At 32.7% G+C, this 57,671-nt stretch carries 56 protein-coding genes and 1 pseudogene (1 of these 57 running past the window's edge); 30 read left to right on the plus strand and 27 right to left on the minus strand.

The genetic code is table 11. From position 1 onward, the window contains the following. Positions 1-49: 49 nt before the first annotated feature. Together FUA22_RS18690 and FUA22_RS18545 are read right to left on the minus strand one after the other, a co-directional pair. Positions 50-355, minus strand: coding sequence for an IS1 family transposase (locus FUA22_RS18690; RefSeq protein WP_147769218.1), 306 nt, complete (start codon positions 353-355; stop codon positions 50-52). Further along, positions 342-797, minus strand: coding sequence for an IS1 family transposase (locus FUA22_RS18545; protein WP_147769219.1), 456 nt, complete (start codon positions 795-797; stop codon positions 342-344). The genes FUA22_RS18690 and FUA22_RS18545 overlap by 14 nt, the downstream gene beginning before the upstream one ends. A 251-nt stretch (positions 798-1,048) precedes the next feature. Between FUA22_RS18545 and FUA22_RS18695 the strand changes: the two are divergent. The 7 genes and pseudogenes from FUA22_RS18695 to FUA22_RS14005 all read left to right on the plus strand — a co-directional run. Beyond that, a pseudogene (locus FUA22_RS18695) lies at positions 1,049-1,231 on the plus strand (cytochrome c biogenesis protein); the annotation flags it as partial. Positions 1,232-1,264: 33 nt separating this feature from the next. Then, positions 1,265-1,750, plus strand: coding sequence for a nuclear transport factor 2 family protein (locus FUA22_RS13980; RefSeq protein WP_147769220.1), 486 nt, complete (start codon positions 1,265-1,267; stop codon positions 1,748-1,750). After that, positions 1,747-2,955 carry a hypothetical protein gene (locus FUA22_RS13985; RefSeq protein ID WP_147769221.1) on the plus strand — a complete coding sequence of 403 codons (1,209 nt, stop codon included), beginning with the start codon at positions 1,747-1,749 and terminating at the stop codon, positions 2,953-2,955. Before FUA22_RS13980 ends, FUA22_RS13985 begins: the two co-directional genes overlap by 4 nt. 122 nt (positions 2,956-3,077) lie before the next feature. Continuing rightward, positions 3,078-5,012 carry an FAD-dependent oxidoreductase gene (locus tag FUA22_RS13990; RefSeq protein ID WP_147769222.1) on the plus strand — a complete coding sequence of 645 codons (1,935 nt, stop codon included), beginning with the start codon at positions 3,078-3,080 and terminating at the stop codon, positions 5,010-5,012. Between the two features lie 125 nt (positions 5,013-5,137). After that, a complete protein-coding gene (locus FUA22_RS13995; RefSeq protein ID WP_147769223.1) occupies positions 5,138-5,920 on the plus strand; it encodes a carbonic anhydrase in 783 nt (260 codons plus the stop codon). Between the two features lie 39 nt (positions 5,921-5,959). Continuing rightward, positions 5,960-6,580 (plus strand): nitroreductase family protein, encoded by a 621-nt coding sequence (locus FUA22_RS14000; protein ID WP_147769224.1) that lies wholly within the window; start codon positions 5,960-5,962, stop codon positions 6,578-6,580. 93 nt (positions 6,581-6,673) lie between these two features. Then, positions 6,674-6,943, plus strand: a complete 270-nt coding sequence (locus FUA22_RS14005; protein ID WP_147769225.1) for a hypothetical protein — start codon at positions 6,674-6,676, stop codon at positions 6,941-6,943. Between the two features lie 8 nt (positions 6,944-6,951). On the opposite strand, the gene FUA22_RS14010 is transcribed toward FUA22_RS14005, so the two are convergent. Genes FUA22_RS14010 through FUA22_RS14020 form a run of 3 tightly spaced genes read right to left on the minus strand, consistent with a single transcriptional unit; the run spans position 6,952 to position 8,684 of the window. Next, a complete protein-coding gene (locus tag FUA22_RS14010) occupies positions 6,952-7,176 on the minus strand; it encodes a VF530 family protein (protein ID WP_147769226.1) in 225 nt (74 codons plus the stop codon). Next, positions 7,176-7,385: a DUF6500 family protein gene (locus tag FUA22_RS14015; protein WP_147769227.1), complete on the minus strand. Its 210-nt coding sequence runs from the start codon at positions 7,383-7,385 to the stop codon at positions 7,176-7,178. Before FUA22_RS14015 ends, FUA22_RS14010 begins: the two co-directional genes overlap by 1 nt. Before the next feature lie 3 nt (positions 7,386-7,388). Continuing rightward, on the minus strand, positions 7,389-8,684 hold the full coding sequence (locus FUA22_RS14020) for a DEAD/DEAH box helicase (protein WP_147769228.1): 1,296 nt from the start codon (positions 8,682-8,684) through the stop codon (positions 7,389-7,391). Between the two features lie 325 nt (positions 8,685-9,009). Between FUA22_RS14020 and FUA22_RS14025 the strand changes: the two genes are divergently transcribed. Together FUA22_RS14025 and FUA22_RS14030 are read left to right on the plus strand one after the other, a co-directional pair. After that, positions 9,010-10,143: a LamG domain-containing protein gene (locus FUA22_RS14025; protein WP_147769229.1), complete on the plus strand. Its 1,134-nt coding sequence runs from the start codon at positions 9,010-9,012 to the stop codon at positions 10,141-10,143. A 77-nt stretch (positions 10,144-10,220) separates the two neighbouring features. Beyond that, positions 10,221-10,862 (plus strand): hypothetical protein, encoded by a 642-nt coding sequence (locus FUA22_RS14030; RefSeq protein ID WP_147769230.1) that lies wholly within the window; start codon positions 10,221-10,223, stop codon positions 10,860-10,862. Between the two features lie 2 nt (positions 10,863-10,864). Here FUA22_RS14030 and ppgK read toward each other — a convergent pair whose 3' ends face one another. Beyond that, positions 10,865-11,614, minus strand: coding sequence for a polyphosphate--glucose phosphotransferase (ppgK, locus tag FUA22_RS14035; RefSeq protein ID WP_147769231.1), 750 nt, complete (start codon positions 11,612-11,614; stop codon positions 10,865-10,867). Positions 11,615-11,821: 207 nt separating this feature from the next. On the opposite strand from ppgK, the gene FUA22_RS14040 reads away from it, so the two are divergent. Beyond that, positions 11,822-12,577, plus strand: coding sequence for a leucine-rich repeat domain-containing protein (locus FUA22_RS14040; RefSeq protein ID WP_170309932.1), 756 nt, complete (start codon positions 11,822-11,824; stop codon positions 12,575-12,577). A 188-nt stretch (positions 12,578-12,765) separates the two neighbouring features. Here FUA22_RS14040 and FUA22_RS14045 read toward each other — a convergent pair whose 3' ends face one another. Both FUA22_RS14045 and FUA22_RS14050 read right to left on the minus strand, forming a co-directional pair. Beyond that, on the minus strand, positions 12,766-13,713 hold the full coding sequence (locus FUA22_RS14045) for a phosphoribosylaminoimidazolesuccinocarboxamide synthase (RefSeq protein WP_147769233.1): 948 nt from the start codon (positions 13,711-13,713) through the stop codon (positions 12,766-12,768). Further along, positions 13,713-14,666: a PhoH family protein gene (locus tag FUA22_RS14050; RefSeq protein ID WP_147769234.1), complete on the minus strand. Its 954-nt coding sequence runs from the start codon at positions 14,664-14,666 to the stop codon at positions 13,713-13,715. Before FUA22_RS14050 ends, FUA22_RS14045 begins: the two co-directional genes overlap by 1 nt. A gap of 274 nt (positions 14,667-14,940) precedes the next feature. On the opposite strand from FUA22_RS14050, the gene FUA22_RS14055 reads away from it, so the two are divergent. The 7 genes from FUA22_RS14055 (at position 14,941) to FUA22_RS14085 (ending at position 24,010) form a co-directional block, all read left to right on the plus strand. Further along, positions 14,941-15,780 (plus strand): SAM hydrolase/SAM-dependent halogenase family protein, encoded by an 840-nt coding sequence (locus FUA22_RS14055; protein ID WP_147769235.1) that lies wholly within the window; start codon positions 14,941-14,943, stop codon positions 15,778-15,780. A 5-nt stretch (positions 15,781-15,785) separates the two neighbouring features. Further along, a complete protein-coding gene (locus FUA22_RS14060) occupies positions 15,786-16,082 on the plus strand; it encodes a putative quinol monooxygenase (protein ID WP_147769236.1) in 297 nt (98 codons plus the stop codon). Positions 16,083-16,157: 75 nt separating this feature from the next. Next, positions 16,158-16,493, plus strand: coding sequence for a hypothetical protein (locus tag FUA22_RS14065; RefSeq protein ID WP_206667111.1), 336 nt, complete (start codon positions 16,158-16,160; stop codon positions 16,491-16,493). A gap of 10 nt (positions 16,494-16,503) precedes the next feature. Continuing rightward, on the plus strand, positions 16,504-18,888 hold the full coding sequence (gene gldG / locus FUA22_RS14070) for a gliding motility-associated ABC transporter substrate-binding protein GldG (RefSeq protein ID WP_147769238.1): 2,385 nt from the start codon (positions 16,504-16,506) through the stop codon (positions 18,886-18,888). An 87-nt stretch (positions 18,889-18,975) separates the two neighbouring features. Further along, positions 18,976-20,094 (plus strand): DNA polymerase III subunit beta, encoded by a 1,119-nt coding sequence (dnaN, locus tag FUA22_RS14075; RefSeq protein WP_147769239.1) that lies wholly within the window; start codon positions 18,976-18,978, stop codon positions 20,092-20,094. Between the two features lie 73 nt (positions 20,095-20,167). Further along, on the plus strand, positions 20,168-20,542 hold the full coding sequence (locus FUA22_RS14080; protein WP_147769240.1) for a nuclear transport factor 2-like protein: 375 nt from the start codon (positions 20,168-20,170) through the stop codon (positions 20,540-20,542). Between the two features lie 216 nt (positions 20,543-20,758). Further along, positions 20,759-24,010, plus strand: coding sequence for a S41 family peptidase (locus FUA22_RS14085; protein WP_147769241.1), 3,252 nt, complete (start codon positions 20,759-20,761; stop codon positions 24,008-24,010). A 168-nt stretch (positions 24,011-24,178) separates the two neighbouring features. Here the strand turns inward: FUA22_RS14085 and FUA22_RS14090 are convergent, their stop codons facing one another. The 6 genes from FUA22_RS14090 to bshC form a co-directional block, all read right to left on the minus strand. Beyond that, positions 24,179-24,406: a DUF3820 family protein gene (locus FUA22_RS14090; RefSeq protein WP_147769242.1), complete on the minus strand. Its 228-nt coding sequence runs from the start codon at positions 24,404-24,406 to the stop codon at positions 24,179-24,181. Between the two features lie 88 nt (positions 24,407-24,494). Next, positions 24,495-25,031 (minus strand): DUF922 domain-containing protein, encoded by a 537-nt coding sequence (locus FUA22_RS14095; protein WP_147769243.1) that lies wholly within the window; start codon positions 25,029-25,031, stop codon positions 24,495-24,497. Positions 25,032-25,105: 74 nt separating this feature from the next. Beyond that, positions 25,106-27,022: a PBP1 and LysM peptidoglycan-binding domain-containing protein gene (locus FUA22_RS14100; protein WP_147769244.1), complete on the minus strand. Its 1,917-nt coding sequence runs from the start codon at positions 27,020-27,022 to the stop codon at positions 25,106-25,108. 243 nt (positions 27,023-27,265) lie between these two features. Next, complete coding sequence (guaA, locus tag FUA22_RS14105; protein ID WP_147769245.1) at positions 27,266-28,801, minus strand: glutamine-hydrolyzing GMP synthase; 1,536 nt, start codon at positions 28,799-28,801, stop codon at positions 27,266-27,268. A 62-nt stretch (positions 28,802-28,863) separates the two neighbouring features. Then, entirely contained in the window at positions 28,864-30,234 is a 1,371-nt protein-coding gene (locus FUA22_RS14110; protein WP_147769246.1) for a pyridoxal phosphate-dependent decarboxylase family protein, read from the minus strand. A 109-nt stretch (positions 30,235-30,343) separates the two neighbouring features. Further along, on the minus strand, positions 30,344-31,942 hold the full coding sequence (gene bshC, locus FUA22_RS14115) for a bacillithiol biosynthesis cysteine-adding enzyme BshC (protein ID WP_147769247.1): 1,599 nt from the start codon (positions 31,940-31,942) through the stop codon (positions 30,344-30,346). Positions 31,943-32,167: 225 nt separating this feature from the next. Between bshC and FUA22_RS14120 the strand changes: the two genes are divergently transcribed. The 11 genes from FUA22_RS14120 (at position 32,168) to FUA22_RS14170 (ending at position 45,283) form a co-directional block, all read left to right on the plus strand. Beyond that, complete coding sequence (locus FUA22_RS14120; RefSeq protein ID WP_170309933.1) at positions 32,168-33,436, plus strand: carboxypeptidase-like regulatory domain-containing protein; 1,269 nt, start codon at positions 32,168-32,170, stop codon at positions 33,434-33,436. 275 nt (positions 33,437-33,711) lie between these two features. Continuing rightward, on the plus strand, positions 33,712-34,350 hold the full coding sequence (locus FUA22_RS14125) for a suppressor of fused domain protein (protein WP_170309934.1): 639 nt from the start codon (positions 33,712-33,714) through the stop codon (positions 34,348-34,350). Positions 34,351-34,592: 242 nt separating this feature from the next. Further along, positions 34,593-35,159: a hypothetical protein gene (locus tag FUA22_RS14130; RefSeq protein WP_147769248.1), complete on the plus strand. Its 567-nt coding sequence runs from the start codon at positions 34,593-34,595 to the stop codon at positions 35,157-35,159. A gap of 173 nt (positions 35,160-35,332) precedes the next feature. Next, the gene (locus FUA22_RS14135) at positions 35,333-35,788 is read left to right on the plus strand and encodes a GNAT family N-acetyltransferase (protein ID WP_147769249.1); all 456 of its coding nucleotides are present in this window, start codon (positions 35,333-35,335) and stop codon (positions 35,786-35,788) included. A 167-nt stretch (positions 35,789-35,955) separates the two neighbouring features. Next, positions 35,956-37,005, plus strand: a complete 1,050-nt coding sequence (locus FUA22_RS14140; RefSeq protein ID WP_147769250.1) for a ligand-binding sensor domain-containing protein — start codon at positions 35,956-35,958, stop codon at positions 37,003-37,005. A 355-nt stretch (positions 37,006-37,360) separates the two neighbouring features. Continuing rightward, complete coding sequence (locus tag FUA22_RS14145) at positions 37,361-37,981, plus strand: hypothetical protein (RefSeq protein WP_147769251.1); 621 nt, start codon at positions 37,361-37,363, stop codon at positions 37,979-37,981. A 166-nt stretch (positions 37,982-38,147) separates the two neighbouring features. Continuing rightward, positions 38,148-40,028, plus strand: coding sequence for a M1 family metallopeptidase (locus tag FUA22_RS14150; RefSeq protein WP_147769252.1), 1,881 nt, complete (start codon positions 38,148-38,150; stop codon positions 40,026-40,028). A 172-nt stretch (positions 40,029-40,200) separates the two neighbouring features. Beyond that, entirely contained in the window at positions 40,201-40,632 is a 432-nt protein-coding gene (locus tag FUA22_RS14155) for a YdhR family protein (RefSeq protein WP_147769253.1), read from the plus strand. A gap of 516 nt (positions 40,633-41,148) precedes the next feature. Next, positions 41,149-42,402 (plus strand): ammonium transporter, encoded by a 1,254-nt coding sequence (locus tag FUA22_RS14160; protein WP_147769254.1) that lies wholly within the window; start codon positions 41,149-41,151, stop codon positions 42,400-42,402. A 36-nt stretch (positions 42,403-42,438) separates the two neighbouring features. Beyond that, positions 42,439-42,780 carry a P-II family nitrogen regulator gene (locus FUA22_RS14165; protein ID WP_147769255.1) on the plus strand — a complete coding sequence of 114 codons (342 nt, stop codon included), beginning with the start codon at positions 42,439-42,441 and terminating at the stop codon, positions 42,778-42,780. Positions 42,781-42,970: 190 nt separating this feature from the next. Beyond that, on the plus strand, positions 42,971-45,283 hold the full coding sequence (locus FUA22_RS14170) for a chondroitinase-B domain-containing protein (RefSeq protein ID WP_147769256.1): 2,313 nt from the start codon (positions 42,971-42,973) through the stop codon (positions 45,281-45,283). On the opposite strand, the gene rimO is transcribed toward FUA22_RS14170, so the two are convergent. Next, positions 45,280-46,584, minus strand: a complete 1,305-nt coding sequence (gene rimO / locus FUA22_RS14175) for a 30S ribosomal protein S12 methylthiotransferase RimO (RefSeq protein WP_147769257.1) — start codon at positions 46,582-46,584, stop codon at positions 45,280-45,282. The genes FUA22_RS14170 and rimO overlap by 4 nt on opposite strands. 82 nt (positions 46,585-46,666) lie before the next feature. Here rimO and FUA22_RS14180 point away from each other — a divergent pair, with 82 nt between their 5' ends. Further along, positions 46,667-47,746 carry a serine hydrolase domain-containing protein gene (locus FUA22_RS14180; RefSeq protein ID WP_147769258.1) on the plus strand — a complete coding sequence of 360 codons (1,080 nt, stop codon included), beginning with the start codon at positions 46,667-46,669 and terminating at the stop codon, positions 47,744-47,746. Here FUA22_RS14180 and FUA22_RS14185 read toward each other — a convergent pair. From FUA22_RS14185 to recR, 12 genes are all read right to left on the minus strand, one after another. Beyond that, on the minus strand, positions 47,743-48,171 hold the full coding sequence (locus tag FUA22_RS14185) for an SRPBCC family protein (RefSeq protein ID WP_147769259.1): 429 nt from the start codon (positions 48,169-48,171) through the stop codon (positions 47,743-47,745). The genes FUA22_RS14180 and FUA22_RS14185 overlap by 4 nt on opposite strands. A gap of 61 nt (positions 48,172-48,232) precedes the next feature. Then, a complete protein-coding gene (ftsY, locus tag FUA22_RS14190) occupies positions 48,233-49,186 on the minus strand; it encodes a signal recognition particle-docking protein FtsY (RefSeq protein ID WP_147769260.1) in 954 nt (317 codons plus the stop codon). Between the two features lie 240 nt (positions 49,187-49,426). Next, positions 49,427-49,579, minus strand: a complete 153-nt coding sequence (locus FUA22_RS14195; protein WP_076697604.1) for a DUF4295 domain-containing protein — start codon at positions 49,577-49,579, stop codon at positions 49,427-49,429. 6 nt (positions 49,580-49,585) lie between these two features. Beyond that, positions 49,586-49,768 carry a 50S ribosomal protein L33 gene (gene rpmG / locus FUA22_RS14200; protein WP_008271040.1) on the minus strand — a complete coding sequence of 61 codons (183 nt, stop codon included), beginning with the start codon at positions 49,766-49,768 and terminating at the stop codon, positions 49,586-49,588. A 25-nt stretch (positions 49,769-49,793) separates the two neighbouring features. Further along, positions 49,794-50,030 (minus strand): 50S ribosomal protein L28, encoded by a 237-nt coding sequence (rpmB, locus tag FUA22_RS14205; RefSeq protein ID WP_072402996.1) that lies wholly within the window; start codon positions 50,028-50,030, stop codon positions 49,794-49,796. Positions 50,031-50,111: 81 nt separating this feature from the next. Continuing rightward, positions 50,112-51,362, minus strand: coding sequence for a competence/damage-inducible protein A (locus FUA22_RS14210; protein ID WP_147769261.1), 1,251 nt, complete (start codon positions 51,360-51,362; stop codon positions 50,112-50,114). Positions 51,363-51,365: 3 nt separating this feature from the next. Continuing rightward, complete coding sequence (locus FUA22_RS14215) at positions 51,366-51,707, minus strand: Hpt domain-containing protein (RefSeq protein WP_147769262.1); 342 nt, start codon at positions 51,705-51,707, stop codon at positions 51,366-51,368. Next, positions 51,707-52,318, minus strand: coding sequence for a fumarylacetoacetate hydrolase family protein (locus tag FUA22_RS14220; protein WP_147769263.1), 612 nt, complete (start codon positions 52,316-52,318; stop codon positions 51,707-51,709). The genes FUA22_RS14215 and FUA22_RS14220 overlap by 1 nt, the downstream gene beginning before the upstream one ends. Before the next feature lie 6 nt (positions 52,319-52,324). Then, complete coding sequence (locus tag FUA22_RS14225) at positions 52,325-53,101, minus strand: 3'-5' exonuclease (protein ID WP_147769264.1); 777 nt, start codon at positions 53,099-53,101, stop codon at positions 52,325-52,327. A gap of 95 nt (positions 53,102-53,196) precedes the next feature. Continuing rightward, a complete protein-coding gene (locus FUA22_RS14230) occupies positions 53,197-54,519 on the minus strand; it encodes a dihydrolipoamide acetyltransferase family protein (RefSeq protein WP_147769265.1) in 1,323 nt (440 codons plus the stop codon). Positions 54,520-54,631: 112 nt separating this feature from the next. Further along, positions 54,632-55,729 (minus strand): glycosyltransferase family 2 protein, encoded by a 1,098-nt coding sequence (locus FUA22_RS14235; protein ID WP_147769266.1) that lies wholly within the window; start codon positions 55,727-55,729, stop codon positions 54,632-54,634. 9 nt (positions 55,730-55,738) lie between these two features. Next, positions 55,739-56,356, minus strand: coding sequence for a recombination mediator RecR (gene recR, locus FUA22_RS14240; RefSeq protein ID WP_147769267.1), 618 nt, complete (start codon positions 56,354-56,356; stop codon positions 55,739-55,741). Between the two features lie 114 nt (positions 56,357-56,470). Here recR and FUA22_RS14245 point away from each other — a divergent pair, with 114 nt between their 5' ends. Continuing rightward, positions 56,471-57,671: the 5' portion of a sodium:solute symporter gene (locus FUA22_RS14245; RefSeq protein WP_147769268.1), read on the plus strand. Its footprint extends 257 nt past the window's final position; 1,201 of the gene's 1,458 nt are visible here — the first part of the coding sequence; its start codon is at positions 56,471-56,473; its stop codon lies beyond the right edge, outside the window.

The raw sequence follows: 57,671 nt of genomic DNA on the forward strand, positions 1-57,671 counted from the left end.
GAGTTTGATTTTTTTTCAAACACCTATACTGGCCTCACAGCCTATAATTCTATAAAATCGTATGCAGTTTTGGCTTTCGGATTATCAATAATTTACACTGCAATTTTGAAGTTTTTTTCAGTTTTAAAAAGCTTAAATGTGAACCCCAAAAATAAAGTTTCAATGTAGCATACAACATCCTTACAGATTTTGTGTAGCATATGGTTCTTCGACTTAATCGCTTTAAATGTGTACGCAAATTCAAATTAATTCTTTCAATTTGATTTGTTTCATAATTTGTGAAATTATGAATGCTCGAAGGAATTAAACTTTTATAAGAAATCCATTTATCCGTATATATGCTAACTGGTTTCAATCCATCCCATAATCGTTTCTGTTACAACTCCTAGATATTCTCTTGACCTACCTCCTATCACAAAACTCACAACCTGTTTGATCTTTTTATTTATACCATAGGTAACCCAACAGTTTTCTACTTGATGGCATTTTACTTTAAGTTCATCTACCTCATAAGCCTGACCTGTTTCATCTAATTTAGGTGGTGATATTCTCTGACTTAATTCCAATATTCGCTTTGAAATTGTATTCCTACTGATTCCTAATACCCTAGACATATCTGAAACCCCACAACTATTGATAACTAGCTTATAAATTTTGTGATTAGTATTAACATAGTAAGCTTGGTAGCTATAACATAATTGTTGTGATCTATGGCAATGATTACACTTATACCTTTGTTTACCATTAGATTGCAAACCATTTTTAATGCACACTCCTTTACAATATCTACACTCCATCTGGACTTCCTTTAATTTTAATTAATGTAAAAGAAAAGTGTCCACAGAATAAAAACATCAAACCAACTTAGTAACCCCTAATTTGAACCACGAAGGTTTTATCCAATCAATATTAAAGGGTTCTAACAAATGTTAAAGACCTATTTGATACTTAAATACCAACTAACTAATACGAATAATAAAATCTGAAGAACTAATTATCAGTAATTTAACAAGACTAAAACAATTACCCACTAATTTGAGCTGTTACCTTCGCTTTTTGGTCAATAATCATGACTTCTTTTGGGGTAAATTATTATTTATCTGGTTTACATAGTTACGCTGCGGGGGATTCTGTTCCCGTGCCAAAATTTGTGTATGTTATTTTCATTAGTATGTTACTGTTAACTATCTTAGTAGTATTCAAAATTAAAAAAGTAAAGGCTTTAAAATAGGCCTTCTTCATATATAATTTTAAAATAAAAATCATGAGTACTACACAAAGGTTCCGTGTTCTGATTTTAACCGGATTGTTAATCCTAATTTCTCAAGGTTTAAGCTATTCTCAGAACCTATCAACCGCCACTATTAAAAAAATTGAAAACGACATTTATAAAGTGTTTGATAAGAGCATTGAAGCCGGTGAAAAACTTGATGTTGATGGAATTGTTGGGAATATTAACGATTCTTTAAAATCAGGATTCATTGATAATGGTAATTATTTTGAATCTTTCGATGAATTAATGGTTGGTTTCAAACGTGGTATTCAGGGTTTAGACTCTCAAGTCATGACCGTTACAAATAAAAAAGCTACTGTTTTATCAAAAGACAAAGCGCTTTTAACGGTTTCTGGTACCTTTTCTGCCAATGTGGTTGACGGCCGTGTTTTAAAAGGTAAATTTGCTTGGACCTTTGTATATTCAAAAATAAAAGGTGATTGGAAAGTGATTCATTCTCACATGTCTAATCCATGATAAACACAAAGAAATACAGCCTTTTGGCTTTAGGTTATTTTTTACTTATTGCCATATTAGGTGTATTGCTGCGTAGTTTTCCTGTTGCCGATTTCAATTTTAACTATAAGCATGTAGTGCATGCCCATTCTCATATAGCATTGTTAGGTTGGGTGTATACCGCATTCATGGTATTAATTTATCAGTTATACTTACGGCATTCTGCTATAGATAAAAAGTACAAACGCTTATTTTGGTTTACTCAATTTACCATCGTGGGTATGCTCGCGTCATTTCCATTTACAGGATACGCTTTATTTTCAATCCTATTTTCAACACTTTTCTTAATAACTTCTTATGCCTTTAGCCATATGGTGTTTAAACATACACCGATAACACAGAAGCAGACCAATTCATTTAAATGCATGCGTATAGGTTTATGGTATATGATAATTTCAAGTATTGGTCCGTTAGCCCTTGGTGTTATTATGAATACCCTTGGAAGTACTTCTAGCTGGTACAGAAATGCTATTTACTTCTACTTACATTTTCAATATAACGGTTGGTTTATTCTAGCCCTTTTTGGTGTGTTGATATATGTTTTTGAAAGGCATGATATAAAAATATCTAAAACTGGTTTCAATCGTTTTTATATTTATATAAATTTAGGTGTTATTCTAACCTTTACCATATCAATTCTATGGATGGGATTACATTCAACCATCAATGGTTTAGCAGGTATTGGTGGATTAATTCAAATTGTCGCCTTAGTTTTTTTAGTAAGAGAATTATACCGACAAAAAAATGAAATAAAGGCCAATTTTACCAAGGTTTACTATTGGATATTAAAAATCACCTTAATTTGTTTTAGCGTTAAACTTTTGCTGCAATATGCGGGCACCTTCCCAAATAACATGGAAGCTATATCGTCAAACATTGATTTTATTATTGGGTATTTACACTGGGTATTCTTGGGTGTTGTTAGTCTAACTTTACTCGGCTTTTTAAATTATTTCAAGTTAATAAAGCTTACCAAAACCGGCTTGATATTATATGTCTTCGGTTTTCTTCTTTTGGAAGCAATTATTTTTTATAAAGGGTTGACCATATGGCTTAATCTACATTTACCGGAAAACTATCTCTTTTATATTTTGATTAGTAGCATTGTCCTTCTAATAGGAATTCTAGTTGTTTTTGTTCAACAGTTTTTATTTAACAAGGATTAAAGCTATAATTCGGCATCGTTTCCGAATATCAATTTAATGCTTATGGCATAGTATGGAAGTAATGTTTTGTCTTTTCAATCCTAAAAGAATAAATTTACTACTCAAACAACTAAACCATACAAATGAAACGGAGGCAATTTATTGGAACCTTAGGAAGCGGTAGTCTTTTTTTATTAGCAGGTGGACTTTATGCCTGCGGCGATAAAAAAGAATCCATTAAAAATGGAGAATTTGCATTCATAGAAGCCGAAGGTTTTGACAACTACGGTGGTTGGTCTCTAGACCAACAATCAATGGAACAAATGGGATCACCCTATCTATTGGCTCACGGACTTGGAATAGCGGTTGAAGATGCTGTTGCACAAGTAAATTTTCCTTCTAAAGGCACTTATCGTGTTTGGGTAAGAACCAGAGATTGGGTAGCACCTTGGAATGCCCCTGGAGCACCTGGGAAGTTTCAGGTTTTAATAGATGGAAAAGCATTGAACGAAACATTTGGAACTAAAAATGCTGAATGGCACTGGCATGATGGTGGTACCGTGGAAGTAGATACCCAAGCAACTATTGCCTTACATGACCTTACAGGATTTGAAGGACGCTGTGAAGCAATACTTTTCTGTAAAGATGTTGATTTTAAACCTACCAATGACATAGAGGCTTTAACTAAATTCAGACGAAACCTTCTTAATTTACCTGATAAACCAGATGATGGTGGCAGTTTTGACCTTATTGTTTCAGGTGGCGGATTAGCCGGAACTTGTGCCGCAATATCAGCTGCCAGAAACGGCATAAAAGTAGCACTTATCCAAGACAGACCTGTTCTTGGTGGAAATGGAAGTTCTGAGGTTAGAGTATGGCCTGAAGGGCATACCAACAAAGAACCATTTACTCATATTGGTGATATTGTTAATGAAATATTACCCCCTATTGTAAAAGAAAAAGGGCAAGTATTAAACGGTGTTCATGCCAAATATTATGATGATTCTAGAAAATTTGATGTTGTTAGCAATGAGCCTAATATTACCCTATTAATTAACCATAGAGCTATTGATGTTGAAACTGAAAACAATGAAATCAAAGCAATAATTGCTCAAAGTACCATAACTGCGCGTCAAACTAGGTTAACTGCTAAGCTTTTTGCAGATTGTACAGGAGACGCTTCTATTGGGTTTAAAGCAGGGGCAGATTATGAATATAAGGTTGAAAATCTCATGGGTAGCTCCAACCTATTTAATGTCTTGGACGCTTCTAATATGGATGAAGTTTTGGCTTGCGAATGCAAAGACAAAAGTGCTCTAGCATTAAAGTGTGAAGTTGGAAATGTAGAGCAACCGTTTCCACGCTGTGAGTGGGCTTTAGATTTATCCGATAAACCATTCCCAGGAAGAAAAGGTGTGATTACGCATAGAAATGAAGAAGGGCTGCAAGCTTTTGCTAATATGTGGTATTGGGAAAGCGGTTTCAATAAAGACCAAGTGACCCAAATTGAATTAATTCGCGACCATAATTTTAGGGCCATGTATGGTGCATGGGATGCTATTAAAAATGTAGATGGTATGTACCCCAATCATAGGTTAGGTTGGTCCGCTTTCATTGCCGGAAAAAGAGAATCAAGACGGTTAATGGGCGATGTTGTCCTTGATGCAGAAGATTTTAAATCGCAAAAAGAATTTGATGACAAAGCTTATCCGTGTTCATGGCATGTAGACATTCATTTTCCTAAAAAAGAATATCAAGAAGGCTTTGAAGGCAATGAATTTATATCAGATTTCACCAGAGGAAAAGATTATAAATACGGAGGCTTATATTGGGGGCCATATAGAAGCCTTTACAGCCGAAACATCAAAAACCTATTCATGGCTGGTAGAAACATCAGTGTTACTAAAACTGGGCTTGGACCAGTTCGTGTTATGAAAACCTGTGGAATGATGGGAGAAACAGTTGGAAAAGCAGCATCTATTTGCGTTAAAAACAAGGTTTCTCCAAGGAAAGTTTACGAAAACCATCTTGACGAATTACAAAATCTTATGGGTAAACCTGGAAGTGAACGGGTTTAATACTGCTTTTGAAAACGTAATAGTTAATAACTTTTGCCTTAAATGTTCCAAAACTGACAAAGGTTAGGTTTTATAAATTTTAGTGAAGCTAATTTTGTGGTGTTAAACAATGGAAAACATTTAAAATGAAAACTGCAATTAAACTGCTATTAGGAATTGTATTAATATTCTCAGTAGCATGTATCAAAGCAAAACACCAAACAATAGTTGAACACTCCATAGATAAACACTGGAGTTATGAAGGGGAAACATCTCCAATTCATTGGGCTGAAATTGAAAAAAATTCAGATTGCGATGGTCACCATCAATCTCCAATAAACATTATACACAAAGACGTAGATTCGGTAAGAATTAATAATGATTTAAAAATACAGTACACGCCTTCTACCCTATTAAGTGAGGTTGAAAACAACGGACATTCCATTCAATTTGATTTTGAACCAGGAGATTCTATAAACTATATGGGTAAAACTTTTTACTTAAAACAAATTCATTTTCATGAACCAGCAGAGCATCGTATTAATGGGATGATTTACCCAATTGAAATGCACTTGGTACACGTGAGTAAAAAAGGCGAAATTACTGTTTTAGGGGTTTTAGGTGAAGAAGGAGAAGAAAGCCAGTTATTTGAGTTTTTTGAAAGCTTTTTACCGCTTGAAAACGGTGCTGTAAAAGACATTCATCAAAAAATAGATTTATCTAGTTTGTTTTTAGAAGATAAGCATTACTATTCTTATGGAGGATCTTTAACTACACCTCCTTGTTCTGAAAATGTGAACTGGATTGTGTTTAAAGAGCCTATAGTTTTATCAGTAGAAGAAGTATTGAAACTTAAAAACAATATGCCGGTAAACAACTACCGAAATGAACAAGCATTAAATGGTAGGGTAGTTAATTATCATTATTGAAATTTTATTTCTTATAAATTCTCCTTTAAATATTTAGTTATGTCTTTTAAATTATTAAGCACAAAAGAAGCTATTGAGAGCAGACGTAGTATAAGGGCATTTAAACCTGATACTATTTCTGATGAAATAATTATGGAATTATTAGAATCAGCAAGATTAGCTCCTTCTGGATGTAATTCTCAACCCTGGAGATTCAAAATTGTAAAAGATACCGAGATAAAAGCTAAACTTCAAAATATAGCTTTTAATCAAAAATTTGTATCTCAAGCCCCTGTGGTATTAGTGGTATGTGCCGATATTCAAGGTTATTTAGATGGGCGCACTTCGGGAATTCAAGATTTAGGTAAAGTGGGCGTATTTAATGAATCTATTTGCGAAATACTTCATAAAGCCACCAAAAAGAAATCTCAAATAGCTATTGAAACCTTAAGGCAATCTGTAGCATTTAATGTAGCTATAGCTATTGAACATATAGTTTTAAGAGCCTTAGATTTTGGCTTAGGAACTTGTTGGGTGAGATTAATGAATGAAAAAGAAATTAGAACACTTTTCGGGTGGAATGATAATACATATCCAGTAGCTTTGATACCAATAGGCTATCCTAAAGAGAATCCATCTTCTAGAAAGAGAAAGCCAATTAAAGATTTTATTCTTGATTAATACTATAACTTAGAATCAAAAAAACAATATATCTTTAGACAACTACCACAATGAATTAGTATTAAATGGTAGGTTGATTAATTGTAATTATTCATGTCTGAAAAATTAGAGAAAAGAAATAGAGAAAAAAGAAAGACTGACCCCTTAACAGCTGAAGAATGGTTATACTTTTTTATTCTACCATTCTTTACACCTAGTTCCAATCATAGAGATGATCACTTCTCAGAATCTGAAATAGACAGATTTAAAAGATATGGTTTTGAGAAAAAGTTAAAACAGGCGTACCGGGTTAAAGCTTATGGTTACTTATTTTGGATGGTTATGATTTTCATTATGGCTGTAATAGTAAACCGATGGTTTTAAACCATATCCTAACGTCTATTTTGTAACATTTTTAAATACATCTGCTCTACTTTAGTTCTTGCCCAAGGGGTTCGTCTAAGAAATTTTAAACTAGATTTTACAGAAGGATCATGTGTAAAACATCTAATATTAATGGTATATCCCATATATTCCCAACCATAGTGCGCTACCAAATCGTTTATAATTTGTTCTAGCTTTACGCCATGTAAAGGATTATTAGGTTGTTGTTCCATTACAACACCAATGCTTTTATTTTGGTTGCTTTTTCAAAATGGTCTAATTGGTGCGTTTGAATCCACCAAGTAGCAGCTTCCATTAACAATTCTGGATTATCATTTTTATTAGCAAAAAACGCATAAAAGGATATGCCAACATTGGTTCCTTTTTGTGCAATTTTCTTATCACAAACAGTTCTAATTTTGTCTTTGAGCTCTGGTGTCATGTATTAACGTTTATTGTCATTAGAGCGTCTGTTTCTATTTCGTTTCGGTCGTCTAGATTGGTTACTTTCATTCCCATCACTTCTAGAATTATTAGAACGTCTAGAATTAGATTTTCTTCTATTCCCACCACCCTGACTTCGTTTAATAGGTTCGGTTGATGCATTAGGATCTGGTTCAAAACCTTCAATAATTTCTACCGGAATTTTCAGTCCTACCAACTTTTCAATACTCCTTAAATATGAGGTCTCATCAGCACTTACTAAAGAAATAGCTTCACCACTAGCTCCTGCTCTTCCAGTTCTTCCAATACGGTGTACATAATCTTCAGATATATTAGGCAATTCAAAATTTACAACGTGCGGTAATAAGGGAATATCTAATCCACGAGCTGCAATATCAGTGGCTACTAAAACCCTTACAGAGCCTCTTTTAAATCCGGCTAAAGCTTTAGTTCTGGCTCCTTGACTTTTATTACCATGAATAGCTGCTGCCGATATTCCTGCACTTACCATTTTTTTACAAAGCTTATTAGCGCCGTGCTTGGTTCTGGTAAAAACTAATACTTGTTTCCAATTACCATCAGAAATTAGCTTAATTATTAAGCCTGTTTTCTTGCCTTTAGCTACTCTATATACTTTTTGCTCTATGGCATCAACAGTTGAGTTTTCTGGGGTAGCCTCAACCAACACAGGATGATGCAAAAAGGTGTTCGCTAAATCTTTAATCTCTTTTGAAAAGGTGGCTGAAAACAACAAATTCTGTCTTCTAGCAGGCATCAAACTAATCACCTTTTTAATATCTCTCAGAAAGCCCATATCAAGCATTCTATCAGCTTCATCTAAAACCAAAATCTCAATTTTAGCAAGCGATAGTAAACCTTGGTTTTCTAAATCTAACAAGCGACCTGGAGTAGCAATAAGTATATCAACTCCATTACGAATGGTTGCTACCTGAGGCCTTTGATTTACCCCACCAAAAATAACTGCAGAGCGTATATCTAAAAACTCACTATAAGCTTTTACATTATTATGTACCTGTGCTGCCAATTCTCTTGTTGGCGTTAATACCAAAGCCCGAATCGGACGTTTCCGCATGTGTTGTCCTTGAGACAACTTTTGTAGCATTGGCAAAGTAAAACCTGCTGTTTTACCGGTTCCGGTTTGTGCCGATGCTAATACATCTTTCCCTTCTAAAATTAAAGGAATGGCTTTTTGCTGAATAGGAGACGGTGTTGTATAGCCCTGTTTACTTATGGCTTTTAGTAAGGCTGTAGATAAGCCTAATGAATTAAATGACATATATATGATTGTGCAAATGACATTCTGATATATAGCGCCATTTTTTATTAAGCTGCAAAGTTAAGCGTTTAACCATCAATTTTGAGCATATATATACTATTTGTTGTTTTTATTCTTTTTGACGTCACTTTTGACAAACGTCATTTGTGAATGCCATGAACCAAAATTGAAGTTATCCATTTATGTTTTCTTGAATTGGCATTATGTTCTACATATTTAAACATTAGTTTTCCTCATCAGTTTATTGTATAGTTAATTTCAAGTTTTGAATTACAAGCCTTAAAAGCCCCTATACTAAGTTTGTAACAAACATAATTTAGAACACATGAAATTATTTAAAACCATTCTCATTGTTATCATTTTTGTCTTCAATTCAAGCTTTGGACAAACCGAAGATATAGAAACCTTACCGCTACCAAAACATTTACAAGACGGCACAGTTTGGGAGTTTCAAACAGATTTTTCAGATGATTTTAATTATACCTATTTACCACAGAATAAGAAGACCAAATTTGGTGATAAAAAATGGATAAACTTTTACCAAAGCAAGTGGGATGGCCCAGGAACTACGTATTGGAAATACAATCATGTAGCTGTTGATGGTAATGATTTAATTATAAAAGCTTCACGCTGGAAGGGTAAAAATGAAGCCGAACCTAAAGCTTTAAAATTTAACAAAATGAACAAACCAAACGGAGGCATAAGTGCGGGCTGTATCACTTCAACTAAAACAGTGGTATATCCAGTGTTCATTGAAAGCAAGAGTAGCGTAGCTAATATTGTATTGGCTTCAGATGTATGGTTACTAAGTCCGGATGCCACCCAAGAAATTGATATTATGGAATGCTACGGCGGAAAAGAACCGGGTAATAGCTATTTCGCAAAGTCCATTCATATAAGTCACCATTCCTTTATTAGAAAACCATTTACAGATTATCAACCCAGAGATAAAGGTGCTTGGTATAATAGAGATGGTGTTTCTGGTTGGGGAGAATACTGCTGGAATAATGGCGATAGAAAATATGTAAGAACGGCAGTGTATTGGAAAAGCCCCGTACATTTTGAACATTATATTGATGGCGAATTGGTACGTGTTTTATATGACAAAGCCTTGGTAACAAAAGTTAACGGCAAATGGCAATATGGCTACCCAACCATGACCAATGGTAAACTAGATGTAGAATACGGAAAACAAAAAATAACTTCTTTCAGTACCCTAGACACATACTCTTTTGAAGAACTTAAAAAAACAAGTAATACATCCTCAGTGAGCATTATAGACCCTTATGAGTATCAAGGTGGAAAAGGTTTTACAAAACCATTAAATATAATCATCAATCTAGAATCTCAAGATTGGCATGTAAAAGCAGATAGAACACCAACCGATGCAGATTTAAACAACCCCGATAAGAATACCATGAAAGTGGATTGGTTTAGGGTTTTTAAACCGGTACATTAAGATTTAACATTTTTTTGACCGAAATTACGTCAAGGATAAAATATTAATTAAGTAAATTTAACTTCAATTAATATAGTTTGAAAAAGATTTTAACCTTAATTGTTTTAACTGTTTTCTTTTTTACATGTAGTGAAACTGTAAAAGAAGAGACCGCTATTGTTGAAGAATCGCCATGCAGAAATGCAAAAGAGTTTCATTTTTCAGGGTATATCAATGATGATGTAAAATGTTTCAATGATGGCATACAAGATTATCAAAGATATTCTGGTGGTGAAGTTGAGGGGCACGAAGCACCTATTGGCCGATTTGTAATGGGAATGGATACATGGCCCGTTAATAATGGTGATGAAGCCTTATTTATTTATACACCCAAAGCAAACACTAAAGATGTTGAGGATATTAAAGCAAAATTACCTCTAGGAGAACTCAGTTTAGAGCAAAGACAAGAGTTCCTTTTACGGTACAGGGTTGTTTTAGATGTTGCCGACATACACAACATGAAAACCCATCAGTTAAATGCTAAATTTGACAATGATTCCTCCATCAATATTTATAAAATTGAAGAACTACATAATTACCTATTTTATACAGGTACTATACTAAAAGTTAGCATGTTAATTAGTTGCAATCTTTATGACCGAGATAATAATTTAGCAGGTGAAATAAGATCGGGAGATTTTACAGGTCTTATATATGTTGATGATGCCAAAGACGATTAACATCAATCTTTTGGTGCTTCATGTAAGGCTGCGGCGGCGGCCCCAATAATACCGGCATGATTTCCAAGTTCTGCAGCAATAACTGGTGTTTGTATTTTAATTTGTTTCTTGTATTTCTCAAAATCTTTAGAGCTTCCACCTCCAAGAATTATTAAATCTGGGCATGTTATAATTTCAACCAATTCTAAAAATGTATTGAAACGTTTGCCCCAATCTTTATAACTTAAATTATCATTTTTCTTTGCCGAATTTGAAGCATAAGCTTCTATTTTATCGTATTTCTTATAAGGTATTTGTCCTAATTCAAAATTAGGTAACAGTTCGCCATTTAAAAACGCTCCGCTACCTAAACCTGTACCTATGGTTATCATCATTATCAAACCATGTTTACCTTTACCAATTCCAAAATTCATAACCGCATAACCAGCAGCATCAGCATCGTTAATAACCGTAACAGGTAAACCACAAGCTTCAGAAAATAGTTCCTTGGCATTTACACCTAACCAACTTTTATGCAAATTGCCCGTGGCCATACAAACACCATGTTTTATAATAGTTGGAAAACCAACCCCTACAGGTCCGCTATAATTAAAGTGCCTAACAATTTTATCAAAAACTTTAGCCATGTCTTTGGGTTTTTTAGATTTTGGTGTAGGTACTCTAAACCGTTCGGTAATCATTTCACCAGTTAACGAGTTTACTAAAGCACCCTTCATACCTGTGCCACCAATATCAATCCCAAGAACATTCATATATATAATTTTATGTAAGAACCTTTCAAAAATAAGAAAAGTAATTTTGTTGGTTATTTTAGCTTTTTGACTAAAGGCTGTTTATAACTTTTCTGTCATTACTTGATATATATATTGATTTTCTAATTTTTAAAAATTAACTTCACTTATCAGTGGATATAAATCATTAAAACGCATTTTTATCCTTAACGTTTGTACACATTAGAAATGACTAAAGCTCAAATTAAATATGGACCTTGGAATATTAAGAATGGTTTTATTCCGCCTAAAGTTTCAATTACATATTTTGAAAATTATAGACATTCAGACAAATTGAGTTTATTTATTACCCAAACTAATTTAACTTCATATCAACAAAAAAAGAATATTGAAATTTGGTGCAAAAAACTACCTTATTTGCATGAGATAAAATTTCTTTGGCTTCCTTCTAAAGTAAATCAAAAAATATTTGACTCAATCTGTCAAATGACCAATCTCGAAGGAGTATGGATAAAATGGAGCGGGATAAAAAATCTAGATAATCTTATCAAGTTGGATAAACTTAAGCACCTAAAACTTGGAAGTTCATCTCAAGTTGAGAGTATTGAAATTCTTGGTAAAATGACAAAACTTGAAACATTGGAATTAGAACAACTAAACAAAGTTTCCGATTTTAGCGTGATTAGTCGACTAAAGCAACTAGAGGGTTTAGGAATTGACGGAAGTATGTGGACTGCCCAAAAAATTGATACTTTGGAACCACTTCGCTCATTAAAAAAATTAAAATATTTTACTATGACAAATTCTAGAGTAAAGGATAAATCCTTTGACCCTTTATTGGATTTGACAAACTTAATAAGGTTCAATTGTTCTTGGAATTACCCTGAATCGGAATTTGAAAAATTGAAGTCTCTCCCTAAATTAAAACATGGTAATGTAGAAACTTCGTGGAAAAAACTGAAAGCAAAGTTTGGTATAAAATAAAAACGTGTGCCAACATTGTATAAAAATAATGCTTAAGTTTAATCCTAAATTAAAATGGTAGGCGGGAAAATCCTCGGGCTCAAAACCGCACTATTCTTATACAAACCGCTAAGCGCAACCATCAAAACCCATAACAAAAAAGACCTTGCTTTTGCAAGGTCTATTTTAATTATATAAACTTCTAATCTTTATCCTAAATACTCCAAAACATTGGCTTCAATGCGTTCTTGAATGTTTGAAACATCGGCTTTTACAAACGTTTCTCCCGTGATGTTTTCATAAAGCTCAATATAACGGTCAGACACCGTTTCTATATATTCATCACTCATAAACGGCACGTTTTGTCCTTCTAAACCTTGAAACCCATTAGAGATTAACCATTGGCGTACAAACTCTTTTGAAAGTTGCTTTTGAGCTTCTCCGTTTGCTTGACGTTCTTCATAACCATCAGCATAAAAATAGCGCGATGAATCTGGTGTATGAATTTCATCAATAAGTACTATTTGTCCGTCTTTAGTTTTTCCAAATTCGTATTTGGTATCCACTAAAATTAAACCTCTACTTGCGGCAATTTCAGAACCACGCTGAAATAATTTGCGTGTATAATCTTCAAGGATGATATAATCTTCTTCTGAAACAATGCCTCGTTTTAAAATATCTTCACGAGAAATATCCTCGTCATGGTCGCCCATTTCTGCTTTGGTAGCTGGTGTTATAATGGGCTCTGGAAAGGCATCGTTTTCTTTCATACCTTCTGGCATAGGCACCCCACAAAGCATACGTTTACCTGCTTTGTACTCTCTGGCTGCATGACCAGACATATAACCTCTAATAACCATTTCTACTTTAAATGGATCACATAAATGCCCTACGGCAACGTTAGGGTCTGGAGTTGCTGTTAACCAATTAGGAACCAAATCTTCGGTTGCTGCCATCATTTTTGTAGCAATCTGATTTAGTATTTGCCCTTTGTATGGAATCCCCTTTGGCATAACCACATCAAAAGCCGACAACCTATCGGTAGCAATCATTACCAATTCATCATCATTTATGTTATAAACTTCTCTTACTTTTCCTTTGTAGACATTTTTTTGCCTCGGAAAATTAAAATTGGTGTCTATTATTGTGTTACTCATTAGTCTCTATTCTCTATACTTTTATATGCTGCAATTACCTTTTTAACCAATTTGTGACGGATTACATCTTTATCGTCTAAAAATATCATACCAACACCTTCTACGTTTTTCAAAATTAATAAGGCTTCTTTTAAACCAGAAATGGTTCTTCTTGGTAAATCTATCTGCCCAGGATCTCCGGTTAACAAAAATTTCGCGTTTTTACCCATACGTGTTAAGAACATTTTCATTTGGGCATGTGTAGTGTTCTGGCCTTCATCTAAAATAACAAAAGCATTATCTAAAGTTCTACCACGCATAAATGCCAATGGCGCTATTTGAATGGTTCCGTTCTCTATATAATGTGCTAATTTTTCTGGTGCAATCATATCACGTAATGCGTCATACAATGGCTGCATGTATGGGTCTAACTTTTCTTTTAAATCGCCCGGTAAAAAACCTAGATTCTCCCCTGCTTCTACTGCTGGACGTGTTAAAATAATACGTTTAACTTCTTTGTTTTTAAGCGCTTGTACCGCTAGTGCAACACCTGTATAAGTTTTACCTGTACCTGCTGGCCCAATGGCAAAAACCATATCGTTTTTACGCATGCTCTCAACCAACCTGCGTTGATTAGCCGTTTGCGCTTTTATAAGTTTACCACCTACTCCGTGAACTATCACTTCTCCGCTCTGTTGAGAGGTGTTATAATCTTCACTACTCACGCTTGTTAAAACGCGTTCAATAGCATTTTCATCCAATTTATTGTACTTAGCGTAATGCTTTAATAACATGGTGAGTCGGCGATCAAATTCTTCCAACAATTCTTCGTCACCAAAGGCTTTAATTTTATTACCTCTAGCTACAATTTTTAGTTTAGGAAAATACTTTTTTAAAAGTTCAATGTTAACATTTTGGGCTCCAAAAAACTCTTTTGGAGTGATTTCTTCAAGTTCAAAGATTAATTCGTTCAAAGGCGTAGACTATTTTAAATTACTTCTGATAATATTAAAAAATATGTTTAATCAGATAAAATGATTTAATTAGATTTCTTCTGTAAGAAACAAAATTTTGAATAAATAAATTACAAATTTTTGTTTTACTTCAGGAACCTCTTCGTTAGTACAAATAATTTTTTCATTTAGCCTATTTGCATTTTCAAAATGAAAAAATTCATGTACTTTTGAATTGTTCAAAAATACACAAATTGAGCGACCTTAAGTTAAAAACATATCAACAATTTTGCCAATGGCGATAATAACTTTAACGACTGATTTTGGTGAAAAAGATCACTTTGTTGGCGCGACAAAAGGCGCTGTTTACAGTGAACTGCCCAATGTTAGAATTGTTGATATCTCACATTCTGTATCTCCTTTTAATATTCCAGAAGCGGCTTATATAATTCAGAATGCTTACAGTAGTTTCCCGAAAGGAACCATTCATATTATTGGTATAGATGCTGAAATAAATCAGGAAAACAAACATATTGCTATTAAGTTAGACGATCATTACTTTATCTGTGCCAACAATGGTATTATGAGCATGATTTGTTCTGAAATTGCTCCTGAAAAAATAGTGGAAATAAATATTCATGATAAAATACAAACCAGTTTTCCTGTTTTAGATGTGTTTGTAAAAGTAGCTTGCCATATTGCACGTGGTGGGACTTTAGAAGTTATTGGAAAAACTATTGGTGAAATTAAACCAATAAAGAACATTGTGCCTTATGTTAACGATGACAAAACCCAAATTATTGGTAGAGTTATTTACATTGATAACTACGGAAATGTGATTACCAATATTAAACGTGGCTTTTTTGAAACAGTGCAAAAAGGACGCTCTTTTGAGATTTCGGCTCGGAATTATAAGTTCAGAAAGATATTCAAAAAATATAGCGATTTAATAGACTTTACTATTCCTGAAGATAAAAGACATGATGAAGGTAAAGGATTGGTTGTTTTTAATTCTGGTAATTTTTTAGAAATTGCAGTGTACAAAAGTAACTCAGCCACTGTTGGAAGTGCTAGTAGTTTAATGGGTTTAGGGCTTATGGATACCGTTAGTGTTAAATTTATAAAAACACCATAAAATTTATGTTTGTTAGAATTGTAAAAATGGGATTTGATGAAACGCATATTGACACTTTTCTAGCAGATTTTAAAGAAAATAAAGAACGCATAAGAACCTTTAAAGGTTGTAGATTTTTAGAACTTTATAGAGATAAAAACCAATCGAATATTTTTTTCACCTATAGCTATTGGGAATCTGAAAGTGATTTAGAAAATTACAGACAATCTGATTTATTTAAAGGCATTTGGAAAAAAACCAAGGCACTTTTTAATATGAAACCTGAAGCTTGGAGTGTTGATAAATTAGAAAGTTTAAAATAAATATTTATGCTTGGTAAAATCCATTTGTTTTTTGGCATTTTGGTGGTGATTATTTTTCTGCTAACTGGTCAATACATGGACAAGAATTTCAATCATTTACAAGATATGGAATTGATGAATAGAGCTCTTTTTAGAGCTGGCCATTTATATATTCTCCTTTTTGGGCTAATTAATGCGGCTTTAGGAGCACATTTAAAACTATCTAAAACTAAATGGATTAATTTGGTTCAAAAACTAGGGTCTTTAGTAATTTTTAGTGCCACTATTTTAGTTATTTATGGTTTCTTTACAGAATTACCTACTGAAAATATTGAAAGACCTCTAACTAGGTTTAGCCTGTATTTAATTCTCTTTGGAGTTTCTGTTCATGGTTTAATATCTTTGGTTCCAAATAAATACAAAACAATTTAGAGATTTATAAATGTTAGCAATCTTAAGAAAAGAAATAAACTCATTTTTTGCATCACCAATAGGCTACTTAGTTATAGCCATTTTTCTATTGTTAAACGGATTGTTTCTATGGCTTTTTAAAGGAGAGTTCAACATTTTAGACTACGGATTTGCAGATTTATCATCATTCTTTTTATTGGCTCCGTGGATACTTATTTTCTTGATACCTGCTGTGACCATGCGCAGTTTTTCTGATGAAAAAAAGCAAGGTACGTTAGAGCTACTTTTAACCAAACCAATAAGCCATTTAAAAATTGTTTTAGGAAAATATTTAGGCGCTTTTATTCTTATAGTTATAGCACTTTTACCAACACTACTCTATGTTTACACGGTAAATCAATTAGGTAATCCCGTTGGTAATTTAGATGTTGGTAGCACGCTAGGTTCTTATTTTGGGCTGTTGTTTTTGGTAGCTGCATACACAGCCATTGGGGTTTTTGCCTCTACCCTTTCAGACAATCAAATTGTTGCATTTATTATTTCCGTGTTTCTGTGCTTCTTATTTTACATTGGCTTTGAAGGTATTGCCGATTTTACTGCCAGTAATATTGTTGAGCAATTAGGTATGAGTTACCATTTTAAAAGTATGAGTCGTGGGGTATTGGATACGGCAGATATACTCTACTTTTTAAGTGTTACCATATTTTTTATTCTACTTACCGTAAGAGGCATTAAGAATGAATCTTTTAAGAAAAAAGAGTTACTGCATCTCTTGGTATTACCATTAGGGCTAATAGTTTTAAATATTTTTACAGCATCTGTTCATCAACGTTTTGATTTAACTAAAGACCAACGCTATACTTTGAGTGAATCTTCCATCAGTATTATTGAAAATGTTGAATCTCCTATCATTATAGATGTGTTTTTAGAAGGTGAAGATTTTCCTTCTGAATTTAGAAGATTACAATCTGAAACGAAGCAGTTATTGGAGGAATTTGCAAACATTAATGATAATATTCTTTTTAGTTTTATAAACCCTATTAAAGAGGAATCTGTTCGGGAGCAAAACATTGATTTACTGATGGCACGCGGTTTAACACCCATGCAATTAGACGTTACTGAAAGTGGCAAGTCTACAAAAGCCATTATATTTCCTTGGGCTTTGGCCAGTTACAATGAGCAGACCGTGGTCATTCCTCTTATAAAAAATAAAATTGATGCTAACCAGCAAGAATTGGTTTCTAATTCTGTGCAACATTTAGAATATGCCTTTGCTGATGGTTTTAGTAAGTTAACAAAACCAAAAAGACATAAAATTGCCATTCTAAAAGGCAACAAACAACTTGGTGATATTTACATTGCTGATTTTGCGAAAAAATTAGGTGAGTATTATAACATTGGTAAATACACATTAGACAGTGTTGCCAGTAATCCTCAAAAAACTCTTGATGGTCTGAATGACTTCGATTTAATAATTTCGGCTAAACCTACCGAAGCTTTTACTGAAGCCGAAAAACTGGTCTTAGATCAATTTACCATGAATGGAGGCAAAAGCCTTTGGCTTATTGATGCGGTTGCTATTGAAAAAGATAGCTTATACAATGAAACTGGAAAGAATTATGCAGTTTCAAGAGATTTAAATTTAACCGATTTCTTTTTCAAATATGGTATTAGAATCAATCCTAGCCTTGTAAGCACACTATATTCAGCTCCTATTACTTTGGCTATGGGTGAAGGTAGTAACTCTCAATTTCAGAATCTAAGATGGTCTTATTCACCTTTAGCAGGTTCTAGTAGTAATCATCCCATTGTAAATAACTTGAATTTGGTTCGTTTTGATTTTGCTAATCAAATTGATACCCTCAAAAACAATTTAAACAAAACTATTCTTTTAGAATCGGCACCATTGACTAAACTAGAAGGAACACCGCGTGAAATCAGTTTAGATATTGTTACCAAGGAACAAGACCCTAAATTATTCAATAAAGGAAATCAAACCTTGGCTGTTCTAATTGAAGGATCATTTTCTTCGGCCTATAAAAACCTTATTAAGCCTGTTAAACTTTCTGAAATAAAAGATGAAAGTACACCAACAAAAATGATTGTTATTGCCGATGGTGATGTTATTAAAAATGATGTATCTAAAAACCAACCGCTAGAATTAGGTTTTGATAGATGGACTGGACAAAACTACGGTAACAAAGAATTTCTTTTGAATGCGGTTAATTATTTATTGGATGATGACGGACTTATAAACATTAGGTCTAAAGAAATAGCCGTGGCCTTTCTAGATCAAGAAAAAATAGCCTCAGAAAAAACCAAATGGCAACTTATAAACATTGCACTACCATTGGTGTTATTAGCTCTTTTCGGATTTGTATTTAATTTCATTAGGAAGAAAAAATATGCATCCTAAATGTTAATAAGTTTGTTTCGGTTATTTATCTGTATAGAATATATTTGTAGATAGCATTATTCAAAAAATTAAATTCAGCATACATACATGAAATTTATAGTATCAAGCACGTATTTATTAAAACAACTACAGGTTTTAGGTGGTGTTATTAATAACTCGAACACCTTACCTATTTTAGATAATTTCTTATTTGAATTAGACAATAGCACGCTTACAGTTTCTGCTAGTGATTTAGAAACTACTATGGCTTCAACACTAGATGTTGAAAGTGATAGTACGGGTAGTGTAGCTATTCCTGCTCGTTTATTACTTGATACTTTAAAAACATTTCCTGAGCAACCTTTAACTTTTGTTGTTGAAGAAAATAACACCGTTGAAATTAGCTCTAATCATGGTAAATATGCTTTGGCTTACGCCGATGGAAACGAATTCCCAAAAGCTGTAGCACTTGAAGACCCAAGTAAAACTGTTGTCACTGGTGATGTACTAGCAACAGCTATTAGCAAAACCATTTTTGCTGCAGGAAATGATGATTTACGTCCAGTAATGAGTGGTGTATTTTTTCAGTTCTCTCAACAAGGATTGACCTTTGTGGCTACAGACGCCCACAAATTGGTTAAATATACACGTGAAGATGTGAGTGCTAACCAAGTGGCTGAATTTATTATGCCTAAAAAACCTTTGAATTTATTAAAAGGGATTTTAGCTGCTAGCGAAGATGAGGTAAGCATTGAGTACAATGAATCTAATGCAAAATTCACTTTTGAAAATTCGGTTTTAATCTGTCGATTAATTGATGGGAAATACCCGAATTACGAAGCGGTTATTCCGAAGGAAAATCCAAATAAATTAGTTATTGATAGAACGCAGTTTTTAAATTCTGTTCGTCGTGTTAGTATTTTCTCAAACAAAACCACACACCAAATACGATTAAAAATTGCTGGTGCTGAATTAAATATTTCGGCTGAAGATATTGATTATAGTAACAAGGCAGAAGAACGTTTAACCTGTGATTATCAAGGTGACGATATGCAAATTGGTTTTAACTCACGTTTCTTAACAGAGATGTTGAACAACTTAGGTTCAGATGAAGTGCAATTAGAAATGAGTATGCCAAATAGAGCTGGTATTTTAACACCAATTGATGGTTTAGATGAAGGTGAGCAAGTGACCATGCTCGTAATGCCTGTGATGTTGAATAATTAAGATTTAATTCGCAATAATATATAAAAAGCCTATAACTACTGTTATTGGCTTTTTTTTGATTAATCAAATAACAATGACTCAAAAAGAAATCTCAAAGCAATATCTCAATTTCTTAGAACAAGGAGATTTAAATGGCATATTAGAATTATTTTCAGAGAATGGTTTGGTTAGTTCTCCTATTTATGGAACTAAAAAAGCATCAGTCTTTTACAAAGAACTATTTAATGATACTAATAATTCCAAATTAAGTTTAAAGGGTGTTTTTGAAGAAGCTGAAACAAATAAAATTGCCATTTACTTTAATTATAAGTGGACTTTGGCAGACAAATCAGTTGTCACCTTTGATGTTGTGGATATTCTTGAATTCAATTCTAAAAACCAAATTGAGCACTTGCACATCATATATGACACGGTAAAAAGTAGGACTTTACAAAAACAACAGAAATAAAATTGTTATTAAAATATTAAGCAGTAACCTTTATTAAATGTTGCTGCTTTTTTTGTTACAAAAAAATGAATTATTGACCATTTTGGTTCTTAATAATTTGTCTTCTCTTATAGGTAAACTAGACGGCTTAAGCATATTATATTTCGTAAATTAGTAGCTCAACCAATATACCTCGCAAATTTATACTTGCAAGTAGGTATAAAACATTTAAACCAGATGAAAAAAATTCTATCGTTAATCACACTTTTATTCGTATTAACTAGCTTCTCACAAAACAATCCGCTTTGGTTAAGATATCCTTCAATATCTCCTGATGGCAATACAATTCTGTTTAATTATAAAGGTGATATATATAAAGTTCCTTCCTCTGGTGGAATGGCCGTTCCTATGACTTTATCAGATAGTTATGAATTTAATCCTGTATGGAGTCATGATGGAAAACAAATTGCTTTTGCATCAAATAGATATGGTAATTTTGATGTATTTGTTATGTCATCAATCGGTGGAGAAGCTAAAAGACTTACCTATCACTCTAACAACGAAGTACCAAGTGATTTTAGCACAGACAATAAAAACATCTTATTCTCTGGCCTTAGGCAAGATTTACATACCAATGTTCAATTCCCATCTGGTGTAATGGCAGAACTTTACAGTGTACCCGCTTCAGGTGGCCGTGTCATGTTAGAGCTTACTTCTCCTGCTCATAACGCCACTTATAGCTCCGACGGAAAAACAATAATCTTTCATGATAGAAAAGGGTATGAAAATGATTGGCGTAAACACCATACCTCTGCTGTAACCAGAGATATTTGGTCTTACAATTTAGAAAACAAGTCTTATAAACAACTTTCAAGTTTTAACGGAGAAGATCGAAATCCAATATTTGATAGTAATAATATTGATTTTTATTACTTATCTGAAGAAACTGGGGCTTTCAATGTGCACAAAAGCTCTATAGAAAACCCGAATCAAAATGAAGCATTAACGTCTTTTAGCAAACACCCTGTAAGGTTTCTTTCTTCATCAGATAATAATACATTGTGCTTTAGTTTTGATGGTGAAATATACACAATGGCCCCTAACAATGCACCTCAAAAAGTAAGCATTGAATTAAACTATGATGGTCGTTCAACATTAGAAAAAATAGTACCTGTTAACAGCAATTTTACTGAAACCCATTTATCATCTAACGGTAAAGAAGTTGCCTATGTATTTAGAGGGGAAATTTTTGTTAGTAATATTGAAAACGGTAGCACAAAAAGAATTACTAATACGCCTTACCAAGAACGAAGTGTTAGCTTTAGTCCAGATGGTAAATCTTTGGTTTATGCTGCCGAAGTGAATAACAGTTGGGGTATTTATGAAACCTCCATTGTAAGAGAAGATGAACCTTATTTTTACGCTTCCACATTATTAAAAGAAAAGGTTATAATCCAAACCGGTAAAGAAGAATTTCAGCCTTTATACGCACCCAATGGTAAGGAAATAGCATATCTAGAAGACCGCACAACTATTAAAGTTATAAACCTAGAATCTAAAAATACTAGAACGGTTGTACCCGCTAAACATAATTATTCTTATGCAGATGGTGATATGTGGTTTCAATGGTCCCCAGATAGTAAGTGGTTACTTTTTCAATTTGGACAAGAAGAAAGTATCATGCAAGAGGAAGTTGGTCTTACTAAAGCTTCTGGTAAAGGAGAAATAAGAAATTTAACTCAGAGTGGATATTTTGATTTTGCTCCAAAATGGTCTTCAGATGGTAAAATGATGACTTGGGTTTCAACAAGACAAAGTGCAAAAATGGAAAATGGACGCCCCAATGAGATTGATGTTTTTGCAATGTTCTTTTCCAAAGAGGCATTTGATAGATTCAATTTATCTAAAGCCGATTTCGACCTTTTAAAAGACATAGAGAAAAAGGAAGATGACAAAGGTGACCAGGATAAATCTAATACTAGTTCTAAAAAGAAGGCTAAAAATAAAGCTGACGTTGCAAAAAGTAACGATACTAAAGACTTAATTTTCGACTGGAATCATATGAGAGATCGTAAACTAAGGTTAACAACACATACTTCTAGAATTAGTGATTGGCTGCTCTCAAAAGAGGGTGATAAACTATATTACTTATCTAGGTTTGAAGGAAAAAATGACCTTTGGGTATCCGAATTAAGAAAAAAAGAGAATAAACTATTTGCAAAATTAGGAGTTGGTAATGCAAAAATGATCTTGTCGAAAGATGATAAATTCATTCTATTAATAGCAGATGGAAAGCTTAAAAAAGTAAACATATCTGATGCTAAAGTAAAATCAATAAATACCAAAGGTGAAATGGTGTTAAAACAATCAGAAGAACGTAACTACATTTTTAATCATAGCTGGAGACAACTAAGAGATAAGTTTTATGTTGAGGATCTTCAAGGTGTAGATTGGGCATTTTACTATGATGAATACAAAAAGTTCCTTCCTCATATTAATAATAATTATGATTTCGCAGAAATGCTTAGTGAAATGCTTGGTGAAATGAATGCATCTCATACCGGTAGTGGATATCGTTTCAATAACCCAAACGGAGATCAAACATCTTCCTTAGGCATATTATATGATTATAGCCATTCTGAAACTGGGGTTAAAGTAGCTGAAGTTTTGATAGGTGGTCCAATGGATAAAGCAGCATCAAAAGTTAGAGCTGGACATATCATTGAAAAAATTGATGGACAAAAACTTTCAGTAAACTTAGATTTTTATCAATTGTTAAATAGGAAAAAAGATAAGTATGTTTTACTATCTATATTTGACCCTTCTAAAAACACACGCTGGGAAGAAGTTGTTAAACCTATTTCATTAGGAGCAGAAAATCAGATGCTTTACAAAAGATGGGTAAAATCAAGACGTGCTGAAGTTAGCCGTTTATCTGGAGGTAAATTAGGCTATGTTCATGTTAGAGGAATGAATGACCCAAGTATGAGAGTAGTAATTGAAGACGCACTGGGTAAACATCTAAGTTCTGACGCCTTGGTTGTAGACACTCGATTCAATGGAGGCGGTAATCTTCACGACATCTTATCGGATTTTTTAAACGGTAAAAAGTATATGGAGATCATACCCCATGGTCAATACGTTGGACATCAACCAAGAAGCTTATGGGTAAAACCATCCATAGTGGTTATGGGAGAAAGCAATTACTCTGATGCTCATTTGTTCCCCGTGGCTTATAAGATAAAAGGTATTGGAAAGACTCTAGGAATGCCAGTTCCAGGCACTGGAACCTTTGTATGGTGGGAAACTCAAATAGACCCAACTATATATTTTGGAATCCCAATGGGAGGATGGAGACCAATAGGTGAACCTTTTTTAGAAAACAACCAATTAGAGCCAGATATTAAAGTTCATAATGAGCCTGGTATAATGGCAATAGGTCGAGACCAACAAATTGAAGAAGCAGTTAAAACTTTATTAAAAAATTAAAATGCTACTTTGTTTTATGTTATAGAAAAGTGATTCATTTCACTTTGCTCAAAAAACAGCATAATTAGAAATAGATATTATATTATGGGCTTTGGATTATTTTATAATCAAGTTTGGCTTAAAGCTTTATAGAAGAAGTTAAATATATCTAAATTTGGAGTTTCATCATTACTTCGGATATTGCTTTTGAATATTTCTAATTAAATATTCTAGTCCGTTTAATTTCAACTCATAAACCTGCTTAAGCATATCACCTAATTTTCCTTTAGGAAACCCTTTGTTATTATACCAAACCACATAATACTCCGGTAAATCTATTAAATAACGGTCTTTGTACTTTCCGTATGGCATTTTAGTATGAGCCAGTTTAATCAAATAGTTTTTGTCAGGGAGCATTTATGATTGCTTATAAAACACTTCTCTTTACTAAAATTCTTGCTACCTCTACTTCGTCAGCAACCAAGAAGTTTATTCTGAGTAACGTTTAGTTTGATTTGTATTTTGAATACTTTTTAAGCTCTAGCTTAATATACCCTTCCCATTTTGATTGAAATTCGATACTTCTTGAATGATTGGTTTCATCATCATATTTATCCTGCATCATAGCTAGTTCCTTATTAATAGTTTTATGAAGATTTTGTAATTCTTCCTTAAGGCTTTTTGATATTACAATTTTACTAATTCTATACCTAAACTTTCTAGCAAACAATTCGGTTATATTAAAATGAAGTTGCTCATGATTTAAAACATGAATATTGGCTCTATCTGGTTTATACCAAGATTTTTTTGGATAAAAATGAGCATTTACATTCGTTTTAAAACTTACTGCCCTACCATTAGTTTGTTTTATTGAAAACCCAAATGTAATTCCAGAAGCTGTCGTAGCCACAGCACTAGAATATATATCTGGTTCTCCTTTAAAATCCGACCATGTTAATTTATAAGTATCATTCCAAGCAATAACTGGCTCGTCATTCTTGACACATAAGAAACAGCATAATAAAAAGACTAATCTAATCAAAATAATAAGTAGGTTTTAATTCAAGTTAATCTTAACCAAAAATAAGGATAAAATTAAACGGTTATTCTAAATTCTTATTGTTTTACTTCCACAATACTCAAATCTTGGTACTTCACTAGATAAGCTATATTGTTATAATAACCTCCAAAATTTTTCTTTTTGTAGGCAAACTTATTTTCTACATATTCAGTAACTTGGGCATTGTTTACTGATAAGTAGAGATCTTCCGAGGATACTAAACGTAATACAACGTCCATGGTTAAATCGAAACCTTTAACAGCACTTTTGTTAGGGGTTATATGATATTTATTTTCGTAATTCTTCACAAACAAATTGTTTTCAGAATAACTTTTAGAACTTGTAGCATAATGAAATTGCAATTTTGACAAATGTTCATTAGAAATCTCATCGCCTTCAAAAGCTTTATTAAAATTAGTCGTAACCAAAACAATATCTCTTTGCTCTATATTTTCTTCTTCATTCTCCTCTAGAAACAAGGAAGCCAAAATACTGGTAACGTTAGAAGCAAAACCAGAGTCTCTAGTTTCAAGAAACACAATATTGTTACCTGGCTTTAAAGCATCTTCTATATCTTGTCTACCAACAAAATACTTATCTCCACCTTCTTCATCCTTTCTAGAATACACTTGTTTTGCAGCAATAAATTCTTGCCTTAAGCTATTTGAAATTGCTGCGTGTTTTGAGTCTGAAATAATAATAATGTTACTCAACAAGGTATCTGTTTTCACAAAGTTAATTACCCTGTTTTTTAGTAAATCTGTGGATGCTCTAGATTGAAAAACATTATCATACAGTTTTAATTTTGAGCCTATTGGAGAAACTATGGGAACATGATACTTTCTCAATTCTGAAGCTGCCTTTTCAAAGGTTTTTGAAGTTAAAGGCCCTATTACAACATCAACATTTTCAAAATCATTATCATCAATAATTTGAGCTATTTCACTCACTTGGTTTTTGGTGTCATACACATCTACTTTAAGCGAAACACCCAAGGTTTTTAATGAATCTATAGCCATTAAAACACCAGAGTGAAAATCAAGTGAAGTATTTAAATAAGGATCTTTTTTTATGCTTCTTTTTGTTCCAGAAATAGAGTCATAATCTACTCTGTTTAACCTAAAAGGAAGCATAATTGCAATATGCTTTGTAGTATAATCTGAGATACTATCAACTAAACTAATTCTATCTTCTTCCTCTACTGAAATAGCTTCATTAAACGGTATTTTTAAAATCATCCCTGATTTTAAACCACCTTCTTTTAATTCTGGATTTAAGGCTTCTAATTCAGATTGTTCTAAACCCAATTTCAATTTTAACCGGTAAAAACCTTCTTTAGGCAAAACTTTATAATAACTGTATTGGTCGTCTATTACTTTCTCAATCTCATTAGCAATATTCGGCACAATTATTTCCTGTCCTTCTTTTAAAACATCACCCATTTCAGGGTTTAATGCTTCTAATTCAGCAATGGTTATTCCAAATTTATAAGCAATGCGCCATTTCCCTTCTTTTGATTGTACTATGTAGGTTTTATTGGTTTCAAACTCTTCTACAACCTCACTTGTTTTAAAAATTGGAATTTGTAATTTATCACCTTTTCGCAGTGGATTAGCATATAAAAACTTATTATGTTTTTTAATCTCATCCTCCTCAACTCCATACTTTTTGGCTAAACTATAAAGTGTTTCTTTTCGTTTGGTTTTGTGCGTTTTAAAGCCTTGTAACTCTTTAACAATCGTAGTCTTAATTTGAACTTTAGACTTCGGAATTATTAAAATAGTATTTGGTTTTAAACCTTGTTTTGCCTCTGGATTTAAAGTATAAATATCAAAAGGGGTAACATAATAGCGCTTAGCAAGACCTTCAACGGTTTCACCTTTTTTAACTTTATGTGTACTATAATTCTGCGCTTGAACTACGCCAAAGCTGAAAAGACATAGAAAACAAAAAATGGAAAAGAATTTAGTCATTTTTACTTGTTTGTTTTTGCGTTAAGGATGACAACTACATCCTTTTCTTTATTGTTTAAATCATATAGTATGCCAAAAAGAAAAGATACAGTTTATAACTTACCAAATTTTAAACTCACGTAAATATATACGATACTTTGTAATATTAAGATGACTTAAATATTATAAATAGCTTAAAAATAATGGAACGCCTACTTATTTAATATAATATTTTGACACGCATTATTTAACAAAGTCACCGAACTACTCCCATTCAATGGTTGCTGGTGGCTTTGAGCTAATGTCATAAACTACTCTATTAACGCCTTTTACTTTGTTTATTATATCGTTTGATGTTTTTTGAAGAAACTCGTAAGGCAAGTTTACCCAATCTGCAGTCATGCCATCTGTACTTTCTACAGCTCTAAGCGCCACACATTTCTCGTAAGTACGCTCATCTCCCATAACTCCAACACTGTTTACTGGTAATAACATAGCTCCTGCTTGCCAAACATCATTATATAATCCCCATTCTTTTAATCCATTGATAAAAATATGATCTACTTCCTGAAGAATACGAACCTTTTCTGCAGTAATATCGCCTAAAATACGAATACCTAAACCTGGACCAGGGAATGGATGGCGACCAAGAAGCTCAGGGTCAATTCCTAAAGTTTTGCCTACCCTTCTAACCTCATCCTTAAAAATAGCTCTTAATGGCTCCACTATTTTAAGTTTCATAAAATCTGGCAAACCTCCAACATTATGATGACTTTTTATAGTTGCTGAAGGACCACCAGTTGCCGATACACTCTCAATAACGTCTGGATATATAGTTCCTTGAGCTAAAAAAGTAACATTTTCTATTTTATGGGCTTCATCATCAAAAACTTCAATGAATGAATTACCTATTGCTTTACGTTTTTTCTCAGGATCTTCAATACCTTTTAAAGCATCAAGAAAACGGCCTGAGGCATCTACACCTTTAACATTAAGCCCCATACCTTCATACTGATTCAATACATTTTGAAATTCGTTTTTACGAAGCAGTCCGTTATTAACGAAAATACAGTACAAGTTTTTCCCAATAGCTTTATTTAATAAAACAGCCGCAACAGTTGAATCTACACCACCTGACAAACCTAACACTACTTTCTCATTTCCAACTTTTTCTTGAATGGCTTCAACCGTTTCTTCAATAAACGAATCTGGTGTCCAATCTTGATGTAAACCAGCTATACTAACTAAAAAGTTTTCTAATATTTGTTTTCCATCAGTGGAATGATATACTTCAGGATGAAACTGAATAGCGTAAGTTTCTTCGCCTTCAATTCTATAAGCTGCATTCTCTACATCATGCGTACTTCCAATCAAAACACCATTTGTTGGTAATTGTTTGATGGTATCTGAATGACTCATCCAAACTTGACTTCCTGTATGAATATGAGCAAAAAATGGCTCGTTACCCTTTATAAAAGATAAATTAGCGCGACCATATTCACGTGTATTAGAAGGAGCTACTTCACCACCTGAAAAATGGGCTAAATATTGTGCACCATAGCAAACTGCCAATAATGGCTTTTTACCTCTTATATCTGATAAATCAGGATGTAAAGCTTCATCTCCTCTAACTGAGAATGGGCTACCTGAAAGTATAACAGCCTTATACTCTTCTACGTTTGATGGAATCTTGTTGAATGGATGAATTTCGGAGTAAATGTTGAGTTCCCTAACTCTACGTGCAATAAGTTGAGTGTATTGCGATCCGAAGTCTAAAATAAGTACCTTGTCATGTTGCATGCGCAAAAGTAACAATTGATTTTATAATGACGAATTACGATTCTTTATTTTTTCAACAATTTTTAAACCATTGAATCTAAGATAGCTTCAATGTCTTTTTCTGTGGTATCCGGATTGATAAAACAGAATCGGGAAACGGTTTCAAAACCATCCCTAGTTTTCCATTTTGTTGGTGTTACCAATGCAAAGCCTTTCCTGTGATTCTCATAGGTCCAATGCCTGTAATCATCTGGCTTCCATCCTACTCTTCTGTATAGCACACAAGACAAACTTGGGTCTCTCACCAATTCTACATGTGGCTTATCTTTAATCAACTTACCAGCTATTTGAGCCAATTCTATACCACGTTCTACAGCTTCTTTGTATTTATCAGTTCCGTGTGTTGCTAATGAAAACCATAAGGGCAAACCTCTTACACGTCTAGTCAATTGTATTTGATAATCAGTTGGATTAAATCCGTGCGCACCTTCATCTTTAAAAATCTCTAAATAAGAACCTTCTTGAGAATGTGCTTTTTTAGCCAATTCAGGGTTCTTATAAATCACCGCGCCACAGTCATATGGTGAAAACATCCATTTGTGTGGATCTATAGTGATACTATCTGCTCTTTCTATACCATTAAATAAATGCCTTACAGAATCTGCCACTAAAGCACCACCTCCATACGCGGCATCAACATGAAACCAAAGGTTTTCCTTTTCACAGATTGCTCCAATACCATCTAAATCATCAATAATTCCTGCGTTAGTAGTTCCTCCGGTAGCTACAACAGCAAACAATCTTTTACGTTGATGGGCTGTTAACAAATCTATACATTCTTGTAATGCCGCACCATACAAAACATCTTCAGTATCTACCAATAAAATATCAACATCAGCAACCTTTGCCATTGCTTTAATAGATGAATGTGCACCAATAGAAGTGATAATCAAACCTTTCTCTCCTTTAAAAGCATCATCCTCACGCCAAAATTCTCTTGCAGTAACTATTGCTGATAAGTTAGCCGCTGTACCACCGCTGGTAAATACACCAAAAGCACCCTTGGGCAACCCTGTTAAGGACACAATCCATGACATGGCTTCATTTTCGCAAAAGATACCTCCAGCACCTTCCATCCAGTATGCACCATGAATACTAGATGCCGATGTTATCAAATCAAACATAATAGCAGCCCTTGTAGGAGCTGCTGGCACAAAAGCCAAATGTCTTGGATGATCTATTGGAACAGTTGCTTTTGATAGGTGTTTTCTCCATAATTTAAATGCATACTCACCACCAACACCCTCAGAAGTAATTGTTTCTCCCACTAATGCTTTTAACTCTTCAGATTTTTTTGGTTTCCCAATCTTACTTTTGGTAGCAGAAACCCTATCTATGGTGTATTTCATGACATCCATAGTCATTTCAACCAAATCTATGTCTATTTTATGCATTGCTGAATTTTTAAATAACCGCTTGCAAAGTTATGATTATCTAAATAAAAAGACTGAATTTATAAGAATCTTTTAACTGTGAAAATCAATTATTTTACATCGAGAGATTCTATAGTGTCAGTATAGAAAATTCACCATTTAACGGTTTCAAATTTTCAATAAGTTTTGGAATTAGTGATTGACCATATTCCAAATAAAATTCTGAGAAATTAGTATTGCGTTCTTGCAAACTACTATTAGGAAACAACTGATTTTGAAGTTCTGTCATTCTTGAAACTTGGTCTGACAGAACTTTCTTTTGTGCCTTTAACAATCTTTTTTCTAAAGTTTCTAATCCTTTAAGTTGTTTAACTTCCTGTGCCTTAACAGCTCCTAAAAACGATTTATCGGTTTGTTCTGCCAAAGAATATAAACCTTCAAATTGTTTCTTTAAATGATTTTTTTGTTCAGAAAAGTCTATATCAATGTTTGATATTTCCCTGACCTTTTTATTTATAAAGGCATCTCGTTTTAAAAAGATATCTTCTTTTGAAATATTTAGATTCTGAAGTTTTTTAGACTGACTTTTAGTCTTAATCAACGCCGAATTCCTCAATAATAATATAGGAAACGGCACTTTAACCGCTTCAAAAAACGATTTTAACTGAAACCAATAGGCCAGCTCGCCACCCCCACCTATATAACATAGATTTGGTAAAATAACCTCTTGATACAATGGGCGCATAACTACATTAGGAGAAAACCGTTCTGGGTGCTCTAAGAGCACTTTTTGTATCTCACTCAAACTCCAAGAAATATCAGTATTTAAGACTTTATAAACCTCATCTTCAAAAACGATACGCTCTCGTAAATTCTCATTTAAATAAAAAAGATTAATTTCTCTTGGGTTAACTTGAATATTATATGATTGAGAGAGGTTGCTATTTGTTTTAGATATCTCATTAAATGATGTTTGATGCACTAATTCATTCTCAATAAAAGGTACAAATAACCGCTTCAATTCTTTATCATTCCCATCAATTATTACTAATCCGTATGCCTTAAAAAGTTCATTTGCTAAATATCTCGTTGCATCAGTTAAGTTATTATGTTGTACATATGCATTTTCAAACAATTGTTTTAAGGTCTCTGCATTTCTACTTAGTCCAAATTCACCATTTATTACTTGTAAAATGTCATTTAAACCGTCTGTAGACAACTCCCCAACAGCACCTTGAGATGCTTTATTCCATTGAATCTTTTTTCCTTTAAAATTGAAATAATTAATTTCATCAAAATCATGATCTTCAGTAGCCATCCAATACACAGGCACAAAATTATAATCTGGGTATTTTTGTTTCAATTCATTTGAAAGATTAATGGTAGATACTATTTTATAAAGAAAGTAAAGTGGGCCTGTAAACAAGTTAAGCTGATGCCCAGTAGTAATTGTAAATGTTTTACTCTCCTTTAGAATTTTAATATTTTCAAGTGTTACATCAGAAGCTTCAACATTTTTATATTGTTTATTTAATACAGATGTCAAAATCTTTCTATTCGAATCTAAAACAATTTGAGAACGATGTTTCTCTTCAATTTGAGACTTAAAATTATCTATATTGGGAAACCTATTGTAATAAGCTTGTAATTCTGGTTTTTCGGTTAAATAGTCACAAATTAAAGAGGAAAAATAACCGGTTTTTTTAAATGAAATAGTGTCTAATGACATAGGTGCACTTAAATTTAATTGTAAAGATACATTTATTACATTTTGAATTTCTAAAAAATAAGTTAAGACTTAGTTCGGTAACCTACCCCTAGACCAACATCTTTTGAACTAATTTAACTAAAAAATGGTTATACTAAATAAATGTTAAACCCTAGAAACTCACTGGGCTTTTGTCCTTTTTTTCGTATCTTATTAGCACTTAAACAATTAAATCTCATTTTAGTCATGAAAAATAAACTCCCTTTATACCCGACCTTACTGATGGTTTGCCTTTTTGTTGTTTGTGGCACCAATTATTTAATAGCACAAAACATATCAAACTTCATAGAAATTAAAGGAACTGTGGTTGATGAAACCTCTAGAAATCATTTAGTATTTACAGATTTAGTAATAAAAGGTACTAACATAAGTACCGTAACAAATATGGATGGTGAATTTCTTTTAAAAGTACCTACAAATCATATTGATGGCATGGTGATTATTTCACATTTAGGTTATGAAAAGAAAGAAATTGAAATTTCGTCTTTAAAAGGTAAAGTAAAAATCACCTTAAAACAAGCTATAACAACCTTAGATGCTGTTAATTTAATTGCTAGACCAAGTAATGCTAAAGAGTTGGTACTAGAGACCTTACGTAAAAAAGGTGCTTTATACAACAATGATAACACTTTAATGACAGCTTTTTATAGAGAAACTATAAAGAAAAGACGTAAAAACGCATCGTTATCTGAGGCTGTTGTTAAGATTCACAAACAGCCTTATACTAATTATAGAAAAGATAATATAGAGTTGGTGAAGGCAAGAAAAAACACAAATTATAATAGACTTGACACCCTTGCTTTAAAACTTCAAGGTGGTCCTTTTAGTAATTTATATACAGATTTGGTTAAATATCCTGAATTTATTTTTACTGAAGAAGATATCGACGATTACGAATTTAGCTTTGGAGAATCTACCAATATTAACAAAAAGCTAGTTTATGTGGTTAACTTTAAACAAAGTAGTTTTATTAGAGATCCCTTGTACTTTGGTAAACTTTATATAGATGCTTCAACTTTAGCATTAACAAATGCTGTTTATAGTTTAAATGTTGAAAACAAAGAACTTTCTAGTCAAATGTTTGTACGTAAAAAACCTAGAAAAGTTGATGTTCATCCTACTAAGGCTAACTATAGGGTAAATTATAGAATCCAAAATGGTAAATGGCACTATGCCTACAGTAATATTCTTTTAAGTTTTAAAGTAAACTGGAAAGGCAAATTATTTAATAGTATTTATACTTTAAATAGCGAAATGGCTGTTACAGATTGGGAAATTCACGAATCTAAATTTGCCAAACTTAAAGACCAAATGTTGCGTCCATCTACAATTATGTCAGATCAAGCTTCTGGTTTTTCAGACCCAGAATTCTGGGGAGAATATAATATTATAGAACCTGAAAAATCTATTGAAAATGCTATTGCTAAAATTCAAAAGCAATTGAAAAAGCCTTAATACATATTAATTTATAAACGATAAAATCCCGATAGCTTACTATCGGGATTTTTTTTACCTATTTTTATAATATATTACTTGTAAGACTCATCTTTAAAGAGAGTAAATAAAGTACAACTTTAGTAATAAACATAATGTAGATAAACGCAATTGTGTTTATCTGTACGTTGCCAGTAATATGAGGAAACCGAAATCAAATGAAAATAATGAACTATAAAACTATCTTTCTGATTTTTGTTTCAACAATTATGTATTCCCAAAATGCCGAAAAAAATATGAGCGATAAAGTACCTAATAGTGTTGAAATTGTTGACAGTCATTTAGACCAATTCTTTGATGAAGATGCAGACATTGTTGTATTTGACGAAATAGAATCTGAAATAATTCACAGAGACATTTTTTTTATAAAAGCTACAGAAGATAGACCGTATCACATTTTATTGAGCTGTGGAATGAGTGCTTTACCAATGAAAGTTCCTGAAGACATAGAATCGTCTGAATTTGCAGAAGTTATGATTTTGCTACCAAAAGAATGGAATTTAAACTATGAGTCTTTTAGCGACGAACGTAATTATTGGCCAATTAGAATAATGAAGGAATTAATGATGTTACCACATCCAAATAAAACTTGGTTAGGTTTTGGACATACTTTTGGACACGAAGATGATGATGAACTTGCAGAAGGCATTGGATTTAATTCCGTAATGTTAGCCAGCTCAATGGAATTATCAGCTGATTTTACTGAAATTGAACTTGAAAACGATAAAACTATTGATATTTATACTTTAATTCCTCTTTACAAAGAAGAACTTGAGTTTAAGAAACAAAATAGCGCGACTGATTTACTTGAGAAATTTGACAAATTCGGAATTGAAGAAATTGTGAAAGTTGGAAGAAAAAATGTCTGCAAATAAAATACTACTGGCAACAACGTGTATAAAACATAGCTATTACAGGCTTTCAGAGAGGTTTTTGCTTATTTAGTAAGACCACCAAATTTTTAAATTTGGCTTTTAAGATTAATAAGTTAAAAACAAAATATAAAAATTCGGCTATGTGTTTATCCGAAAAGTTAGTGTCTTTTTGCACGCTACGTTTCATACACAAACCGTTGTACTTCATTATGAATCGAACGATTTTCTAAATCATAATTAAAATGGAATTATTTAACTATATCGCTATTGCCTTTTCATTTGTTTATAGTACTGCAGCAATTAGACTTATAGGCGGATTGTCCGCAGCAATAAATAAAAATAGTAGATATGTAGTCCACCTATTATTTATTGTAATTATGTTAATTAGTATTATAACTAGCTTTTGGGGAATTTGGGCACATAGAAATCTAGAAGACTGGAAATTATATAAATTTATTTTCCTACTTATTGATGGTGCACTGTACTATTTCATAGCGACAGTTTTAGTTCCAGAAAATCCTAACGAAGTTGACTCTTGGAAAGACTATTATTATAAAAATAAGCATAAGCTATTTTATGCTATACTAACATTTTTAGTGTATATCCAATTAAATGGTATTGTTTTGACTGGCGAATTTTACTTTGGTCCAGAGCAATATTTCCATATAATTTCTCTTATTCCTATATTTTTTGGTTTGCGGAGTAAAAATCACAAAGTTCATCTTGTTATTGCTTGTTTCTATATAATAACGACTTTGACAATGATGCTAACAGTGGCCTCTGAACCAGGATGGGTAAGTCAGTTGTAAAAAAACGAAAGCACAACAATGGCTATAAGTAATTGCTTGAGGATGGTAAGCGCCAATCGGAATATTCTCCGAATATTCCTCACTCGGTGCCTTTTTGCTAACTTTGGTACTTTAAGCAACTACCCATAGCCGAGACCGTTGTGCTTAATTAGAATCAAAATCGTAAAGGTTTGATGATAAAAAAACTTCAAAATAACGACATTAAAATATCAAGTCAGATACATTCTGTTTTTCAATTATCATATGCTATCGAAGCAGAGCTTTTGGGCGCAAATGATTTTCCTCCACTAAAAAGACCTCTTGAAAGTTATCTTGAAAGTGATAATGAATTTTACGGATACCTTGAAAATAATGAATTAGCAGGAGTCATAGAAGTTGAACGGACTGACAAACACATAGATATCAATAGTTTGGTCGTGAAGCCAAAATTTTTTAGACGCGGAATAGGAAAAAAATTAATGGAATTTACTTTCAATAGATTTGACTCGGAACTTTTTATTGTTGAAACAGGTGTTAAAAACAAACCTGCTACTGAGTTATACAAAAAACTTGGATTCAAAGAAATGAAACAGTGGAATACTGACTTTGGAATTAGAAAAATCCTATTTGAAAAAAGAATAAATAACTAAGCTCAAAAAGGTATAATCGCAATTACAGCGGATTCGACTACGTCCGAATCCACACGGAATTGTTAAAGTCAGTGCTTAATCGAATAATAACGTATATTAACCTGTAACTGACGGTTATACGAAGCCGTTAGCTGTAACTCAAGGACAGCCGAAAAATCATTAAACAGATGAAAGTGAAATTGAACATATTTATTTTTTTCAACGCATTGGTTTTATTGACATCTTGTAATGGACAGACCTCAAACAAACAAGTTAAGACTGAAAACATTGTTAAGGGTGAAACTGTGTCAATACTTGGTAATAGCGTAATGGTAATTTTTCAAGACAGTAAGAACGATTATTGGTTTGGTAGTTGGGAAACTGGAATATATAAATACGATGGAAAAACAATAGTTAATTACACAACAAAACACGGTTTACTAAACAACAGAATAGATGAAATAAAAGAAGATATATTTGGCAACATTTATTTTTCCAGCGCAAACGCAATCTCAGAAATATCAAAGTTTAACGGAAAGACATTCACAACTTTGAAGGCAATTCCCAGTGAGAACTGGAAACTTGATTCCACAGATATGTGGTTTAAATACTCTTATGGAAATACAGGGAAAGTATATCGTTATGATGGTACTACTTTATTTGAATTGCAGTTGCCAAATCCACCAAACCTCTCAAACCCTTTTGCTGTTTACAGTATCTACAAAGACATAGAAGAGAATATTTGGTTTGGTACAAACCCTCTTGGAGTTTGTCGGTACAATGGAAAATCGTTTGACTGGATTACTGAAGAAGACGTAACCGAATTTCGCAACGAAGGTGCAAACGGAGTACGTTCAATTGCTGAAGACCAAAATGGCAACTTTTGGTTTAATACCGAATATCGATATGGTGTTTATGACAGCACAACATTAAAAAGCAATAAGTTTTACTCAAGACATCAAAGTATAGGTGGTTTAGATGGTAAAAAAGACAGCAATTTGGACGAGTATTTATCAACTGTAAAAGATAACAATAACAATTTGTGGTTTGTAACCTATCTTGATGGTGTTTGGAAATATGATGGAACGAAAATTACACACTATGCCGTTCAAGACAATTCCAAACAGATTGCTCTATTCAGCATATACAAAGATAACAAAGGCGACCTTTGGCTAGGGACTCAAGAAAACGGAGCATATAAATTCAATGGAACAGCATTTGAAAAATTCATAAAATAACGAATGAAAAAAGAGCTACAGCTAACAACATGTATAATTAATTGCTTTGGCAAGTGCTTATTTGGAAAATTCCTTCGGAATTTTCTCATGTTCGTTTTCGTTTACTAAATTAGTTGCTGAAACACGCAACTAAGCATACACAAAACTGTTAGCCTTCATTATCTGACAAATTCTATTCAAATAAACTGAAACTGCTATCTTTAGAAAAATTAACCAGAATTTAAATGATAAAATTCTTTAAAAAATTTGACAAAAACTGCTTTCTGAAAACAAATTTAGCAAGTATCTGCTTTATGCCATTGGAGAGATTATTCTTGTTGTTATAGGTATTTTAATAGCTTTGTATATTAACAACTTGAATACTAATCGAAAAACTCAAAGCACTATTATAAACTATTATGAGCGGATAAATGAAGAGTTAAAACATGAAATTGAGACCCAAAAAAGTAATAGAGTTGCATTTCAAGATTTAGCTAACAAAAGTATACGCACATTAAACATTTTAAACACCAATAATAAAGACTCTATTTTTACCTTAAAAGAATTGCTAGGCGCAACAGCTACGGGTTGGGAATTAAACATTACATTGCCAGTATCAGATGAGTTTATTAGTAGTAATTACTTGACCGAAGTTGAGAATGATTCTCTTAAGTTGGAGTTTAATTTTATTTCCAAAATGAAAGAATATTTACCAATTCATAATGACATTAAGAAGTTACAATATGTTAATACAATAGAACCTTTTTTTAATAAGCATATTAATTATAGCCATGTGGCTCATGAACTGTATAAAGATAACCTAGTTATTGGAGGACCACCAACAAATTATGAAATCCTATTTGATAATATGGAGTTTTGGAATATTGTTACTTTTAGACTAGAAAATATTACTTCTGATTTAAGACTAATAGATAGAATTATTAGAAGCTTTGAATTTATGAATCGGGAAATTGAAAAGGAATTAAAAAATAATTAATAAACTAAAATTAAGAGATTGTAAACTTAAGACGTGTATAATTCATGCTTCTCATTAACTTCAAATAAAATTCCTAACTTTAAACAAACAATTGGTTTTCATCGGAATTATCCTAGGGACGGTTCCGCACAAATCATACACGAACACGATTGCTAACAATTAGATTATGAAAATAAAGCATTCTATCATATTCACATTACTATCCTTAAGCATTTATGGTCAAAGTAGTTTATACATGCCGATTGAATTTCAAAACGCATATAAAAATAAGACAAGAGCACTTAATGGAAACCCTGGAGAAAATTATTGGCAAAACTCAAGTTCGTATACAATTTCGGCTGAAATAGAACCTGAAACATGGAAAATAAGAGGTAGTGAAAAAATTACATATACCAATAATAGTCCGGATAGCCTAACATCAATTATTATAAAGACTTATCCTAATCACTATAAAAAAGGGATGCCAAGAGCAAATCGGGTACCATTAGAAACACTTAGTGATGGAATGCTAATAACTGATTTAACAATTGATAATTCTTCCGTTTCAATGGATAACAATCCAAATGTTAAAATTCAAAGTACTTATATTGAAATACAACTTTCTAATCCTATTCTTCCACATAGCTCGGTTATTTTAAATTTAAACTGGACTACACAAATGCCATCGATATACGTAAATAGAATTGGAGCGTATGATGATAATAGCGCTTTTATTGGGTACTGGTATCCTCAAATAGCGCGATATGATGATATAGATGGATGGGACAGAATTGAGTATTTAGGAATACAAGAATTTAATACCGATTTTGCGTCTTTTGATGTAAAGATAAAAGTGCCTAGTGGTTATAATGTTTGGGCTACTGGAGATTTACTAAATCCAAAAGAAGTATTAACAGAAGAAGAATTAAAACGATATAATAAAGCCAAGAAATCTAATGAAGAAGTAACCATAATTTCTGGCACTAATTCTCCACTAAAAATAGATGGAGAGGAGATATGGCATTATAAAGCACTTAATGTTAAAGATTTTGCTTTTGGTGTCAGTAATACCTTTAAATGGATAAGTAATACTGTAACTATTAATGGTAAAAAAGTGATATCTAGCGTGGTATATGATACCAAGTATAACACCCCAGCTAAAAGATTATTAGAGGTTCAAGAAAAAGGATTAATATATGCTTCAAATATCTCTCCCGGTATAACATATCCATATAATAGATTTACCACGTTTATTGGAGTACCAGAATTTGATGGTCAAGAGTTTCCCATGTTAGCCAATAATGGAATGGGTTATCGAGAAATTGATAATACACATGTAACCCAACATGAATTGGCACACACTTATTTTCCTTTTTATGCTGGTATTAATGAGGTTAAATACTCTTGGATGGAAGAAAGTTGGGCTATTTATTTTACTATAAAGTTTATACAATCTTATTATAAAAACAAAGAAGAAGAAAATGCAGAGTTGAATAGAAATTTAAAGGCATATAATAAGTCTGCTGGATATATGTGGGAAGTTCCTCTTATAACTCCTTCTTATTTATTTGCTTACAAACCATCACATATACAATTGTCATATAGAAAGCCTGCGTTTATGTACTTTACTTTAGAGAATATGTTAGGTGAAGAAGTTTTTGAGAAATGTCTTAAAACATATATCAATCGATGGGCAGGTAAACATCCCACGCCTTATGATTTTATGTTTACTTTTAATACAGTTAGTGATCAAAATCTTAATTGGTTTTGGAATGCTTGGGTTTTTAAAACTGGTTATGGTGATTTAGAAATAACGAAAGTAGATTTTAACAATTCGAAAGTTATAGTTAGCAATATTGGAGGGCTTCCTTTACCAATTAAATTACAACTGACTTATAAAAATGGAAGCAAACAACATATTGAAAGAACAGCTAATGTTTGGAGTCAAAGTAATGATTTAGTATTTATTGACGTTGATGATATTAAAAACTTAACATCAGTTAAATTAATTACAAATATGTATCCTGATTCAGATTTAAATAATAATAATTTAGAAATAAAACTGTAGCTAACAATGGCTATAATTCATTGCGCTTGAATTACGATTAGGAATTCAACGCTTATTTGCTAACTTTCGTCTACAGCGGAAAGAATCCTGCGGATTTTTCCACAACGAAATCATAACCGAGACCGTTGTCTGCTATTAAAAGCAAATATTTAACAATTAATTTGAACCACATATGAATCTAATTAAGCACACCATTCTTTACATCATCGTACCCATTTCTTTAATTGGCTGTATGAGTAAAAACAACAACAAACCTGATTCTTACAAGTTAGCTGAAAAAGAAGTGAAACAACAAGTGAAAAAGAGTCACCAAGGCACAATTATGTTTATTGTGAGGTTAAAGACCAAACTTACAGAAGAAGAATTGGTACGTAGAGCGAAGGAGCGTGTACCTCAGTTTAGAGCACTTCCTGGACTGATACAGAAGTATTATATAAAAACTAAAAATCCGGGAGAATTTGGAGGTGTTTACATATGGGATTCGATGGAATCATTTAAAAAGTACAAAGAGTCTGATTTGGTTAAGTCTATTGCAGCAGCCTATGAGGTAACAGAGCCACCATCAACCGAATTAATTGACTTAATGTTCGAATTAAGAGATTAACAACATACAAGATTGTATAAGCGGCATTAAAACAAACGATTATATTCCAGTCTTATTCCATTTACCTTGATGAAAAATTGTATAAACCTTTGAAAACAATAATTGAAAAAATATTGGAATCCATTGAAAAAGAATTAAATAAATAACCAAAGCACAACAACATTTATAGTGCATTACCTAGTTCATGTCAGATTACAAAAAATCCTTACAGATTTTCTATTTGGTTTGTTTTTAATATCCTAAAAGTATTTTCAAAAAACTTACCAAACCTATTCTTTACTTTTATTTTAAAAAGAAAAAATCAGCACTCTCATGTTTTAAAATTTTCAGCAATATTACTCAATCATAAAAATCAAATCGGTCATATTATATATTCTTTACGAATATCACAAAAATCAAATCAAAGTATATTAATTCCATAAATTCAACTATATAAAATTACTATATTCACAACTTTTCAACTTATAAACAGTGATTTTTTCACTTTTAAAACCAACTAAAATTTTCAATATTTTTATGGAAGAAGTAACAACTATTGCACTAGAACAAGCAGAAATGATTCATGCGATTGATAGTGTTTGGGTAGCCATTTGTGCTGCAATTATTTTTTTAATGGAAGGTGGTTTTGCCCTTCTTGAAGCCGGATTTGTTAGAGCCAAAAACGCCATGAGTATTATAGCGAAAGTTATGATAGACATAGCAGTTGGTGGTCTCGCATTTTACATTGTTGGCTTTGGAATTGCCTATGGAAACTCCAATGGGTGGTTTGCCTTTGATATTGGCATAACCACTGAAGATTTAGGACTAGGGCTAACCGTTTCAAACAAATTATTCTGGTTCATTCAATTAGGTTTTGCCATTGCAGCCATATCCATTGTATCTGGAGCTGTAGCAGAGCGTATGAAAGTATGGGCTTACGCCATTTTTGTTTTTGTATTTTGTGCCATCATGTATCCATTGGCGGCTAATTGGGTATGGAATCCAGAAGGCTGGCTTGCCGTAAGAGGATTTAACGACTTTGCCGGTTCATCTGCCGTACACGCCATGGGTGGTTTTGCTGCTTTGGCTGCTGCCATTGTTTTAGGCCCGCGTATTGGTAAATATCAACCAGATGGTACATCCAACCCTATTCCAGGTCATAACTTACCATTAGCTGCGGTTGGTGGATTTATATTATGGTTTGGATGGTTTGGTTTTAACCCAGGTTCTACATTATCAGCAGTTGGAAATTGGGAATTAATAGGAACAGTAGTTACAAATACATTTTTAGCATCGGCCGCTGGCGGCGTTTCTACAATGCTTTACACCTATTTTAGATACGGACAAATAGATGTTACTATGGCCATAAATGGTGTATTAGCTGGACTTGTTGCCATAACAGCTGGTTGTAATGTAGTAGATTCTAATTCAGCCATTATTATAGGGTTAGTAGCAGGTGTGTTAGTAGATGTTGCTGTATTATTTTTCGATAAAATAAAAATTGATGATCCCGTAGGAGCGATTGCTGTTCATGGTATCAATGGATTATTTGGAACCATAGCCGTTGGACTTTTCGCGTCAGAAAGTGGTCTATTTTTTGGCGGTGGCATTGATTTACTAGCAACTCAAGCATTAGGTGTACTAGTGATTGGTAGTTTTTCATTTTTAGTCACATATTTATTAATGATTATCCTTAAAAAGACCGTTGGTGTAAGAGTAACTCCTAGAGAAGAAAGAGCAGGAATAGATGCTGTTTCGTTTGGAGTAGAAGCCTATACAGTTTTTGAATAATTATGCACTATTAATAAAAATAAATAACATATACATATGAAAAAAGTAGAAGCCGTAATAAGACCCTCTAAACTAAAAGCGGTTCAAAAAGGTTTAAAAGAGGCGGGTATACCTTGTTTAACTGTACTTCCTGTAAAAGGTTCGGGCCTACAAAATAGCTTTTCAGAACGTTATAGAGGTACTGAGCAATCTATGATACTACAAACAAGAACTATGATTATTTGCGTTGTGAGTGATGAAAATCTGGAATTATGTATTGACACCATTCTAGATAATTCATCAGAAGGACAAGTAGGAGATGGAAAAATATTTGTTTATAACGTAGAAGAAGCCATTAGAATAAGAACTAGAACACGTGGTGCTGAAGCTATAAAATAATAAGCTACAGAGAAACCAAAATCTAAAAGATTAAAAATCCTGATATTTATATCAGGATTTTTTCTTTATACGAATTTCAATTAAACTTAATATTATTTTAGAAAAATAATAAAATCTAAAAAGATTGTATATTCAACATTAAATATTTCTACTAAAAACCACGCGGTATAAAAATTCTATTTACTTCAAAATGAAAAAAACATTTTATTTGTTAACTGTAACTTTTTTATTGTTGTCTTGCAACTTAGCTTCTAAACCTGAACAAAATAGTTTGTTGGTAAGAAATATTGATGAATTAAATAATTTCATTAATAAGGCAGCACCTGGAGATGTTATTGTATTAGCAAATGGTATTTGGAAAGATGTTCAAATTGAATTTTATGGAAATGGAAGTAAAAACAAACCAATTACTTTAAAAGCAGAAACTCCAGGTAAGGTATTTATAGAAGGAACATCTTTCATCCATTTAGGCGGAAATCACCTTATAGTAGAAGGCTTATATTTTAGAAATGGATATTCACCTTCAACTAGTATTATTCGTTTTAAAATTGGCGATAATAAAACGGCATTTAATTCCAGAGTAACCAGTTGTGTCATTAAAAATTTCACCAAACCCAATAGATTAACCAATGATAAGTGGATTGAATTTTATGGTAAACACAACACCTTAAATCATTGTTATATCTCTGGAAAATCAAATGACGGTGAAACTTTACGTGTTTTTCAAGATGGTAATGAACACAGCAGTAATCATCATCAAATAGTTAACAATTACTTTGGACCTAGGCCACGAAAAGGAGGTCCAAGAGCTGAAACTATTCGTATTGGAGACAGTAAGACATCTATGTCTTCCGGTTTTGTAAATGTGTCTAACAATTACTTTGAAGCTTGTAATGGAGAAGTAGAAATCATATCAGACAAAACAAACTACAATACTTTTAAAAACAATATTTTTTATAAATCTGAAGGCTCTTTAGTTTTAAGACATGGGAGTTTTACTACCGTTGATAGTAATATTTTTATTGGAGGTGATGATTCTAACTTCTATGGTGGAATTCGTGTTGTTAGTTCCGGTCATTGGATAACAAACAACTACTTCTATAAGATTAAAGGCGAAGAATTTAGAAGTCCGCTTGCTATTATGAATGGTATACCAATGTCTCCACTAAATAGATACAAACAAGTTACTGATATTGTGGTAGCATATAACACATGGGTAGATTGCAAATCACCATGGCAAATTGGGGTAGGACAAAATATAAAAAGTATGAATGTACTTCCTAAATATGAAATTCGCTCAGCGCCTCCTATTCGATCCTTAATTGCCAATAATTTGATTTTCAATCATGAGTCGGATGATGAACCTTTTGTAAACCATGATAATTTCGAAGGTATTTTGTTTAAAAATAATGTATTGGATAATAGCGATAAGACCTTTACAAAATATGGTGTATTTGAAAACAACACTATAAAAATGAAGCAAATCAACGGTTGGCTGTACGCTCCAGAATTTCCACAACCTATTCTTACTAAAAGTATATATTTTGGTTATGAATTTGATAAAATAAAAACCGATTTATTCGGTACTTCCAGATCTCAAAATAGTATAGGTTCCATTAGCAATTTTGATACAGCTGAAAAGTTCGTTATAAACAATAACCTTTATGGACCTGATTGGTTTTCATCTGAACAAAGAACTACTAGTCCTAAAATATTTAAAACTTCTGCAAACGGTAATGAATTAATTCAAAATATTGCAGAAGCAAACAGTGGGGATATTATTGAATTAACTGATAATCTATACGCTATTGACAACTCTATAGCCATTAAAAAAGACATCACAATCCGTTCAAAAAACAATGCACAAATTATATTTAATAATCCTCAAGAAACTCCTCTTTTTGAAATGCATCCTTACAGTTTTCTGCATTTAGACAGTGTTATTTTAAAAGGTAAAAATAATCAACTAGCTTTTAAACCGCTAGATAAGAAGATGTCTGCAGCTTATAATATAGATGTAAAAAATTCAACAATTGAAGGGTTTGGTTATATACTAAAAGCACCTAAAGGTTCTTTTACTGATATTTTAAAATTTGAAAACAGCTTAATAAAACAATGTAATAATGGTATTGTTTTAGCTGCAGAAGAAAAAGGAGATTATAATGCTGAAATGGTAACAATAACAAATTGTAAATTTGAAAGTGTATCTAATAATGTTGTGAATTTTTTCAGAGGTGGTTATGACGAGTCTACTATTGGTGGTATATTGTCTATAAATAATAGCACATTTATAAACTGTGGTAAATTTGAAGAAAATGGCGTTTTATTAAAAACCAAAGGCATTATAAATGTTGATTTAACAAATAATACATTTCAGAACAACCCAGTTAAATATGTTGCCGTATTATGGGGAGCTAAAAACAATATTCACAAAGAAAACATCCTAATTAATTCTGGAGAAATTAAAGTTGAAGAACAACAAAAATTAGAGATTTTGTACTAATTTACCACTACACCGTAAAGATCAAAATCTTCGGCTTCTGTAATTTTAACCGTAGTAAATTCTCCAGTTTTTAAATAAGTTTCGGTTGCATCAATGAGCACTTCATTATCAACATCTGGTGAATCAAATTCTGTTCTTCCAATAAAGAAATTACCTTCTTTTCTATCGATAATAACCTTAAAAATATGTCCTATTTTCTCTTGATTTAATTCCCATGAAATTTGAGATTGAATTTCCATAATTTCATTAGCTCTTGCAATTTTAACTTCTTCAGGAACATCATCTACTAAATTATAAGCATGGGTATTCTCTTCATGAGAATACGTAAAACAGCCTAAACGTTCAAAACGCATATCTTGTACCCACTGTTTTAATTCTTGGAAGTTTTCTTCGGTTTCACCAGGATAACCAACAATCAAAGTTGTTCTAATGGTCATATCTGGAACGGCAGATCTGAATTCCTTTATAAGGTTTGTGGTCTTTTCTTTTGATGTACCACGACGCATACTCTTTAAAATGGCATCCGAAATATGCTGCAATGGAATGTCTAAATAATTACAAACCTTTGGTTCTCTATTCATAACCTCCAATACATCTAATGGAAATCCGGTTGGAAACGCATAATGTAAACGAATCCATTCTACTCCTTCTACCTTAACTAAAGCTTCGAGTAATTCTGCTAAGTTTCTTTTTTTATATAAATCCAGCCCGTAATACGTTAAATCTTGAGCAATTAGAATTAATTCTTTTACCCCTTTTGCTCCTAACTTTTCAGCTTCAACAACAATTTCCTCAATAGGCGTACTTCTGTGTTTACCTCGCATTATTGGAATAGCACAAAAACTACATGGCCTGTCACAACCTTCAGCTATCTTTAAATAAGCATAATTCTTTGGCGTGGTAGTTAAACGTTCCCCTATTAATTCGTGTTTATAATCAGCCCCTAAAACTTTTAATAACCCTGGAAGTTCAGTTGTTCCGAAATATTGATCGACATTAGGAATTTCCTTTTGTAAATCTGGTTTATAACGCTCACTTAAACATCCTGTTACAAACACTTTATCAACCTCACCTTCTTCTTTCTTTTGAACAAATTCCAATATTGTATTTACACTCTCTTCTTTAGCATTATTTATAAATCCGCAGGTATTAATAACCACAATATTACCTTCTTCTTCATGAACAACATCTTTACCACTAGCCTTTAATTGCCCCATTAACACTTCGCTATCGTAAACATTTTTACTACAGCCAAGAGTTACAACATTAATCTTATTTTTCTTCAGAGATTTTGTGCGCATACCTTAATAAATGAGAGCGCAAAGATACAACTTAATTAAACCTTTTATATATTTGAATGTCTCAAAATAAAAACCTACTCGTATGAAAGCGCTTATATACCCAATTATAACAGCTTTACTTTTTTGTTATGGTTGTTCTGCAAATGAACCAATTTCAGAACCAGATCCTATTGAAGAAGAAATATATTTTCCACCGTTTAACACCGATACTTGGGAAACCAAATCTATTTCTGAACTAGGCTGGAATGAAAACCAACTTCAATCATTATTAAATTTCCTTGGAGACAATAATACTAAAAGCTTTATGATTCTTCATGAGGGTAAAATTGTTGTTGAAGACTATATGAATGGACACGATGCCTCTAAATTGTGGTATTGGGCCAGTGCTGGTAAAACGTTAACCACGACGCTCTCTGGAGTTGCGCAAGAAGAAGAACTTATCGATATCAATAATAAGGTTTCTGATTATTTGGGAACTGGTTGGACTAGTGCGCCTTTAGAAAAAGAAAATTTAATTACCTGCAAAAACCTATTATCTATGAACTCTGGTTTAGACGATAGCTCAGATGCTGTTGAACCAGAAGATTTAGAATATGAAGCTGATGCAGGCACACGTTGGGCCTACCACAACGTATATAAAAAAATGCAAGACGTTATAGCCTCTGCAAGTGGCTCTAATTTTGCAAATTATTTTAATTCTAAACTTAGAGACAAAATTGGAATGACTAATACTTCTGGTGGATGGTTACAACTAAGTGACTTTAATGTTTATTGGAGCGACACTAGAAGTATGGCCAGATTCGGATTAATGATTTATGCCAATGGAAAATGGGGTAATACTCAAATTGTTTCCGAATCATTTTTAAACGAAGCTACCAACACTTCTCAAGATATAAATAAATCTTACGGATATTTGTGGTGGTTAAACGGAAAAACATCATATCATTTGCCGGCTAGTCAGTTAGAATTTAGTGGAGAATTAATACCGAATGCTCCGAATGATATGTATGCTGCATTGGGTAAAAACGATCAAAAAATTTATATTGCTCCAAGTAAAAAATTAGTTGTTATTAGAATGGGGGAAGCTGCTGATGGTGAAACCTTTGCCCTATCAAGTTTTGATAATGAATTATGGGAAAAGATTAATAATTTAATCGATTAGTTTCTTTCTTCAAAAGGAATAATGATACCTTTTTCCAGATATTTTTTTAATCCATTTAAAAGTATTGCCCAACAAAATGATGCTATTTTAAAGTGGTCGTTCTGAATTCGCCAATTTGAATGACTAAATCTCACTGATGTTCCAGTCTCCGTTTCTTGTAAATCGAACCCAAATGTTGTTGGACTCCAGTCTCTGTCAGACTTGGTCATTTTAAAAAGAATATATTCATTTGTTTTAACCTCTGAAACATTACAGTACCAATTATAACTATCTGTAAAATTTAGATTGTATTCTTGATTTAATTTTGGAATCCCTGAACTTTTTAAAGTCCACCAATTATTAAGATGCTCTGGTTGGGAAACGGCATCAAATACTTCTTTAGTTGAAGCATTAATTTCCAAATTATGAAAGATAGAATAACTCATAATCCTAAATTTATAAAAAATTATTGATTACGAGATTCCTGCCTTTATTGAAAAGACAGTATTACTTAAAGAAAGAATCTACAAACTCATACTTATTAAAAACTTGTAAGTCCTCAATACCTTCACCTACTCCAATATATTTCACGGGTATTTTAAACTGATCTGAAATACCAATTACTACGCCTCCTTTAGCAGTTCCATCTAACTTGGTTACAGCTAATGAGGTTACTTCGGTAGCCGCCGTAAATTGTTTTGCCTGTTCAAAGGCATTTTGTCCTGTAGAACCGTCTAAAACTAAAAGAACATCATTAGGTGTATTTTCAACAACTTTTTGCATCACGCGCTTCACCTTAGTGAGCTCATTCATTAAGTTAACCTTATTATGTAAACGTCCAGCTGTATCTATAATTACAACATCGGCGTCTTGGGTTACGGCACTTTGTAAGGTATCAAACGCCACAGAAGCCGGATCACTACCCATATTTTGTTTTACGATAGGTACGTCTACTCTATCAGCCCAAACCTGAAGTTGATCTATGGCAGCAGCCCTAAAAGTATCACCCGCTCCTAAAACAACTTTTAATCCTTGCTTTTTAAATTGATATGCTAGCTTACCTATAGTTGTTGTTTTACCTACACCGTTTACCCCAACAACCATAATAACGTATGGTTTTTTATCTTGTGGCACTGTAAATTCAGTTTCTTCGCCTACGTTAGTTTCACTTAATAAACCAGCTATTTCTTCACGAAGAATTTGGTTTAATTCGTCTGTTCCTAAGTACTTATCTGTAGCAACACGTTCCTCAATGCGCTCAATAATTTTAAGGGTTGTGTTTACACCAACATCACTGGTTACAAGAACTTCCTCTAAGTTATCTAATACCTCATCATCTACTTTAGATTTTCCAGCAACAGCTTTACTTAATTTACCAAAGAAGCTTGATTTAGATTTTTCTAACCCCTTATCTAGTGTTTCTTTCTTTTCAGAAGAAAATATTTTTTTAAAAAAACTCATTCTTTAAACATTTATTCACATGTTGTTCAATTGCGTTAGGGATTGAGGCATTTGTTGAAGCTCCTCAAAGAGAGCGACTGCCGAAAGCCCGACCTGAAAGGTAACGCCAAAATTCTTATTGCAATTTCTTTACCACAATTATTTACTGCTATTATGTCAGAAAACCAGTCAAATATAAATATAAAAAAACTGCTTTCTAAAAAAGAAAGCAGTTTCTAATATTTTAAGAAAAGCTTGTGTTTACTTTTTATTTAAAAAGTCATTTACTTGGTCTGGAGCCATGATAGACTCTACAAACATATAAGCTCCTGTTTTAGGTGACTTAACCATTTTGATGGCCTTAGTTAACCTTTTTGATCCCGTTTGTAACGATGCTACTGCTTTTTTTGCCATGACTTATTATTTTATCTCTTTATGAACTGTCATACGCTTAAGGATAGGGTTGAATTTTTTAATTTCCATTCTATCTGGCGTATTCTTTTTATTTTTTGTAGTAATGTATCTTGAAGTTCCTGGTTGTCCAGAAGCTTTATGCTCAGTACATTCTAAAATTACCTGTATTCTATTGCCTTTCTTTGCCATTTCTTAATACTTTATAAATGAGCTATTATTTTAAAAATCCTTTAGATTTAGCTTCTTTAATTGCTGCAGAAATTCCTATTTTGTTAATAGTTTTTAATGCAGATGTAGAAACTTTTAAAGTTACCCACTTATCCTCTTCTGGAATGTAAAAACGTTTCTTAACTAAGTTAGCGTTAAACTTGCGCTTAGTTCTATTTAATGCGTGAGACACGTTGTTTCCAACCATTGCCTTCTTCCCTGTAAGTTCACAAACTCTTGACATTATATATAACTTTAAATTTTTGTTGCTTAAAATCGAGGTGCAAATATACAAAATCTTTATATTATGACAATTTAAATATTATCAATTTTTAAAAATTTCTTTTAGCAACATTTCAAGGGCTTTATTTACTGCCTTATTTATGACTTTTATGCGGTGATTTCCTAAATTAAATTTCTCAGAATACACACCATTTTTATTAGCTATTCCAATAAAAACGGTTCCTACTTCGGCATCAGATTCTCCCTTTGAAGGTCCAGCATTTCCGGTTGTAGCTACCGCAAAGTCTGAATTAAATAGTTTTAATGAATTACTTGCCATGGATTCTGCAACTTGACCACTTACCACGGAATACTCATTAATTACTTCTTTTGAAACACCTAAAACATTCATTTTTGATTGCGTGGAATAGGTCACTACGCCACCATTAAAATAAGCTGATGCTCCTGAATTTTTGGTAAACTGTTCTGCCAAATTACCACCAGTACAACTTTCTGCAATAGCTAATGTTTTACCTAATTTAGTAAGTTGTTTTGCAATTATAATTTCAGCAGACCCTTCTTCATCTTCAAAACCGAAAAATTTATCCTGAATTAATGGTAATACCTTATCAATTTCTTTATCAACGCTCGCCTTAAGTTGTCCTTCGTCAAAACCTTTCGCAGACAAACGTAATCTCATTTTACCCAAATTAGGTAAATATGCTAACCTTATGTATTCAGGTAAAGCGTCCTCCCAAGCTTCTATTCTAGCTGCCAGCGCACTCTCTCCGATACCATAAATCAATAGGGTTTTATGTAAAATAAACGGAAGACTATACTTTTCTTTTAACTTAGGGATAACCTTATACTCTATTAATGCACCCATTTCATACGGAACTCCTGGAAGCGAAACAAAAGTTTTATCATCTTTATCAAACCACATGCCCGGTGCCGTACCGAGCTTGTTCATTAACACAGTAGATTTTGAAGGCACTAAGGATTGATCTATATTTACTTGCAGCAGTTTTCCTCCTACATAGTTTTTCCAAAGATGTTCAATATTATCTAGTACAGATTCATCTTTAACCAAAGTGTCATCAAAATATTTTGCTATGGTTTTTTTAGTGATATCATCTTTCGTAGGACCTAATCCACCAGTTAAAATGATTATATCTACTCTAATTTCAGCTTCTTTAAGAGCCTTAAGAATATGGTCTTTATCATCTTGAATCGAAGTTACCTGATATACAGAAACTCCTATTTTATTAAGTTGTTTAGCTATAAAAGCAGAATTGGTATCAATTACCTGCCCGATTAAAAGTTCATCGCCAATGGTAATTATTTCTGCTAGCATGCATTATAATTTGAAGTCTGACTTTATTTCAACTAGAGCCTTTTCAACAGCTTCAACAACAACTGCTAATTGTTGTGTAATGTCTTCACCTTTTTTAGTGAATTTACCCCAATCTTGCACTTCAATTAAAGTATCTAATACGCCTAACTCAAATAAGTCTACAGTTGGCTTCATTTTATGCGCCGCCTGATAGGTTTCATGATAATCTTCCTCAGCCACAGCCTTTTGCAAACGCTCCAAATCAGGAGCTACTTCTTCTAAAAAAGCTTCAGCTAAAGTTGCAATAAAATCTTCATCGTTATCTGCTAACTCACGTACTCTAAATAATTTGTAATGTTGTTCCATTATTTCACTGTTATTGAAAACATCTCTGTGTTTCCTATAAAACCTTTTAATTTGTCATTAGCAATTACTTTGCCAACTCCTGCTGGAGTGCCCGTAAATATAATATCTCCAATCTTTAATGTAAAATATTTTGAGACATATTCTATTATTTCATCAATTTTCCACAACATGTGGCTGGTATTTCCTTTTTGAACAATATTATCGTTCTTTTTTAAAGAAAACTCAATAGCATTAACATCATTTATTTGCTCTTTAGGTATCCATTTACCAACAACTGCTGAACCATCAAAAGCTTTTGCTTTTTCCCAAGGCAAACCTTTAGCCTTTAATTTACTTTGTAAATCTCTGGCGGTAAAGTCAATTCCTAAGCCAATTTCATTGTAATATTTATGAGCAAATTTTTTATCAATGTACTTCCCTATTCTATTAATCTTAACTAAAACTTCAACTTCATGATGAATGTCCTCCGAAAAATCTGGAATAAAAAAGGGCTGCTTTTTTAATAGTATTGCTGAATCTGGTTTTTGAAATATAACCGGGTCTAAAGGCTTTTCATTTTCGAGTTCCTCAATATGTTCGGCATAATTTCTACCTATACAAATTAGTTTCATTTTCTTTTAGAACAATTTATTATTGAAACCTCTCAATTTAATATTAGTTAAAACCTTCTTAGTATATAATGGAAAATCAGCATTTAACAACCAACCAAAATAACCTGGTTCCTTTTCCAAAACTTCAGTCACCAATTTTCCTTTATGCTTCCCAAAAGAAAAACACTCCTCGCCTTTTTTATTGTATGCTATAAAACCTGCAAAGTCCGCAAACTTTTTCCTTGAACTAAACTCCGCTAAAAACTTGGTATCATTCTCCAGTTCTTCATATTTGGAAAGTTGAGCCTTTAACACTTCATACGTGGCAATGGTATCTGCTTCAGCACTATGAGCATTGTCTAAATTTTTATCACAATAAAATTTATAGGCAGCACTTAAAGTTCGTTGTTCCATTTTATGAAAAATGGTTTGTACATCTATAGCTTGACGGTTTTTCATATCGAAATCTACTTCAGCACGTAACATCTCTTCGGCCAACAAAGGAATATCAAATCTGTTAGAATTAAACCCACCCACATCTGAATCTTTAATCATATTATAAACTTCCTTAGCTAACTCTTTAAAGGTTGGTTTATCAGCCACATCTTCATCTGAAATACCATGAATAGCCGTCACTTCTTTTGGAATAGCCATTTCAGGGTTTACCCGCCATGTTTTACGTTCTTCTTTCCCGTCAGGAAACACTTTTAAGACAGAAATCTCTACTATTCTATCATGAGTTATGTTAATACCTGTAGTTTCTAAATCGAAAAAACAAATGGGTTTTGTGAGATTAAGTTGCATAAATTATGTTATTACATATTAAAATAGATTCCTGCAAAAATAGAAAAACCTAACCATTTTACTGGTTAGGTTTTCCATCATTTATTTTTATGAAATTATATTTCTCTATCAACATCCCAAGCCTCCAAATAATCTTTAACAGCTTTTACAAACATACCTCCTAAAGCTCCATTAACTACACGGTGATCATAAGAATGTGATAAAAACATTTTGTAGCGAATGCCTATAAAATCACCTTCACTGGTTTCAATTACCGCAGGAACTTTTCTAATTGCTCCAAGCGCCAAAATACCTACTTGTGGCTGATTGATAATTGGCGTCCCCATGATACTACCAAAAGAACCAACATTAGTCACAGTATAAGTTCCACCTTGAATATCATCTGGTTTAAGTTGATTTAACCTTGCTCTATTTGCTAAATCATTAACCTGCTTTGTCATTCCAACTAAATTTAGCTGATCAGCATTTTTAATAACAGGAACAATTAAATTGCCGTCTGGTAAAGCTGCAGCCATACCTAGGTTTATATTCTTCTTCTTTATAATAGTATCTCCTTGAACAGAAATATTCATCATAGGGTAATCACGAAGTGCTTTGGCAATGGCTTCCATGAAAATAGGCGTAAACGTTAGATTTTCACCTTCACGTTTCATGAATTCACTCTTCATTTTCTTTCTCCAATTCCAAATCTTGGTAACATCGGCTTCAATAAAACTTTGAACATGTGCTGATGTTTGAATTGACTCTTTCATATGATGAGCAACTAGTTTACCCATGCGTGTCATTTCAACAATTTCATCCTCACCACTTGGAATCACAGGCGGAGTAGTTATAACTTTTGGAGCTGTTTCAACTTTAACCTGAGGAGCTGGAGTAACATCTTCTTTTACAGGTGTAGATTGTGCTTTAACACCTCTATTTTCAACATAACTCAAAATATCATTTTTGGTAACTCTACCGTCTTTTCCGGTACCTGAAATGGCATCAAGTTCTTCCTGTGAAATACCTTCTTGTTTTGCTATGTTTTTTACGAGAGGTGAATAAAAACGATTTCCGCTAGAGATAACAGGTGTAACTGTTTCCTTAGCTATAGAAATGGTTTCTTTTATTTGCTCAACAGCTTTTTCTTCAACTTCAACAGGACTGCTTTCAGATTCTGTTTTTGGTTCTTCATCTCCTTCAGTTTCAATTACTGCAATAACTTGCCCAACTTGAACCACATCATCAACATTAAAAAATCTTTCAATTAAAACACCATCAACTTCACTTGGCACTTCACTATCTACTTTATCTGTAGCAATTTCCACAATAGGCTCATCCATCTCAATAGTTTCACCAATTTCTTTTAACCAAGATGTTATAGTTGCCTCAGCAACACTTTCACCCATTTTAGGTAATCTAAGCTCAAACTTTGCCATATCAATAATGTAATAGTTCTGTTTTAATTTGCGCTTGCAAAATTAATGAAAAATCAACGATTCTTATTGATTATTCTCATTAATTATAAGAAGATTTACAGAATATAATAAGTTAAAAAACGATAACTTCTCCTCGACTTATTGCATCATCGCTACCTAAAACAAAGTTAGAATTTTGTGGTATAATCTTATACGTTAATCCTTTTTTTGGAGAAGCAACATCCATAGAACCGATAATTTCTTTATAAGTCAAGTATTTCGCATCAAAAATAATTTCATCACCTTTATCAAGATTTTCTATACTATTTTTTAATTCAAGTTCAGAATTCAATACTCCTTGTAAACCACCTATTAGTTTATCTGATATTAAGACATATTTATTAACACGTTTAATTTTGTAAATTGGAGTTTTTCTAAAAAAGTACACTAATCTAATTCCAAAGAATACGAATAAATCCAAAAGAAAATTCTTTTTGAAATGCTTTTTGTAAAATATCTGCATGGCGCCATAGAATCGACGAGCATAATTCTTATCTCTAAGAGTACTTTCACCTTTATAGTGAATTACACTAGTTTTTCCATAATAATAATTCTGAAGGCCTAGTTTTAATACTCTATAAGATAAGTCTATATCCTCTCCATACATAAAATAGTCTTCGTCGAATCCTTCTATTTTTTGATACAATTCTCTTTTCATGAACATAAACGCCCCAACCAAAACATTCACCTCTCCAATATCATTTTCATTTAAATGGTTGGCATAATACATTGAAGGATCACCAAACAGTTTTTTGAAAGCTGCTTTTACAAAAGGAATATTTCGTTTACTTTCTGGTAAAAATCCACCAACTCCATCAATCAATTTACAACCAACAACACCCAAACTCGTCTTATCTTCACTAAACAGTAAAAGTTTTTTAAAGGTATCTTCTGCTACAACTGTATCCGGATTTATAACACAAAGGTATTCTCCCTGTGCTTCTCGCACTCCAATATTGTTTCCCTTAGAAAAGCCAAAATTCTCTTTATTCTCTATTAGAATTACCTTTGGAAATAATTCCTTTATCATAGAACAACTTCCATCTTCAGAATTGTTATCAACTACAATAATTTCAGCTTCTAAATCAGAAATTGCAGCTTGCACACTTTTTAAACAGAGTTCTAAAAAGTATCTTACATTATAATTAAGTATAACTACCGAAAGTTTCAAATTGAGAGACTAAAGTTTTAAAGAGGATTCAAATGGGATTCTATTAACAATACTTCTTCCTAAGGTAATTTCATCTGCATATTCCAATTCGTCTCCAACCGAAATCCCTCTGGCAATAGTTGATGTAACTACATCATAGTCTTGAATTTGTTTAAAAACATAAAAATTAGTTGTGTCACCTTCCATAGTGGAACTCAGCGCAAAAATGAGCTCTTTCACTTTACCATCTTTCACTTTTTTTACTAAAGATTCTATATTCAAATCGTGAGGTCCAATACCATCCATTGGAGAAATTTTACCTCCTAAAACATGGTATAAGCCTTTAAATGAACTTGTATTTTCAATAGCCATAACATCTTTAATATCTTCAACTACACAAACAATTTCAGTATTTCTATTATGACTTGAACAAATTTCACATAGAATATTGTCACTAATATTATGACACGATTGACAGAATTTCACATTGTTCCTCATTGCTTGTATAGCTTCAGTTAATCCTGCTGTTTGCTCTTTTGGTTGTCGCAACATATGCAACACCAAACGTAAAGCTGTACGCTTACCTACCCCTGGTAATTGAGACATTTCATTCACTGCTTTTTCTAGCAATTTAGATGAGAATTCCATAACCGCGAAATTACAATATATTATTTATTAGACTATCACGGTCTTACCTTCTTTTTATTAGAATTTAGATTTTGAAATTTATAATTTGTATTTTGAAAACCAAATAAAATTTAAATGACCGCCACTCAAATACTTCTACTAATCGCAGCCTACTTTGGCGTACTTTTAGTAATATCATATTTCACCGGAAAGAACGATAACAATGAAGATTTCTTTAAAGCAGGAAAACAATCACCATGGTATTTAGTTGCTTTTGGAATGGTTGGTGCTTCTCTCTCTGGAGTCACTTTTATATCTGTCCCTGGATGGATTGAAGGATCACAGTTCAGTTATTTTCAAGTAGTATTAGGATATATGGTTGGTTACTTGGTGGTTGCCTACGTTTTACTACCCATCTATTACAAACTTAACGTCACCTCTATCTACGAATATTTACTACAGCGTTTTGGTGTTGTCAGCCATAAAACGGGTGCATTTTTCTTTTTTTTATCAAGAGTTTTAGGAGCTGCGTTCCGATTGTTTTTAGTTGCTATTGTTTTACAGCAATTTGTATTTAACGCTTGGAATGTGCCATTTGAAATTACCGTAATTATCTCAATTTTACTTATTTGGATTTACACCAATAAAGGTGGTATAAAAACTATAGTTTGGACGGATACGCTACAAACCTTATTTATGATTTTGGCAGTAATACTTTCAATACATTTTATTAATGAAAGCTTGGGTTGGAGTTTTAGCGAGTTTTTAGTTTCCGATGAATTAAAGGCTTACAATAAAGTATTTGTAATGGATAGCTTTTTGGAAAGAGGGCATTTTTTTAAATCATTTTTGGGCGGCATGTTCATTACCATTTGTATGACTGGATTAGACCAAGATATGATGCAAAAAAATCTAACGTGTAAATCTTTAAAAGATGCACAAAAAAATATGGTTTCATTTAGCATTGTTCTTGTTTTTGTCACATTACTTTTCATGCTTTTAGGAGCTCTTCTTTATATCTATGCTAACAAACACAACATAGCCATTCCTTTAATGGACGGGAAGCCAAAAACAGATTTATTATTCCCCGAAATTGCTTTAAACAGTGGATTAGGCATTACACTAGCAGTTACCTTTATGTTGGGCTTGATAGCAGCCGCATATAGTAGCGCCGATAGCGCCTTAACATCACTAACAACCTCTTTTTGCGTTGACTTTTTAAACATTGATAAAAAACCAAAAGAGCATCAAAAAAGTGTTAGGAAAAAAGCTCATATTGGCATGAGTGTTTTATTGATAATTGTAATCATAATATTTAAATATGTACTTAATAGTA

Origin of the sequence: Seonamhaeicola maritimus (assembly GCF_008056315.1) — a bacterium.
In the GTDB taxonomy this organism is placed as follows: Bacteria; Bacteroidota; Bacteroidia; order Flavobacteriales; family Flavobacteriaceae; genus Seonamhaeicola; species Seonamhaeicola maritimus.

Bases quoted from the DNA above. Each gene is read 5' to 3' on its own strand.
- FUA22_RS14060 (WP_147769236.1), top strand. From the start codon at position 15,786: ATGTTTGTTAGAATTGTAAAAATGGGATTTGATGAAACGCATATTGAC.
- FUA22_RS14090 (WP_147769242.1), bottom strand. From the start codon at position 24,406: ATGCTCCCTGACAAAAACTATTTGATTAAACTGGCTCATACTAAAATG.
- FUA22_RS14110 (WP_147769246.1), bottom strand. From the start codon at position 30,234: ATGCATAAAATAGACATAGATTTGGTTGAAATGACTATGGATGTCATG.
- FUA22_RS14160 (WP_147769254.1), top strand. From the start codon at position 41,149: ATGGAAGAAGTAACAACTATTGCACTAGAACAAGCAGAAATGATTCAT.
- FUA22_RS13980 (WP_147769220.1), top strand. From the start codon at position 1,265: ATGAGTACTACACAAAGGTTCCGTGTTCTGATTTTAACCGGATTGTTA.
- FUA22_RS14005 (WP_147769225.1), top strand. From the start codon at position 6,674: ATGTCTGAAAAATTAGAGAAAAGAAATAGAGAAAAAAGAAAGACTGAC.
- FUA22_RS14000 (WP_147769224.1), top strand. From the start codon at position 5,960: ATGTCTTTTAAATTATTAAGCACAAAAGAAGCTATTGAGAGCAGACGT.
- FUA22_RS14225 (WP_147769264.1), bottom strand. From the start codon at position 53,101: ATGCAACTTAATCTCACAAAACCCATTTGTTTTTTCGATTTAGAAACT.
- FUA22_RS14195 (WP_076697604.1), bottom strand. From the start codon at position 49,579: ATGGCAAAAAAAGCAGTAGCATCGTTACAAACGGGATCAAAAAGGTTA.
- FUA22_RS14210 (WP_147769261.1), bottom strand. From the start codon at position 51,362: ATGCTAGCAGAAATAATTACCATTGGCGATGAACTTTTAATCGGGCAG.
- FUA22_RS13995 (WP_147769223.1), top strand. From the start codon at position 5,138: ATGAAAACTGCAATTAAACTGCTATTAGGAATTGTATTAATATTCTCA.
- FUA22_RS14040 (WP_170309932.1), top strand. From the start codon at position 11,822: ATGACTAAAGCTCAAATTAAATATGGACCTTGGAATATTAAGAATGGT.
- FUA22_RS14080 (WP_147769240.1), top strand. From the start codon at position 20,168: ATGACTCAAAAAGAAATCTCAAAGCAATATCTCAATTTCTTAGAACAA.
- FUA22_RS14150 (WP_147769252.1), top strand. From the start codon at position 38,148: ATGAAAATAAAGCATTCTATCATATTCACATTACTATCCTTAAGCATT.
- dnaN (WP_147769239.1), top strand. From the start codon at position 18,976: ATGAAATTTATAGTATCAAGCACGTATTTATTAAAACAACTACAGGTT.
- recR (WP_147769267.1), bottom strand. From the start codon at position 56,356: ATGGAATTCTCATCTAAATTGCTAGAAAAAGCAGTGAATGAAATGTCT.
- FUA22_RS14220 (WP_147769263.1), bottom strand. From the start codon at position 52,318: ATGAAACTAATTTGTATAGGTAGAAATTATGCCGAACATATTGAGGAA.
- FUA22_RS14100 (WP_147769244.1), bottom strand. From the start codon at position 27,022: ATGACTAAATTCTTTTCCATTTTTTGTTTTCTATGTCTTTTCAGCTTT.
- FUA22_RS14185 (WP_147769259.1), bottom strand. From the start codon at position 48,171: ATGAGTTATTCTATCTTTCATAATTTGGAAATTAATGCTTCAACTAAA.
- FUA22_RS14170 (WP_147769256.1), top strand. From the start codon at position 42,971: ATGAAAAAAACATTTTATTTGTTAACTGTAACTTTTTTATTGTTGTCT.
- FUA22_RS14045 (WP_147769233.1), bottom strand. From the start codon at position 13,713: ATGAGTAACACAATAATAGACACCAATTTTAATTTTCCGAGGCAAAAA.
- FUA22_RS13990 (WP_147769222.1), top strand. From the start codon at position 3,078: ATGAAACGGAGGCAATTTATTGGAACCTTAGGAAGCGGTAGTCTTTTT.
- bshC (WP_147769247.1), bottom strand. From the start codon at position 31,942: ATGTCATTAGACACTATTTCATTTAAAAAAACCGGTTATTTTTCCTCT.
- ftsY (WP_147769260.1), bottom strand. From the start codon at position 49,186: ATGAGTTTTTTTAAAAAAATATTTTCTTCTGAAAAGAAAGAAACACTA.
- FUA22_RS14065 (WP_206667111.1), top strand. From the start codon at position 16,158: ATGGACAAGAATTTCAATCATTTACAAGATATGGAATTGATGAATAGA.
- FUA22_RS14135 (WP_147769249.1), top strand. From the start codon at position 35,333: ATGATAAAAAAACTTCAAAATAACGACATTAAAATATCAAGTCAGATA.
- FUA22_RS14085 (WP_147769241.1), top strand. From the start codon at position 20,759: ATGAAAAAAATTCTATCGTTAATCACACTTTTATTCGTATTAACTAGC.
- FUA22_RS13985 (WP_147769221.1), top strand. From the start codon at position 1,747: ATGATAAACACAAAGAAATACAGCCTTTTGGCTTTAGGTTATTTTTTA.
- FUA22_RS14010 (WP_147769226.1), bottom strand. From the start codon at position 7,176: ATGGAACAACAACCTAATAATCCTTTACATGGCGTAAAGCTAGAACAA.
- ppgK (WP_147769231.1), bottom strand. From the start codon at position 11,614: ATGAATGTTCTTGGGATTGATATTGGTGGCACAGGTATGAAGGGTGCT.
- FUA22_RS14130 (WP_147769248.1), top strand. From the start codon at position 34,593: ATGGAATTATTTAACTATATCGCTATTGCCTTTTCATTTGTTTATAGT.
- rpmB (WP_072402996.1), bottom strand. From the start codon at position 50,030: ATGTCAAGAGTTTGTGAACTTACAGGGAAGAAGGCAATGGTTGGAAAC.
- FUA22_RS14020 (WP_147769228.1), bottom strand. From the start codon at position 8,684: ATGTCATTTAATTCATTAGGCTTATCTACAGCCTTACTAAAAGCCATA.
- FUA22_RS14055 (WP_147769235.1), top strand. From the start codon at position 14,941: ATGGCGATAATAACTTTAACGACTGATTTTGGTGAAAAAGATCACTTT.
- guaA (WP_147769245.1), bottom strand. From the start codon at position 28,801: ATGCAACATGACAAGGTACTTATTTTAGACTTCGGATCGCAATACACT.
- FUA22_RS14140 (WP_147769250.1), top strand. From the start codon at position 35,956: ATGAAAGTGAAATTGAACATATTTATTTTTTTCAACGCATTGGTTTTA.
- FUA22_RS14180 (WP_147769258.1), top strand. From the start codon at position 46,667: ATGAAAGCGCTTATATACCCAATTATAACAGCTTTACTTTTTTGTTAT.
- FUA22_RS14230 (WP_147769265.1), bottom strand. From the start codon at position 54,519: ATGGCAAAGTTTGAGCTTAGATTACCTAAAATGGGTGAAAGTGTTGCT.
- FUA22_RS14155 (WP_147769253.1), top strand. From the start codon at position 40,201: ATGAATCTAATTAAGCACACCATTCTTTACATCATCGTACCCATTTCT.
- rimO (WP_147769257.1), bottom strand. From the start codon at position 46,584: ATGCGCACAAAATCTCTGAAGAAAAATAAGATTAATGTTGTAACTCTT.
- FUA22_RS18545 (WP_147769219.1), bottom strand. From the start codon at position 797: ATGGAGTGTAGATATTGTAAAGGAGTGTGCATTAAAAATGGTTTGCAA.
- FUA22_RS14165 (WP_147769255.1), top strand. From the start codon at position 42,439: ATGAAAAAAGTAGAAGCCGTAATAAGACCCTCTAAACTAAAAGCGGTT.
- gldG (WP_147769238.1), top strand. From the start codon at position 16,504: ATGTTAGCAATCTTAAGAAAAGAAATAAACTCATTTTTTGCATCACCA.
- FUA22_RS14125 (WP_170309934.1), top strand. From the start codon at position 33,712: ATGAGCGATAAAGTACCTAATAGTGTTGAAATTGTTGACAGTCATTTA.
- FUA22_RS14120 (WP_170309933.1), top strand. From the start codon at position 32,168: ATGAAAAATAAACTCCCTTTATACCCGACCTTACTGATGGTTTGCCTT.
- rpmG (WP_008271040.1), bottom strand. From the start codon at position 49,768: ATGGCAAAGAAAGGCAATAGAATACAGGTAATTTTAGAATGTACTGAG.
- FUA22_RS14025 (WP_147769229.1), top strand. From the start codon at position 9,010: ATGAAATTATTTAAAACCATTCTCATTGTTATCATTTTTGTCTTCAAT.
- FUA22_RS14015 (WP_147769227.1), bottom strand. From the start codon at position 7,385: ATGACACCAGAGCTCAAAGACAAAATTAGAACTGTTTGTGATAAGAAA.
- FUA22_RS14215 (WP_147769262.1), bottom strand. From the start codon at position 51,707: ATGGAACAACATTACAAATTATTTAGAGTACGTGAGTTAGCAGATAAC.